At 44.5% G+C, this 48,229-nt stretch carries 53 protein-coding genes and 2 rRNA genes; 54 read left to right on the top strand and 1 reads right to left on the bottom strand.

Features of this window, described 5'->3' with window-relative positions:
* The first annotated feature begins 6 nt into the window (after positions 1 to 6).
* The 12 genes from rrf to rsmI all read left to right on the top strand — a co-directional run bounded on the left by rrf (position 7) and on the right by rsmI (position 7,887).
* A 5S ribosomal RNA gene (rrf, locus tag H532_RS0108965) occupies positions 7 to 122 on the top strand.
* A gap of 359 nt (positions 123 to 481) precedes the next feature.
* Complete coding sequence (locus H532_RS19905) at positions 482 to 709, top strand: sigma factor G inhibitor Gin (protein ID WP_081412404.1); 228 nt, start codon at positions 482 to 484, stop codon at positions 707 to 709.
* A 138-nt stretch (positions 710 to 847) separates the two neighbouring features.
* Positions 848 to 2,278, top strand: a complete 1,431-nt coding sequence (locus tag H532_RS0108975) for an aminotransferase class I/II-fold pyridoxal phosphate-dependent enzyme (RefSeq protein ID WP_027725206.1) — start codon at positions 848 to 850, stop codon at positions 2,276 to 2,278.
* A 19-nt stretch (positions 2,279 to 2,297) separates the two neighbouring features.
* Positions 2,298 to 2,963, top strand: coding sequence for a dTMP kinase (gene tmk / locus H532_RS0108980; RefSeq protein ID WP_027725207.1), 666 nt, complete (start codon positions 2,298 to 2,300; stop codon positions 2,961 to 2,963).
* A 2-nt stretch (positions 2,964 to 2,965) separates the two neighbouring features.
* Complete coding sequence (locus tag H532_RS0108985; protein WP_027725208.1) at positions 2,966 to 3,295, top strand: cyclic-di-AMP receptor; 330 nt, start codon at positions 2,966 to 2,968, stop codon at positions 3,293 to 3,295.
* 21 nt (positions 3,296 to 3,316) lie between these two features.
* Complete coding sequence (locus H532_RS0108990) at positions 3,317 to 3,757, top strand: YaaR family protein (RefSeq protein ID WP_051263239.1); 441 nt, start codon at positions 3,317 to 3,319, stop codon at positions 3,755 to 3,757.
* 12 nt (positions 3,758 to 3,769) lie between these two features.
* The gene (gene holB, locus H532_RS0108995) at positions 3,770 to 4,777 is read left to right on the top strand and encodes a DNA polymerase III subunit delta' (protein ID WP_027725210.1); all 1,008 of its coding nucleotides are present in this window, start codon (positions 3,770 to 3,772) and stop codon (positions 4,775 to 4,777) included.
* Positions 4,770 to 5,594 carry a PSP1 domain-containing protein gene (locus tag H532_RS0109000; protein WP_027725211.1) on the top strand — a complete coding sequence of 275 codons (825 nt, stop codon included), beginning with the start codon at positions 4,770 to 4,772 and terminating at the stop codon, positions 5,592 to 5,594. The genes holB and H532_RS0109000 overlap by 8 nt, the downstream gene beginning before the upstream one ends.
* 16 nt (positions 5,595 to 5,610) lie before the next feature.
* Positions 5,611 to 5,949 (top strand): DNA replication initiation control protein YabA, encoded by a 339-nt coding sequence (gene yabA, locus H532_RS0109005; protein ID WP_027725212.1) that lies wholly within the window; start codon positions 5,611 to 5,613, stop codon positions 5,947 to 5,949.
* An 82-nt stretch (positions 5,950 to 6,031) separates the two neighbouring features.
* Entirely contained in the window at positions 6,032 to 6,769 is a 738-nt protein-coding gene (locus H532_RS0109010) for a tRNA1(Val) (adenine(37)-N6)-methyltransferase (RefSeq protein WP_027725213.1), read from the top strand.
* Positions 6,762 to 7,040 carry a GIY-YIG nuclease family protein gene (locus H532_RS0109015; RefSeq protein WP_027725214.1) on the top strand — a complete coding sequence of 93 codons (279 nt, stop codon included), beginning with the start codon at positions 6,762 to 6,764 and terminating at the stop codon, positions 7,038 to 7,040. The genes H532_RS0109010 and H532_RS0109015 overlap by 8 nt, the downstream gene beginning before the upstream one ends.
* Positions 7,018 to 7,887: a 16S rRNA (cytidine(1402)-2'-O)-methyltransferase gene (gene rsmI, locus H532_RS0109020; protein ID WP_027725215.1), complete on the top strand. Its 870-nt coding sequence runs from the start codon at positions 7,018 to 7,020 to the stop codon at positions 7,885 to 7,887. The genes H532_RS0109015 and rsmI overlap by 23 nt, the downstream gene beginning before the upstream one ends.
* 80 nt (positions 7,888 to 7,967) lie before the next feature.
* Here the strand turns inward: rsmI and H532_RS0109025 are convergent, their stop codons facing one another.
* Positions 7,968 to 8,252 carry a transition state genes transcriptional regulator AbrB gene (locus tag H532_RS0109025; protein WP_027725216.1) on the bottom strand — a complete coding sequence of 95 codons (285 nt, stop codon included), beginning with the start codon at positions 8,250 to 8,252 and terminating at the stop codon, positions 7,968 to 7,970.
* A gap of 346 nt (positions 8,253 to 8,598) precedes the next feature.
* Here H532_RS0109025 and metG point away from each other — a divergent pair, with 346 nt between their 5' ends.
* The 42 genes from metG to H532_RS0109230 all read left to right on the top strand — a co-directional run.
* Positions 8,599 to 10,566 carry a methionine--tRNA ligase gene (gene metG, locus H532_RS0109030; protein WP_027725217.1) on the top strand — a complete coding sequence of 656 codons (1,968 nt, stop codon included), beginning with the start codon at positions 8,599 to 8,601 and terminating at the stop codon, positions 10,564 to 10,566.
* A 220-nt stretch (positions 10,567 to 10,786) separates the two neighbouring features.
* Entirely contained in the window at positions 10,787 to 11,557 is a 771-nt protein-coding gene (locus H532_RS0109035; protein ID WP_027725218.1) for a TatD family hydrolase, read from the top strand.
* Positions 11,558 to 11,635: 78 nt separating this feature from the next.
* Complete coding sequence (locus H532_RS0109040) at positions 11,636 to 12,826, top strand: G5 and 3D domain-containing protein (RefSeq protein ID WP_027725219.1); 1,191 nt, start codon at positions 11,636 to 11,638, stop codon at positions 12,824 to 12,826.
* A 119-nt stretch (positions 12,827 to 12,945) separates the two neighbouring features.
* Complete coding sequence (gene rnmV, locus H532_RS18380; protein ID WP_051263240.1) at positions 12,946 to 13,545, top strand: ribonuclease M5; 600 nt, start codon at positions 12,946 to 12,948, stop codon at positions 13,543 to 13,545.
* Entirely contained in the window at positions 13,499 to 14,371 is an 873-nt protein-coding gene (rsmA, locus tag H532_RS0109050) for a 16S rRNA (adenine(1518)-N(6)/adenine(1519)-N(6))-dimethyltransferase RsmA (RefSeq protein ID WP_027725220.1), read from the top strand. Before rnmV ends, rsmA begins: the two co-directional genes overlap by 47 nt.
* A 200-nt stretch (positions 14,372 to 14,571) precedes the next feature.
* On the top strand, positions 14,572 to 15,432 hold the full coding sequence (gene yabG, locus H532_RS0109055) for a sporulation peptidase YabG (protein ID WP_027725221.1): 861 nt from the start codon (positions 14,572 to 14,574) through the stop codon (positions 15,430 to 15,432).
* A gap of 161 nt (positions 15,433 to 15,593) precedes the next feature.
* Positions 15,594 to 15,848, top strand: a complete 255-nt coding sequence (veg, locus tag H532_RS0109060; protein WP_027725222.1) for a biofilm formation stimulator Veg — start codon at positions 15,594 to 15,596, stop codon at positions 15,846 to 15,848.
* 112 nt (positions 15,849 to 15,960) lie between these two features.
* Positions 15,961 to 16,134, top strand: coding sequence for a small, acid-soluble spore protein, alpha/beta type (locus H532_RS0109065; RefSeq protein WP_027725223.1), 174 nt, complete (start codon positions 15,961 to 15,963; stop codon positions 16,132 to 16,134).
* A gap of 160 nt (positions 16,135 to 16,294) precedes the next feature.
* Entirely contained in the window at positions 16,295 to 17,155 is an 861-nt protein-coding gene (gene ispE / locus H532_RS0109070) for a 4-(cytidine 5'-diphospho)-2-C-methyl-D-erythritol kinase (RefSeq protein ID WP_027725224.1), read from the top strand.
* Between the two features lie 56 nt (positions 17,156 to 17,211).
* On the top strand, positions 17,212 to 18,039 hold the full coding sequence (gene purR, locus H532_RS0109075) for a pur operon repressor (protein ID WP_027725225.1): 828 nt from the start codon (positions 17,212 to 17,214) through the stop codon (positions 18,037 to 18,039).
* Between the two features lie 2 nt (positions 18,040 to 18,041).
* Positions 18,042 to 18,419 carry a RidA family protein gene (locus H532_RS0109080; protein WP_038111983.1) on the top strand — a complete coding sequence of 126 codons (378 nt, stop codon included), beginning with the start codon at positions 18,042 to 18,044 and terminating at the stop codon, positions 18,417 to 18,419.
* A gap of 103 nt (positions 18,420 to 18,522) precedes the next feature.
* Positions 18,523 to 18,807 carry a septation regulator SpoVG gene (gene spoVG, locus H532_RS0109085; RefSeq protein ID WP_027725227.1) on the top strand — a complete coding sequence of 95 codons (285 nt, stop codon included), beginning with the start codon at positions 18,523 to 18,525 and terminating at the stop codon, positions 18,805 to 18,807.
* A 124-nt stretch (positions 18,808 to 18,931) separates the two neighbouring features.
* Entirely contained in the window at positions 18,932 to 20,308 is a 1,377-nt protein-coding gene (gene glmU, locus H532_RS0109090) for a bifunctional UDP-N-acetylglucosamine diphosphorylase/glucosamine-1-phosphate N-acetyltransferase GlmU (protein WP_027725228.1), read from the top strand.
* Positions 20,309 to 20,322: 14 nt separating this feature from the next.
* Positions 20,323 to 21,273 (top strand): ribose-phosphate diphosphokinase, encoded by a 951-nt coding sequence (locus H532_RS0109095; protein ID WP_027725229.1) that lies wholly within the window; start codon positions 20,323 to 20,325, stop codon positions 21,271 to 21,273.
* 65 nt (positions 21,274 to 21,338) lie between these two features.
* Positions 21,339 to 21,965, top strand: coding sequence for a 50S ribosomal protein L25/general stress protein Ctc (locus H532_RS0109100; protein ID WP_027725230.1), 627 nt, complete (start codon positions 21,339 to 21,341; stop codon positions 21,963 to 21,965).
* A 71-nt stretch (positions 21,966 to 22,036) separates the two neighbouring features.
* Positions 22,037 to 22,594, top strand: coding sequence for an aminoacyl-tRNA hydrolase (pth, locus tag H532_RS0109105; RefSeq protein ID WP_027725231.1), 558 nt, complete (start codon positions 22,037 to 22,039; stop codon positions 22,592 to 22,594).
* A 72-nt stretch (positions 22,595 to 22,666) separates the two neighbouring features.
* A complete protein-coding gene (gene fin, locus H532_RS0109110) occupies positions 22,667 to 22,897 on the top strand; it encodes an anti-sigma-F factor Fin (protein ID WP_027725232.1) in 231 nt (76 codons plus the stop codon).
* 175 nt (positions 22,898 to 23,072) lie between these two features.
* Positions 23,073 to 26,627 (top strand): transcription-repair coupling factor, encoded by a 3,555-nt coding sequence (gene mfd / locus H532_RS18385; protein ID WP_038111985.1) that lies wholly within the window; start codon positions 23,073 to 23,075, stop codon positions 26,625 to 26,627.
* 99 nt (positions 26,628 to 26,726) lie between these two features.
* Positions 26,727 to 27,263: a stage V sporulation protein T gene (gene spoVT, locus H532_RS0109120; RefSeq protein ID WP_027725233.1), complete on the top strand. Its 537-nt coding sequence runs from the start codon at positions 26,727 to 26,729 to the stop codon at positions 27,261 to 27,263.
* A gap of 103 nt (positions 27,264 to 27,366) precedes the next feature.
* Positions 27,367 to 28,911: a putative polysaccharide biosynthesis protein gene (locus tag H532_RS18390; RefSeq protein ID WP_051263241.1), complete on the top strand. Its 1,545-nt coding sequence runs from the start codon at positions 27,367 to 27,369 to the stop codon at positions 28,909 to 28,911.
* Positions 28,912 to 28,941: 30 nt separating this feature from the next.
* Positions 28,942 to 30,396: a bifunctional methyltransferase/pyrophosphohydrolase YabN gene (gene yabN, locus H532_RS0109130; RefSeq protein WP_027725234.1), complete on the top strand. Its 1,455-nt coding sequence runs from the start codon at positions 28,942 to 28,944 to the stop codon at positions 30,394 to 30,396.
* Positions 30,397 to 30,496: 100 nt separating this feature from the next.
* Positions 30,497 to 30,769 carry an HU family DNA-binding protein gene (locus H532_RS0109135; RefSeq protein ID WP_027725235.1) on the top strand — a complete coding sequence of 91 codons (273 nt, stop codon included), beginning with the start codon at positions 30,497 to 30,499 and terminating at the stop codon, positions 30,767 to 30,769.
* 2 nt (positions 30,770 to 30,771) lie between these two features.
* Positions 30,772 to 31,032: an RNA-binding S4 domain-containing protein gene (locus H532_RS0109140; protein WP_027725236.1), complete on the top strand. Its 261-nt coding sequence runs from the start codon at positions 30,772 to 30,774 to the stop codon at positions 31,030 to 31,032.
* 222 nt (positions 31,033 to 31,254) lie between these two features.
* A complete protein-coding gene (gene yabP, locus H532_RS0109145) occupies positions 31,255 to 31,563 on the top strand; it encodes a sporulation protein YabP (protein WP_027725237.1) in 309 nt (102 codons plus the stop codon).
* Positions 31,560 to 32,129, top strand: coding sequence for a spore cortex biosynthesis protein YabQ (yabQ, locus tag H532_RS0109150; RefSeq protein ID WP_027725238.1), 570 nt, complete (start codon positions 31,560 to 31,562; stop codon positions 32,127 to 32,129). Before yabP ends, yabQ begins: the two co-directional genes overlap by 4 nt.
* Positions 32,130 to 32,139: 10 nt before the next feature.
* Positions 32,140 to 32,517 (top strand): FtsB family cell division protein, encoded by a 378-nt coding sequence (locus H532_RS0109155; RefSeq protein WP_038111987.1) that lies wholly within the window; start codon positions 32,140 to 32,142, stop codon positions 32,515 to 32,517.
* A gap of 68 nt (positions 32,518 to 32,585) precedes the next feature.
* Positions 32,586 to 32,996 (top strand): S1 domain-containing RNA-binding protein, encoded by a 411-nt coding sequence (locus H532_RS0109160; protein ID WP_027725240.1) that lies wholly within the window; start codon positions 32,586 to 32,588, stop codon positions 32,994 to 32,996.
* Between the two features lie 552 nt (positions 32,997 to 33,548).
* Complete coding sequence (spoIIE, locus tag H532_RS0109165) at positions 33,549 to 36,026, top strand: stage II sporulation protein E (RefSeq protein WP_027725241.1); 2,478 nt, start codon at positions 33,549 to 33,551, stop codon at positions 36,024 to 36,026.
* Between the two features lie 33 nt (positions 36,027 to 36,059).
* A complete protein-coding gene (locus tag H532_RS0109170; protein ID WP_081412407.1) occupies positions 36,060 to 36,815 on the top strand; it encodes a vWA domain-containing protein in 756 nt (251 codons plus the stop codon).
* Positions 36,781 to 37,725 carry a protein kinase domain-containing protein gene (locus tag H532_RS0109175; RefSeq protein WP_027725243.1) on the top strand — a complete coding sequence of 315 codons (945 nt, stop codon included), beginning with the start codon at positions 36,781 to 36,783 and terminating at the stop codon, positions 37,723 to 37,725. Before H532_RS0109170 ends, H532_RS0109175 begins: the two co-directional genes overlap by 35 nt.
* 12 nt (positions 37,726 to 37,737) lie before the next feature.
* A complete protein-coding gene (locus tag H532_RS20960) occupies positions 37,738 to 37,860 on the top strand; it encodes a hypothetical protein (RefSeq protein WP_281169040.1) in 123 nt (40 codons plus the stop codon).
* Positions 37,818 to 39,263 carry a tRNA lysidine(34) synthetase TilS gene (gene tilS / locus H532_RS18395; RefSeq protein ID WP_051263242.1) on the top strand — a complete coding sequence of 482 codons (1,446 nt, stop codon included), beginning with the start codon at positions 37,818 to 37,820 and terminating at the stop codon, positions 39,261 to 39,263. Before H532_RS20960 ends, tilS begins: the two co-directional genes overlap by 43 nt.
* Entirely contained in the window at positions 39,229 to 39,768 is a 540-nt protein-coding gene (gene hpt, locus H532_RS0109185) for a hypoxanthine phosphoribosyltransferase (RefSeq protein WP_027725244.1), read from the top strand. The genes tilS and hpt overlap by 35 nt, the downstream gene beginning before the upstream one ends.
* A gap of 71 nt (positions 39,769 to 39,839) precedes the next feature.
* Positions 39,840 to 41,846, top strand: coding sequence for an ATP-dependent zinc metalloprotease FtsH (ftsH, locus tag H532_RS0109190; RefSeq protein WP_027725245.1), 2,007 nt, complete (start codon positions 39,840 to 39,842; stop codon positions 41,844 to 41,846).
* Between the two features lie 131 nt (positions 41,847 to 41,977).
* Entirely contained in the window at positions 41,978 to 42,745 is a 768-nt protein-coding gene (locus H532_RS0109195) for a type III pantothenate kinase (RefSeq protein ID WP_027725246.1), read from the top strand.
* Between the two features lie 14 nt (positions 42,746 to 42,759).
* Positions 42,760 to 43,638 carry an Hsp33 family molecular chaperone HslO gene (gene hslO / locus H532_RS0109200; protein ID WP_027725247.1) on the top strand — a complete coding sequence of 293 codons (879 nt, stop codon included), beginning with the start codon at positions 42,760 to 42,762 and terminating at the stop codon, positions 43,636 to 43,638.
* A 70-nt stretch (positions 43,639 to 43,708) separates the two neighbouring features.
* Positions 43,709 to 44,551, top strand: a complete 843-nt coding sequence (gene folP / locus H532_RS0109205; RefSeq protein WP_038111992.1) for a dihydropteroate synthase — start codon at positions 43,709 to 43,711, stop codon at positions 44,549 to 44,551.
* Positions 44,541 to 44,912 (top strand): dihydroneopterin aldolase, encoded by a 372-nt coding sequence (folB, locus tag H532_RS0109210; protein WP_027725249.1) that lies wholly within the window; start codon positions 44,541 to 44,543, stop codon positions 44,910 to 44,912. The genes folP and folB overlap by 11 nt, the downstream gene beginning before the upstream one ends.
* The gene (gene folK / locus H532_RS0109215; protein ID WP_027725250.1) at positions 44,905 to 45,429 is read left to right on the top strand and encodes a 2-amino-4-hydroxy-6-hydroxymethyldihydropteridine diphosphokinase; all 525 of its coding nucleotides are present in this window, start codon (positions 44,905 to 44,907) and stop codon (positions 45,427 to 45,429) included. The genes folB and folK overlap by 8 nt, the downstream gene beginning before the upstream one ends.
* On the top strand, positions 45,381 to 45,593 hold the full coding sequence (locus H532_RS0109220; RefSeq protein WP_027725251.1) for a helix-turn-helix domain-containing protein: 213 nt from the start codon (positions 45,381 to 45,383) through the stop codon (positions 45,591 to 45,593). Before folK ends, H532_RS0109220 begins: the two co-directional genes overlap by 49 nt.
* Before the next feature lie 147 nt (positions 45,594 to 45,740).
* Positions 45,741 to 47,228 carry a lysine--tRNA ligase gene (lysS, locus tag H532_RS0109225; protein ID WP_027725252.1) on the top strand — a complete coding sequence of 496 codons (1,488 nt, stop codon included), beginning with the start codon at positions 45,741 to 45,743 and terminating at the stop codon, positions 47,226 to 47,228.
* 796 nt (positions 47,229 to 48,024) lie between these two features.
* Positions 48,025 to 48,229: ribosomal RNA gene (locus H532_RS0109230) — 16S ribosomal RNA — on the top strand; the annotation flags it as partial.

A 48,229-nucleotide genomic window follows, 5' to 3' on the forward strand; every position in this document is an offset into this window, starting at 1 on the left:
GATCTGTCCGGTGACAATGGCGAAGAGGTCACACCCGTTCCCATCCCGAACACGGAAGTTAAGCTCTTCAGCGCCGATGGTAATTGGGGGCTTCCCCCTGTGAGAGTAGGTCGTTGCCGGGCAATGGAAGAGAACAGCGAAAGCTGTTCTCTTTTTTTGTTCAAAGAGTATAAAAAATAAGTTGGCCGTATAATCCGGAATTCCGCGGGTCGCTGATCAAGTAAAAAAAAAGCCATCCTAAGGTTGAAGTCCAATGGATTGTGTACAAGGACAAAACTTACTTTATCCGTTGGTGGTCCATAATGAGCGGTCGATAAAGGATAAGATCAGGTTTTTAGCCACCAAATCTTGCCCAATAGCATATGAATAAACAAAAGCCATCGTTCTATGGCTGATGTGGGAGAGATTCGATTGCGAATTTTCTTTTACATTGAATAATTTTTGTTAAGATGGGTAATGCTGTGTGGTGGAGGTGGATGCGATGGAAACGGCCCTAAACCAATTTGACTTCGATACTTGTATTATTTGCGAAGAGAGGAAGCCAAGCGGCATTCGGATTTGCAATCAATTGATCTGTGATTCCTGTCAGAGGGAAATGGTGAAAACTGGTGTAGATCAAGATAAATATCAATTTTTCATTAAAAAGCTCGGAAAGATAAGCATAAAAATCATCCAAGATGAAGAAGTCCATGAAGGCAAATGTTCTTAAAGCATTTGGCCTTTTTTCTTTGAAAAAATGAAAATGTAACACGCGCCTCTCCAAAGAGAAATGTCTAACGGATAGCTAAGAGACATTGATTTGCGAGATATGGTAAAATAAAAGAAAAGCTTTTAAGGAAACCGAGACATGAATCAAAAGGAAACACCACTATTCGATGCTTTAATAGAGTATGGAAAAAAACAAATTTACTCCTTTCACGTCCCCGGTCATAAAGATGGCTTTACATTTCCGGAACGCGGAGAAGCGCTTTTTCATGAGATTTTGAAGATCGACGCAACGGAAGTTCATGGCCTCGATGACCTTTATGACCCCACTGATGTCATTTTAAGCGCCCAAGAATTATTAATTGATTTATATAAAACGAAAAAAAGCTATTTTCTGGTGAACGGCACAACGGTCGGCAATCTGGTTATGGTTTTATCTGCATGCCGGCCACATGATAAAGTGTTGGTTCAAAGAAACAGCCATAAGTCCATCTTTAATGCTTTAAAGATGGCGAGGGTCAATCCTGTCTTTATCGCCCCAGAGTCAGGGCGTTCTGGCATTCCTGTAGGCATTAGTAGAGAAACGGTTCGGGATGCCTTGGAACAACATCCGGACGCGAAGGCTCTAATCTTAACGTACCCCAATTACTACGGCATGGCAAAAAAAGATTATGAAGAAATTATAAGGTATGCGAAAGAAAAAGGGCTCCTCGTGTTAGTGGATGAAGCGCACGGGGCTCATTTTATAATGGGGTCACCCGTTCCGAAAAGCACTTTGTCCATGGGTGCGGATATCGTCGTGCAGTCGGCGCATAAGACATTGCCGGCGATGACGATGGGATCCTATTTACATATCCTTTCACAGCGGATTGATATTGAAAAAGTGGAAGAATACTTGGAACGCTTGCAAACATCAAGCCCTTCCTATCCCATCATGGCTTCGCTTGATTTAGCGCGTGCGCATCTTGCAAGCATCGATCGAGAAAAACTGCAATCCATTTTAAAAGATATCGATGCATTTAAGCTTGGGATAATGGAAAAAGGTTTCGATTGTGTTGAAGAAGATTTGGCTGATCAAGACCCATTTAAAGTGATTTTAAGGGCGGATGGACAGGGATTTCACCTTCAGGAAGCGTTATTTTCGGCCGGCCTTTATCCGGAGATGGCTGATCGAGATCATGTTTTACTAACACTCCCCATTGGCGGACGTTTCCCGGTAAAAGAAATCCTGCCCGTCTTTGAAAAAGTGTTCAGCCACTTTAACCCGAACCGTTTGGCCGAAGGTGTCCCTTATGATCTGCAAAGCCAGCCGATGACGACACCAGTGATCAGTTATGAAGCGTCCGAGAGGTTGGAAAAGGAATTGATTCCGCTTCAGCAAGCAGAGGGGAGAATAGCTGCGAAAATGGTTATCCCCTATCCGCCAGGCGTTCCTTTGCTCTTGGATGGGGAAAGGATAACCGATGACCATCTTGATCATATGAAAGCCCTGCTCGATGCGGGTGCCCGGTTTCATGGTTTAAACGGGGATCACTCGCTTTGGGTTTATAAAATGAACAGAACAGTTATGTGATAAAGAGGAGTGCCTTTTTGTGAACGGAATGTTTATTACTTTTGAAGGTCCTGACGGTGCTGGAAAATCCACACAAATACAAAAATTGGCTCAATATATTAATGATAAAGGGTATCCCTATATTTTAACTAGGGAGCCTGGCGGAACAAAAATCGGTGATGCCATCCGTGAAATTTTGATAAATCCGGATCATACAGAAATGGTTGATGAAACCGAGGTGTTGCTCTATGCTGCATCGCGAGCTCAACATATTCGGGAAGTGATTTTGCCCGCTCTTCATGACGGGAAGATCGTTTTATGCGACCGGTTTGTCGATGCTTCCATCGCCTATCAAGGGTACGGCCTTGGCGTATCAATGGAGGCGGTAAAGGCGATCAACCGTTTTGCCGTTGGTGAATTAGAACCGAACCGCACATATCTCATTGACATTTCCCCGGAAATTGGCCGTGAGCGCATGACGAAAAGACAAACACACAGTCAAGGGTCGGAGGATTTGGATCGCATCGAGCAGAAAAATTTGGATTACCACCAACGTGTGCGTGAAGGATTTCAACGAATTTATATCGAAAATAAACAAAGAATCTGTCTAGTGAACGGAAATCAGCCGCCTGAGGATGTTTTTAAAGCCATTTTATCCGATTTTGAATCCATGCTTGAACAACAATTTCATTTAAGGGGTGATTGAGAATGAAGTTAATTATGGCCGTTGTCCAAGATAAGGATAGCAACCGGCTATCACAAGCGCTTATCAAGGAAAACTTCCAAGCGACGAAATTAGCCAGCACAGGAGGATTTTTAAGGTCGGGAAATACGACATTTTTGATCGGGGTAGATGATGCCCGCGTTCCCCAGCTTTTGGATGTCATTAAGGAAAATTGTAAGAGCCGTAATCAAATGGTCGCACCCATCTCGCCGATGGGAGGTAGTGCCGATTCCTACATTCCCCATCCCGTAGAAGTTGAAGTCGGGGGTGCAACGGTATTTGTATTAAAGGTGGATGACTTTAAACAATTTTAAACATAAATACCGGAGGATGTTATGGCGATAAAAATTGAGCAGGATAGAGGGACAGTGCTTGAACGACGGACACCGGTGAAGCCAGTTGAAAAATCTTCTGTCCCATTTAAAAACTTTATACAAAGCGAAAAGGAAAACTATCAAGCGGAAATATTTGAGGCTCTCGTTGCCGAAATTGATGAACAGGGAAGAAGGCTTGCCAAATCTCGCACCGTGCGTGATCTGCAAATTTATAAACGGCTGATCAAAGATTTTTTACAAAAGGCGGTATCATATGGCTTGGCTCTTTCGGAATCCCATTCCTTTTACGATCCTGGGCAACCGGTGCAAATCGTCGTCAAGCAAATTGATGAGCGGCTTTTGGCACTTACAGATGATGTGTTAAAAGCCGGAACGGAGTCGATCGACATCTTGGCTGCCTTGGATGAGATCAAAGGTCTATTGATTAATTTGTACCGTTAACGGAAAGTTGTGATGGCTATGACGTGGAGTGATCTTGCAAAAAAACAGCCCGCTGCCATGCGCATTTTAATGAACGGGATTCGCAATAACCGATTGGCCCATGCCTATCTTTTTTCTGGGGGCCGAGGTGTTGGAAAGCGGGAAGCAGCGTCTCATCTTGCCCGCGCTTTTTTTTGCCGCGCACGTGATGGGATTGAGCCATGCGGTGCATGTCCCGATTGTAAGCGAATCGACTCAGGTAATCATCCGGATGTTGTCGTGATTCAGCCAGACGGCAGGTCCATAAAGAAACCGCAAATCGCCTCACTCATTAAGGCTTTTTCATATAAGGGTGTGGAAACGAGCAAGAAACTTTTTATCATCGAGCAAGCAGACCTTTTGACCTCTCAAGCGGCCAATAGTTTATTAAAATTTATCGAAGAACCACAAGGAAATACGTTATGTATCTTGATCACGGAACACAGTCAAAAGATACTTGCGACGATCCTTTCAAGATGCCAAGTTCTTCATTTTAAACCGTTATCAAAAGAGCTGCTCGTGCACCACTTGCTGGAGAACGGTGTGAGCCGTGTAATGGCAAAAACGGTGTCTGCCGTGACGAGTGATGCGGAAGAAGCAACAACCCTATCAAAGGATGAATGGTTTGCCAACAGCCGTTCCATCGTGCTACACTTTATGGAAGACCTTCTTACTCGGCCAAATCATGCTATAATAACGATGTATGAAAAATGTGCACTACATTTTAATGACAGTGACAAGATGAAGATGATGTTGAGATTGATGCTCATCTGGTTCCGCGATGTAATGGCTTTACATATCGGTCAAAATGATAACGTCGTTTATGTTGACAGGATGGAATCATTGACCGAGGCGGCGGAAAAAATGACAGCGGAACAAGCGGCTTGCGCCCTTTCCCTCCTCATGGAGGCTCAAAGGCGGCTTCAATCCAATGGAAACCCATTATCGGTTTTGGAATACGTGTCACTGAAGTTGCAAGAGGGGGCCGGCGTTTATGCTTGATGTCGTAGGTGTTCGCTTTAAAAAAGCGGGTAAAATATATTATTTTGACCCCGGCGACTGGGAATTAGAGAATCACGATGCGGTCATTGTTGAAACGACCCGGGGGATCGAATACGGTAAAGTCGTCATCGCTCGAAAAACGGTAGGAGAAGAAGATGTTGTTCAACCGTTAAAAAAAGTGTTGCGAAAAGCATCTAAAGAAGATCACCTCCAAGTTGAAAAAAATAGAAACGATGCCAAAGCAGCCTTACAAATCTGTAATGAAAAGATTGCCGAACACGGGTTAGAGATGAAACTGGTCGATGTCGAATATACTTTTGACCGCAATAAAATTATCTTTTATTTCACGGCAGAAGGTCGCGTCGATTTTCGGGAACTCGTCAAGGATTTGGCGAGCGTTTTTCGCACCCGCATTGAACTCCGGCAAATCGGCGTTCGGGATGAGGCGAAAATGCTCGGCGGCATCGGACCTTGTGGGCGTATGCTCTGTTGTTCAACCTTTTTGGGTGATTTCGAACCAGTCTCAATTAAAATGGCTAAGGATCAAAATTTATCCTTAAACCCTGCCAAAATTTCCGGTGTTTGCGGGCGGTTGATGTGCTGCCTGAAATATGAAAACGAACTGTACGAAACCGCAAAGCGCGAGTTACCGGATATCGGCGAGCCGATTACCGTGCGCTATGGCACAGGGCGAGTGGTCGGGCTTAATATCCTTGAAAAACTCGTCCAAATTGAATTGGATGAAGATGGAAAAGTCATTGAGTATACGTTAGACGAGCTGATTAACGAAGGAGCCGTATCTTCACACAGCCACTAAATAAGAGGTGGAAGCCTTGAAGAACAGAGATTTATTGGTCTTTGTCACAAAGCTGGAGGAACAAATCGGGGCCCTTTACGAACAATTGGGGGTTTTGCGGAAAGAACTCACCCAAGTCCTAGAAGAGAATCAGCATTTGACCGTAGAAAATGAAAATTTACGCCAAAGGGCCGAACAGTTCCATCATCAAAACGAAGAAAAACAGATTGAAAAAAAAGAGCTAAAAATTGGGGAAGGTTACGATAACCTCGCCCGTTTATATCAAGAAGGCTTTCATATATGCAATATACATTATGGCAGCATCCGTAAAGACGGTGATTGCCTGTTCTGTTTATCATTTTTAAATAAAAAATAAGCGGAAATTAGGGGTATCTGGCTGTCTGCCTTTATGGGTGTGGGTCGGATGCCTTTCCATTTGCATGAATTGAGGGAAGCACGTGGTCGACATCGGTCCGGAAGAAAGAATCGATTTTATCTTGGATACGGATTTAAAAATTATTCAAAGCAAGGACGTTTTTTCGTTTTCGTTAGATGCGGTCCTGCTGGCAAAGTTTGTTTATGTGCCTATCCAAAAGGGCGGGATGATGGATTTATGCACTGGTAACGGAGTGATTCCGCTGATTCTTTCTAAGCGCACCAAAGGACCCATTTACGGTATTGAAATTCAACCCCGTTTATACGATATGGCTCGAAGAAGTGTTGCTTTGAATCATCTGGAAAAGCGCATCACGCTTCATTGCGGAGACATATTGGATGCTGTGAAAACGTTTGGAGCGGGCATGTTTAACGTTGTGACTTGCAATCCCCCTTATTTTACGCGTGAACAAGCCCATATCAAAAATCCAAACCCGCATTATGCGATAGCTCGTCATGAATTGCATATGACTTTGGAAGATGCCATCCGCGTTTCCTCACAACTCGTCAGACAAAAAGGGAAAGTGGCCTTTGTGCATCGTCCCGAACGCTTAGCGGAAATACTGACTTTAATGGAAACCTATCGAATCGCCCCGAAACGCTTGCAATTTGTCCATCCCCGATCAGGAGAGCCGGCAAATATGCTGCTTATAGAAGGGGTGAAAGATGGGCGTAAAGGCTTGAAAGTCCTGAACCCCATTTTTGTTTATAACGATCATGGGGATTATACTAAGGAGCTTAAGCAACTTACATATGGATAAACCTTATATTGTTTATATTTTGGAATGTAGAGACGGGTCACTTTATACGGGAATCACGAATGATCTGGTCAGGCGGCTAAAAGCGCACCAAAACGGTACAGCAGCGAAATATACAAGAAGCCGGCGGCCGGTCAAGCTCGTATATATGGAAAGCTGCAAAACAAAAGGAGACGCATTGCGAAGGGAATATGCGATCAAAGCGATGAGGCGGAAAGAAAAACAAATGCTCATTATGAAGGGTGGGGCCGATGCAGGAACAAACAAGTTATAGCCAAGAGCTGAAGACGGGGCGGTTATATGTTGTTCCAACGCCCATCGGGAATTTGGAAGATATCACCTTACGCGCGTTAAATGTATTAAAATCCGTAGATGTCATAGCAGCGGAAGATACGCGGCAGTCTCTGAAGCTATTGTGCCATTTTGAGATTGCCAAACCCGTGATCAGCTATCACGAACATAATAAAAAAACGAGCGGGCCGAAACTCATCCAGATGATGAAAGAGGGGCAAACCATCGCCATTGTTACGGATGCTGGGATGCCCGGGATATCGGATCCAGGGGTCGACCTCATCGCTGACTGTATTAATGAAGCCATTCCAGTGATTCCCCTCCCAGGACCAAATGCAGCCATCACGGCATTGGTGGCCTCTGGTCTCAGCACAGATCATTTCTTTTTTTGGGGATTTCTACCGCGACGTGACAAAGAAAAGGTGCAAATATTGGAAGAGCTGAAAGATTATCCGCACACCCTTATTTTTTATGAGGCTCCTCACCGCTTGAAGGATACCGTTATGACAATGAAAAAGGTATTGGGAAATAGAAAGATGACATTGGCGAGGGAATTGACGAAACGATATGAAACGTTTCTTAGAGGCGATCTCGAGTCTTTGGCGGCGCACCTTCAGAAAGAGGAAGTTAGAGGGGAATGCTGCCTCATCGTTGAAGGTAGAAGCCTTGAGAAAGAAGGCGATTTATGGTGGGAGGGACTTGACCCCAAAGCGCATGTGGAATTTTACATAAAAGAAAAACAACTATCCATGAAAGATGCCATCAAGCAAGCAGCGAAAGACCGCGGCGTCCCGAAGCGGGACATTTATAATCTAATACATCAATCATAAAAATAAAGAAGGTTGGCTCATAAAATCAGGGTTACTTCCCGTTCTTTGTAGGAAGAAACCCTGTATGAGTCAACCTTATATTACTTGCTTTCAGCGAGGTATTGTTGAATTTCACGAAGGACGATTTCGGCGCCTTCTTTGCTGAGCACTAACTTGCCACCGGCCAATGAAAGATTATCATCGGAAACTTCCCCGGTAATTTGGCAAGTCATGCTTGGCTTATATTTCTTTAAAATAATTTTCTCGTCATCAACATAGATTTCCAACGCATCTTTTTCGTTGATGCCGAGTGTGCGACGCAATTCAATCGGAATCACGACGCGGCCGAGTTCATCGACCTTTCTTACAATACCAGTCGATTTCATGAGAAATCTCCTCCCCAAATCATTTTTTTGCACCGTCATTTTTCGACATTATCTCTCTTTTCTTCCATCGTACCAGCGTTTCCCAATGCCGTCAATTATTTTTTTTTGAGTTTTGTCCAATTTGAAGGAAAATTCAAACGAATTATCTAAGTCCTTCAACATTGACGCCATCAGCAAACATTTGTCATTAAATCCCTTTCATTCTATAATAACAAAAAAAGAAAAAATATAAATGGTTTTTCCAAAAAGTAAATAAATTGTAATAATTGGTATGTCAACCGCATTCTTGACACGATGATTTATGATAATTATAGTTAAGTATTAAACATTACAAGGAGGACAAACGATGCCGGAGGAATCGAAGACCTTTTATTTAACAACACCCATTTATTATCCAAGCGATCGTTTACATATTGGCCATGCTTATACGACAGTGGCCGGTGATGCAATGGCGAGATATAAGCGGCTGCGCGGTTACGATGTGATGTATTTGACTGGCACCGATGAGCACGGTCAAAAAATTGAACGGAAGGCAGCCGAAGCAGGTGTTACGCCGAAAGAATATGTCGATGGCATCGTCAGCGGCATTAAAACCCTCTGGGACAAGCTCGATATCAGCTATGATGATTTTATTCGCACGACGGAAGAACGTCATACCAAGGCTGTTCAAAAAATATTTAAACGTTTAGTGGATCAAGGCGATATCTATCTCGGTGAATACGAAGGTTGGTATTGCACGCCCTGTGAATCGTTCTTTACCGAGCATCAATTAGTGGATGGCAAATGTCCGGACTGCGGGCGTCCTGTGGAAAAGGTTAAAGAGGAATCGTATTTCTTTAGAATGAGCAAATACGTGGACCGCTTGCTCGCTTATTATGAAGAAAATCCGGACTTCATCCAACCGGAATCACGTAAAAATGAAATGATCAACAATTTTATTAAACCGGGCCTAGAAGATTTAGCGGTATCCCGAACCGCCTTTGAATGGGGGATCAAAGTTCCGGATGATCCGAAACACGTGGTCTATGTTTGGATTGACGCCTTAACCAACTATATTACGGCACTCGGTTACGGCTCGGATGACGAATCAAAGTTTTATAAATATTGGCCGGCCGATATTCACTTAGTGGGAAAAGAAATTGTCCGTTTCCATACCATCTATTGGCCGATTATGTTAATGGCGCTCGACTTACCGCTTCCAAAAAAGGTGTTCGGTCACGGCTGGCTTTTAATGAAGGACGGAAAAATGTCCAAATCTAAAGGTAATGTTGTTGACCCTGAACCGATTATCGACCGCTACGGTCTGGACGCCTTGCGCTATTACCTTTTGCGCGAAGTGCCATTTGGTGCCGACGGGGTGTTTACGCCGGAAGGCTTTATCGATCGATTAAATTATGATTTAGCGAATGATCTCGGTAATCTATTGAATCGAACCGTAGCCATGGTCGAAAAGTATTTTGATGGCATCGTTCCCGCGTATAAAGGACAAGTGACGGCTTATGATCAAGATTTGGAAAGCGTCGCATTGGAAACGGTGCAAAAGGTTGAAGCCGAAATGGAAAATCTCCAGTTTTCCGTTGCGTTGACCGATATATGGCAGTTAATTCGGCGAACCAATAAATATATTGATGAGACCATGCCTTGGGTTTTGGCAAAGGATGAAACCAAAAAAGAAGAACTGGCCTCAGTCATGGTCCACCTTGTTGAAGCGCTTCGGATGACAGGTGTTTTACTCCGTCCGTTCCTGACGTCCACACCGGGAGAAATCTTTAGGCAATTAGGCATCAATGAAGAAAACGCGGTAACGTGGGAGGCGCTAGCCACTTTTGGCATAAGCTCTGGAGATTGGAAAGTGCAAAAGGGAAAACCAATTTTCCCGCGCTTGGATGCGAAAGAAGAAATGGACTATATTTTAAGCCAAATGAGAGGAACCACTCCGAAACAAGAAGAACAAAGTACCAAAGCAACTACCATCGAAAAACCGGACGTCGAGGAAATTACGATTGATGATTTTGCCAAGGTTGAGTTACGGGTGGCGGAAGTGCTTCAGGCAGAAAAAGTGAAAAAAGCGGATCGGCTTTTGAAACTTAAGCTAGACCTAGGTTTTGAGACGCGCCAAGTCGTTTCGGGTATTGCAAAGTATTATACTCCAGAAGAGTTAGTCGGTCAGAAAGTCATTGTTGTAGCCAATTTGAAGCCGGTCACCCTTCGCGGGGAACGCTCCGAAGGCATGATTTTAGCCGGTGAAGAAAATGGGGTATTAAAGGTTGCCACCATTGACCCGCAAATTCCTAACGGTACCAAAATTAAATAACCATCCAAAGAGGGATAGGCCTTTCGCCTATCTCTTTTTTTACACCTTAAAACCAAAAGGGGGTTTTCTATCTATAAATCGAAAATTATGGCGATTCGGTCAATCTGTTACATAATTTTAATCTTCCTGACATATCCCTGTTGTATGTTTAACATTTTTACGTGGTAAACTTTACAAAGTAATTTTTAAATTTCTAAGCCAAGGGATAGGACTGAGGGACATGCTTTTTGATACGCATACCCATATCAATAGCGAGGCGTTTAATGAGGATCGCGAAGAAGTGATTCAACGAGCAAGAGACGCCGGTGTGACGCGTATGTTGGTCGTCGGCTTTGACCGCCCAACGATCACGAAGGCATTAGAAATCATCGATCAGCATGATGATATTTATGCGAGTGTCGGTTGGCACCCTGTCGATGCAGTGGATATGACCGACGACGATTTGGCGTGGATTGAGTCATTGACACATCATCCCAAGGTGGTGGCCTTAGGTGAAATGGGTTTGGATTATCATTGGGATAAATCACCGAAGACAATCCAAAAAGACGTTTTCCGAAAGCAAATTGCTTTAGCGAAACGTTTAAGACTGCCAATTATTATACATAATCGGGAGGCAACCGATGATGTGGTACAGATTCTAAAAGAGGAACATGCCGAAGACGTTGGAGGCATTATGCATTGCTTCAGTGCCGATTGGGAAACGGCCAAACAATGCCTGGATATGAATTTTTATATTTCGTTTGGCGGACCCGTGACCTTTAAAAATGCGCAGCTTGCCAAAGAGGTGGCCCAAAAAGTTCCTCTTGAGCGTTTGTTAATTGAAACGGATTGCCCGTATTTAAGTCCACATCCGTTTAGAGGCAAGCGAAATGAACCGGCAAGGGTAAAGCTCGTTGCGGAAGCTTTGGCTGAGCTTAAACAAATGTCCTATGAAGCTTTGGCAGAAGTGACCATGACTAATGCAAAGACACTCTTTGGTATAGAAAAATAATAAGAGTCAGAAAATAGATTATAAGTTCATTAGATTATGGGAATAATGGGGGAAACCGAAGATTCAAGGAGGGGTTGGATGATACCCAAAATAAAACAGCTCCTGAAACACCCGAAAAACAAAGTTTATGTGGCCGTTGGCATTGCTGTGATGGTCGCCATCACTTCATTGTTCGGGTATACGGCCTATGCTTATGATAAGAAAACTATCAAACTTGTAAAAAACGGTATCGAAAGAACCGTAGTGACAACGAGTGATACAGTCGCTGAGTTATTGGATGAACAAGGCATTAAGGTGGACAAGCACCATGACGAAATTAAACCGGGTTTAAAAACGGAATTGGACAAAAACATGACAGTCGTTTGGGATAAGGCTTACCATGTGACCATTGAGGCAAACGATCATGCAGAACCGGTTTGGACGACGGAAGCCACAGTTGGTGATCTGTTGGACAAGCAAGGTATTAAGGTCGGTTCGCATGATGTTGTCGAACCCGGTTTAGATCAAAAAATTGACCGGAATATGACGATCAAAGTTGAACGCGGCATTCAAGTCACTTTATCTAATGGCGGAGAGGTAAAGACCGTCTGGACAACACCGATGACCGTTGCGGAATTTTTAAAGGCTGAACATCTTTCGGTCGATGCTGATGACAAGTTGGAGCCCAAGGACCTATCGACGCGTTTAACGTACGGCGATAAAGTCAATGTCATTCGCGTGGAGATAAAGAAGGAACAAAAACTCGAACCCTTGGATTTTAAAGTTGTCAAAAGGTATGACGATACTATGCCGAAGGGAACGAGCAAAGTCATCCAAGCTGGACGCCAAGGAAAGGTAGAAAAGACGTACGAAGTCACTTTTGAAAACGGAAAAGAAGTCAAACGGCGTGTGATCCAAACGGATGTCCAACAAGAGCCGACAGATAAAATTATCGCCGTTGGCACAAAAAACGTCCAACAATTGTCCTATCATAGGTCCGGAAAAGTCCTTTACATGAAGAGCACGGCTTATACGGCTAACTGCGGCGGTTGCCGTGGAATTACATCAACAGGTTTCAATCTCAAATCGCATCCTGATGCAAAGATTATAGCGGTTGACCCGAAAGTCATACCGCTTGGGACAAGAGTCTATGTGGAAGGGTACGGTAACGCCATTGCTGCCGATACAGGTGGCAGCATTCACGGAAACCGGATTGATATCTTTTTCCCGACGCAGTCCCAGGCGGTTAGATGGGGACTGCGTACGGTCAAAGTAACGATATTGGATTGAAGTGCAGAGGGGAGGTCAGCTGCACTTCTTTTTTTATTACACTTTTAAGACGATTTGTTTTACAATAATGTTTCATGGTGACGCAAATTATTTATAAATTTTTTTTTGGAGGGTCTTGGGTGAAGGTAAAAGAAGTGATCGTCGTTGAAGGAAAATGCGATACGGCAGCTATAAAGCGGGCGATTGATGCCGACACTATAGAAACAAATGGATCGGAAATCAGCCGAACAACGCTCGAGGCGATTCGCTTGGCACAAGAAACCAGAGGGGTCATTGTTTTTACAGATCCTGATGTGCCGGGTGAACGCATTCGCAAAATTGTCAATCAATACGTTCCGGGTTGTAAGCAGGCGTTTATTTCAAGAGTCGAGGGTTTTGGCGGCAAAAACCAAAGTTTAGGCATTGAACACGCCTCACCGGATGTCATTCGAAAGGCTTTGGAAAAGGTTTTTACAGTGTATGAACAGCCCGTTGAAACCATCCCGCAGGAAAAACTCATCAAGGCTGGACTCCTTTTTGGGAAACAGGCCAAAAAACGCCGGGAGCGTCTTGGTGAAAAATTGCGGATCGGCTATACGAACGGTAAACAATTATACAAACGACTAAATATGTTTCAAATTACACCGGAAGCATTTGATGACGCGTTGCGTGTCGTGTTGGAGGAGGAAAAGCATGGAGAGCATATCAACGCCCAAAAACACCAGGGAGATTCTCAATAAATATGGTTTTCAATTTAAAAAGAGCTTGGGACAAAATTTTCTTATTGACGATAATATCTTAAAAAAGATTGTGGCGGAAGCGGGGATTGACGAGCGGACGGGCGTGATCGAAGTGGGCCCGGGGGCAGGCGCCTTGACGCAATATTTAGCGCAAAAAGCTAAAAACGTTGTCGCTTTTGAAATCGACCGGCGCTTGGAACCCGTTTTAAATGAGACGCTCAAGCCCTATCACAATGTCGAAGTCATTTTTCAAGACGTCATGGAAGCGGACATTCAAACGGTCATTCAAACGCATTTTAAAGCGGCGGAGCGCGTAATGGTCGTCGCCAACCTTCCCTATTATGTGACGACCCCCATTCTGTTTAAATTCTTGGAAGCCGCACCACTATTGGAAGCCATGGTTGTTATGGTGCAAAAGGAAGTCGCAGAACGACTGGAAGCGAAACCAGGGAATAAAAATTACGGCTCGTTATCCGTCGCGATCCAGTATCAAGCGGATGTGGACATTCTCACTGTTGTGCCGCAGTCGGTCTTTATCCCCAGGCCGAACGTGGATTCATGCGTGGTTAAAATTCAATTTTTAAAAGAGAAAAGGGTTCACGTTGATAATGAGGCCTTTTTCTTTAAAGTTGTCCGTGCGGCTTTTGCCCAGAGAAGGAAAACATTACTGAATAATCTCCTTCATAATTTATTTGATCGGTCACTGAAGGACGAGGTCCTGTCCGCCCTCGCCGAAACAGGGATAGATCCCGGGCGCAGAGGGGAAACGTTAACCATCGAGGAATTTGCCGCCTTAAGTAAGGCGTTGTTAAAGCTGTCCCAATAAAAGCTGTCATCATGATGATGGTTCGTGCATAAACTGTCATAAAGGCTGCTGTTTACGGCCCTTTTTAGGAAGCCTTTAAATGATTCGGCCGTTGCCTCCAAGATGTTGAGCTTCCAAGGGGGCCTTTTCTATTTATGGCGCTTGCAAAAGCTTATTCATTTCAAGCAGCGGCTTTTTTCGGATGGCTGGGAGGGACTTTAGTGGCAATCAGTATTGGGGATTTGGTTGGGCGAAAGTCGTATGGATGTGACATTGTTTTTAGGGTTATAAAATTGAACATTAAAGATGGTGTGGCAGAACTCGCCGGTGAAGATATGCGCCTTTGTGCTGACGCGCCGATCGAGGATTTGGTGATCATCGCAGGTGAAGAAAGGGAAAATTACGAGAAGAAACAAAAGGAACTTGAAGCTTATTCTACCAAATTGTTTCGGCAAGATTATCAATTGCTAAAGGCAAAGCGAGAGTATACCGCAACGAATGGTTATCGCGGAAGGCAAGCTTATTTTGAAATGCCAGGAAGAGTGCTTCATATTGACGGCGACCCTTACTATTTAAAAAAATGTCTCCGGGTATACGAAAAGCTCAATGTGCCGGTTCTCGGTAAGTATGTCAAAGAAGAGGAGATGGCGAATGTCGTTCCCGAGCTAATTAAACATGTTCGCCCTGATATTTTGGTATTAACCGGCCACGATGCTTATATGAAAAATAAAGGCCCCGAAGATGATTTAAAGGCCTATCGCCACTCCGCGCATTTTATAAGAACTGTGAAGGAAGTCCGTTATCACATCCCCCACCTCGACCAGCTTGTTATTTTTGCTGGTGCCTGTCAGTCCCATTTTGAATTACTAATCCGTGCTGGAGCTAATTTTGCAAGTTCCCCGACGCGCGTCAATATCCATGCCCTGGATCCGGTTTATGTCGTTTCAAAAATCAGTTACCTTCCGTTTACAGAATATGTGAATGTTTGGGACGTGTTGCATAACACGCTATCTGGGACGGATGGATTGGGCGGTGTGGAGACAAGAGGGCTCTTGCGCACAGGCATGCCTTATAAATTGTAATCAACGCATTAGGATACATACATTGTAAAAAAATGTGCAGACTATGTGACAAACATCCATTGACAAAAATCCGAACTCCCTGATATAATTACCTTTTTGTTTTAGGGTTTGACAAAATTGCTCGAAAGATGTTATAATTTTGTTAGCGAGGTGGGTTAAACATGGGAAAAACCATTCAGGACATTAAATGCGCGTTGGACGAACGAATTGGTGAACGTCTGACCCTGAAGGCAAATGGGGGCAGGAGGAAAACCATCCAACGAGTCGGTGTCTTGGAGGAAACTTATCCTTCGGTTTTCATCGTGAAACTTGACCGAGACTCTAATGCTTACGAAAGAGTATCATACAGTTATACGGATGTGTTAACAGAAACCGTTGAAATCACTTTTCTTAAAGAAGCGGCTGGCGGGCAGTAAGGCAATTTTGTCTCACTGCTTTTTTTCTTTTTGTCAAAAACGACCCTTTTTCATATTCCGAAGGTCTTTAACGAATAATATAAAGGCTCAATAGTTTAAAGGAGGTTTTCCCATGGCGAGACGCCGCGGTTTCATGTCTGAGGCTTTGAAAGAAGAAATCGCCAAAGAGCTTGGCTTTTATGATACGGTCCAACGAGAAGGTTGGGGCGGGATCAAAGCCCGAGACGCTGGGAACATGGTAAAAAAAGCGATTGAAATGGCGCAAAGGCAAATGGCAGATCGTTAAAGAAACAGGAACTATTGAGCATCCGGAGGCTTGTCCTCCGGATTTTTTCGTTTTACACTAGCAGATGAGGTATCAATCGTTCTTTCGTTGCGGAAGAGCCATTTTATCGCTATTCTATGAGTAAGTCATTATGGTGCTGAAATAGAGGCGGGTGAACTGCTTGAAGGTGATGGAAAGAGCGTCGGCGAAAATTAATTTAGCTTTAGATGTACTTGGAAAAAGAGCGGATGGTTACCATGAGGTCTCAATGGTAATGACGACCGTTGATTTAGCCGACCATATTGAAATAGAAGAAACCAAGAGAGAAGATATCTACATTCGCGCCACAGCGCCGTTTGTTCCGGAAGATGAACGCAATTTGGCTTATAAGGCTGCGGCATTGATGAAAGAGCGGTTTCGCATCCAAAGAGGCCTATCGATCATCATCCATAAACAAATCCCCGTGGCAGCGGGACTCGCTGGAGGTTCCAGTGATGCAGCTGCGACGATCCGGGCTTTAAATCGTTTATGGAACCTTAATCTTTCAACCGAAGAGATGATGAGGCTGGGCACTGAAATCGGTTCGGATGTTGCCTTTTGTGTTCACGGAGGAACAGCGTTAGCCACAGGTCGGGGTGAAAAGATTAAGGGTTTACCTGCCCCACCGTCTTGCTGGGTTGTGTTAGCCAAACCACCCGTCGCGGTTTCAACGGGAAATGTTTACAGTGCTTTAAATTTACAGGCTATTTCTCACCCCAACGTCCAAGGCATGATTCAGGCATTGCGGGAAGGAAGCTTTGAGAACATCTGCCGCCATTTAGGAAATGTCTTAGAATCCGTTACAATACCGGCTGTCCCCGAGGTCGGACAAATTAAAACATTAATGAAAAAGCTTGGGGCAGATGGTGTTTTAATGAGCGGTAGCGGGCCAACGGTATTTGGATTGACGCAGTACGAATCGCGGGCCCAAAAACTTGTAAACAGCTTAAAAGGATTTTGCGGCGATGTTTATGCGGTTAGGCTCATTGGCCGTCCATCTTGATGGTGCTTGTTCGGTTGTGTAAGATGATTTTGTAATCTAGTCACGGAGGATCTCTCATGAAATTGAAAAGAAGCGGCCGTTTGGTAGATATGACAAGATATTTAATGGAGCATCCAAATACCATCGTTTCCTTGACGGAATTTAGCGAACGCTACGAGTCGGCGAAGTCATCCATTAGCGAAGATTTGGCCATCATTAAGGAAAGCTTTGAAGCCCAAGGGGTTGGAAAATTGGTGACCTTGCCCGGGGCAACCGGTGGGGTAAAATACATTCCGTATATCAAGAAAAAGGCGGCAGAAAGCTTTTTAACTTCTTTAGGCCAAATGTTGTCGAGTCAAGAACGTCTTCTTGCGGGCGGCTATCTTTTTATGACGGATATTTTGGGTGACCCTTTTATCATTAAAGAGATCGGACGGCTCATCGCTTCGGTTTATATACATAACGACATCGATGTCGTGATGACAATGGAAACCAAAGGCATTCCCATCGCGTATGCCGCTGCATCGCAATTAAATGTCCCGGTGGTCATAGCTCGCCGAAGCAGCAAGGTCACCGAGGGTTCAACAGTGAGCATCAACTATGTTTCGGGTTCTTCAAAACGGATTCAGTCCATGGTTTTGCCGAGGCGGAGTTTGTCGAAAGGCTCCCGCGTCTTAATCGTCGATGACTTTATGAAAGCAGGCGGAACGATCAAAGGCATGATGCATTTAGTCGCCGAATTTGAATGTCTCACCGTCGGCATCGCTGTGTTAGTTGAAACAGGAGGCGAAAGCCCAAAATTAGTGGATCGGTATTTATCGCTTCTAAAGTTAGGGCAAATAAAAGAAGGCACCGCTGTCCCCATAGAAATCGGCAATTATTTTAATTATTTTAGGGAGGAATAAAAATGAAAGCAACTTATACCAAAGATGCTCCGGAAGCAATCGGACCATACTCACAAGGTGTGATCGTTAATAATTTATTTTTCAGCTCCGGACAAATTCCGTTAAAACCGAATGGCGAACTTGTCACAGGCGATATCGAAGCACAAGTACACCAAGTCTTTGCGAACTTGAAAGCTGTTTTGGAAAGCGCCGGTGCTTCACTTAAAACAGTTGTCAAAACAACAGTTTTCATTCGTCGCATGGCTGATTTTCCTAAAGTCAACGAAGTGTACGCGAGCTATTTTTCTGACCACCGTCCCGCCCGTTCTTGTGTAGAAGTTTCCGGATTGCCCAAAGATGTGGATGTAGAAATCGAAGTCATTGCCCTTGTGAAGGAGTAAAAACTTTTTTTATATTTTTTATATTGTTTTGAAGGATTTTCGAATTTTTTGTAGAATGATTGTAATAGTTTCTTATCTATGGGAAAAGGTGGTGCCAAAAAGAATGGAAGTGACAGATGTAAGATTGCGCAGAGTGAACACGGATGGACGCATGCGTGCCATTGCCTCCATCACGATTGATCATGAATTTGTCATTCATGACATCCGCGTGATCGATGGTAATAATGGCATGTTTGTCGCCATGCCGAGCAAAAGAACGCCGGATGGCGAATTCCGTGATATTGCCCACCCGATCACTTCTAGCACACGAGAAAAAATCCAAACGGCGGTACTTGAAGAATTCCACCGGCTTGGTGATGTCGAACTTGAAGAAGCAGGAGCATCATAATCCTGTATCTAGGAACCCTGTAATAGGGTTCCTTTTGTTTTGCTCGCCGCCTCGTTTCCTTGAAAAACCACCTCATTTAAGATATAGTCATTTATGGATGACTAGAAAAATGGGAGGGTAACAAGTGTCCCAACGTTTTGCCGTTATTCTTGCGGCTGGTAAAGGCACAAGAATGAAATCGAATTTGTATAAGGTTCTTCATCCGGTTTGCGGAAAACCGATGATTAAACATATTCTTGATCAAATCGCCCCCATTGGCTTCGACCGCATTGTGACGATCGTCTCAGAAGGGGCCGAGGCCGTGAAAGCCGAACTCGGCGACCGCGTCGCCTATGCCATTCAAGCCGAGCAACTCGGCACCGCCCATGCGACGTTACAAGCCGCCGCGCATTTGGAAGGGCTCCAAGGGACGACCGTCGTTCTTTACGGAGATACCCCTCTAATTACAGGGGAGACGGTCTCAAGGCTCCTTCAGCACCATGAAGAAAGCAGTGCCGTCTGTACGGTGCTAACTGCAATCGCTTCCAATCCTAAAGGATACGGACGCATTATACGGAACAGCAATGGACAAGTCATTGACATTGTCGAAGAAAAAGATGCCACGGCAGAGCAGAAGGCGATCACGGAAATCAACACAGGGATTTACTGTTTTGACAACGTCAAACTCTTCGATGTGTTAAAACGTGTCGATAATGACAATGCTCAAAAGGAATACTATTTGCCGAGCGCTTTCACATTATTGCGGGAAATGGGTGAAAAGGTTTCTGCTTATCAAGCAGATGTTTTTGAAGATACGCTGGGCGTCAATGACCGCGTGGCTTTGGCACAGGCGGAAGCCATCATGCAGAAGCGAATTAACGAAGCTTTAATGATGTCCGGTGTAACGATTAAAGACCCGCAAACGACGTATATTGATGCAGATGTAAAAATCGGTAGAGATACGGTGGTCCTACCAGGGTCCATTCTTTCTGGACGGACGGAAATCGGCGAAGGTTGCACCATTGGACCGAACAGCGAGATTTCCAACACGAAGGTCGGCAACTATACGACTATTCGCCATTCTGTTGTTTCTGATAGTGAAATTGGTAGTGAAGTCCAAATCGGCCCGTTCAGCCACATCCGCCCGCAAACGGCAATTGGTGACCGAGCTAAGGTCGGCAACTTTGTTGAAGTCAAAAAATCGACGATTGGTGAAGGCAGTAAGGCATCCCATCTCAGCTATGTCGGTGATGCAGAAATTGGCAAGGATGTGAATTTGGGATGCGGAATGATTACGGTCAATTATGATGGGAAGTATAAATATTTAACAAAAGTAGAAGACGGCGCCTTCATCGGGTGTAACGTCAATCTCATCGCACCGGTCACAGTCGGCAAAGAAGCGATCGTCGCCGCTGGCTCAACCATCACGGAAGACGTGGAAGCCGACAGTCTCGCGATTGCCCGCGCGCGGCAAACAAATAAAGCACATTACGCCAATCGATATAATCATAAGAAAAAATAACGGAGGTCCCTGGCATGCCAAGCTATCTTGATCCCGATTTAAAAGTCTTTTCATTAAACTCCAATCCCGAACTATCAGAGGAAATTGCTAGGCACATCGGCATTCACCTCGGAAAATCATCGGTGTCCACCTTCAGCGATGGTGAAATTCAAATTAACATTGAAGAAAGCATCAGAGGGTGCGATGTTTATGTCATTCAATCAACCTGTGCACCTGTTAATAAACATTTGATGGAACTGTTGATCATGTTGGATGCATTAAAAAGAGCATCCGCCAAAACGATCAATGTTGTCATGCCGTACTACGGTTATGCCAGGCAAGACCGTAAGGCACGGGCTCGCGAACCGATTACAGCAAAGCTAGTCGCCAACTTATTAGAAACGGCTGGTGCGACCCGGGTCATTACCGTCGATTTACATGCACCACAGATCCAAGGGTTTTTTGACATCCCAGTGGACCAATTGCTAGGTGTTCCAATTTTATCTGATTATTTTAAGAAGAAGAACCTCGATGATATCGTTGTCGTTTCTCCAGACCACGGCGGTGTGACGCGCGCGCGGAAAATGGCCGACCGTCTGAAAGCGCCGATTGCCATCATTGACAAACGCCGTCCCCGTCCGAACGTTGCGGAAGTCATGAACATCATCGGTAATATTGAAGGGAAAACCGCGATTATTATTGACGATATCATTGATACGGCCGGAACGATCACATTGGCTGCGAATGCCTTAATAGAAAATGGGGCCAAAGAAGTGTATGCGTGCTGCACACACCCTGTTTTATCCGGACCAGCAGTTGAGAGAATTGAGCGATCAAATATTAAGGAATTGGTCGTGACAAACACGATTCCGCTTCCCAAAGAGAAACGCATCGAAAAGATTGTCCAGCTTTCCATGGCACCGCTTTTGGGTGAAGCCATTATCCGTGTTCATGAACAGCTGTCGGTCAGCAAGCTTTTTGATTAAACGTTGCCTTGTTTCAAAAAAGGGTAAACCGGAAATAGTGATAGATGGAAAGGAGTGTTTTTCTCATGGCTATGGCATTAACAGCAGAGAAAAGAGAGTCATCCAAGAAATCTGTCACACGAAACTTAAGGCGAAACGGAAAAATCCCGGCGGTTTTATACGGAAAGACGGTGACGAATCAACTCATCGCTGTCGATGAACGGGAAATGATTCGGGTCTTTCAAGAAAACGGCCGAAATGGTGTTGTGCAAATGCAATTGGACGGAACAACAATTTCCGTCATCGCGCATGAAATTCAATATGATCCGTTAAAAAGAAAATGGTTGCATTTAGACTTTCTGGAAGTGGATATGGATCACGAGATGGATGTGGATGTGCCGATTCTTTTTATGGGTGAAGATGTGGTCACCAAAGCGGGCGGTGTCATTCAACATCAATTGAACGAATTAAAAGTAAGAGCTTTGCCTAAGGACATACCCGGGGCCATTGAGGTCGATGTCTCTGACTTGAAGGTCGGGGACGTACTGAAAGTTAAGGACATAAAAGCAAAAAGTGGGTATACTTTACTTAATGAAGATGATGACGTGATTGTCTCCGTCATTCCACCGGCGCGCGACCGGGGTCAAGAAGACTTGGATGTAAAAGCGGAGATTGAAGAAAACAAAGAGGATCATGCTGAATCAGAAGAATAAATGTCTTCGGCGGCGTAACCCCTGTGGTTACGCCCTTTTAAGATAGGGCATATTTGGGGAGAGTCGATGGTATGAAGCTTTTTGTCGGACTTGGGAATCCGGGTTCTGAATATCAATCCACGCGGCATAATATAGGTTTTGAAGTGGTGGAGCAACTTGCCAAACAGCTTGAGATCCCGCTTACCCAAACAAAATTTAATGCGATTTATGGAAAAGGAAATGTTCAAGGGGAAGACGTCTTTTTGTTAAAGCCATTAACGTATATGAATGCCTCCGGTGAAGCCGTTGGTCCGTTTATGCGCTATTTCAAGCTGGAACTTGATGATCTTATTGTTATTTATGATGATTTGGATTTAGCGGTAGGAAAAATCCGACTTCGTCTGAAGGGGAGTGCTGGCGGCCACAATGGCATGAAATCCATTATCCGCCATGTCGGCTCCCAAGATTTTAAGAGAATTCGGGTCGGCATCGGCAGGCCAGAGGGACGTCAGCCGGTCGTTGATTTTGTTTTAAAACCATTTTCTAAAGAAGAGCGTCCGATTGTCGATGAGACGGTCAAAAAGGCAGCGTTAGCATGTACAAAGGCGATTACCGAACCCTTTACGAATGTCATGAATGCTTTTAATTGAATAAATAAATAGATAGCGGCAATACTACTCCTAGCAACATGCTTAACATCAACGCTTGGAGGCGTATTTCGCGTGGATATTTTTTATCATTGCCGGCATTGTGGGACACAAGTCGGCCATATCAAAAATGATGTTTTTCGAACGGATCAGCTCGGGTTTGATAAGTTAAGCCCCAAGGAAAGGGCTGAGTTGATACATTATGATGCAAACGGTCATGTCAACGTATCGACCATTTGCGAAGATTGTCAGGAAGCTCTGGAGCGCAATCCAGATTTGCACCAGTTTGATAATTTCATTCAATAGCAAGCTTTGGCTTTGGCCAAAGCGTTTTTCTCTACATCTTTTTATTTTTTGTACAGGTAAGAAAGGATCATTTTTATAGGCCGGTATAAGGGTAATTAAGGTTCTACCTTTGCGCCCAAAAGGCTTGTCTGTTTTAATAAGCGTTCGCTTTTCCGATTTTGGGAGGGGAAATTCATTGCTTGGTTTAAAGCAATATGTTAAGAGTCATCTCATGGACTTACAATTAATAGAGGATGGGTTTGCAGGCGGGATGCGTCAACAATTGGTATCGGGTTTGACGGGTGCCGCCAAAACGCTTTGGATGTCTTCCCTTTATGAAAGGCGAAGCGGCGCCGTCATGGTTGTGACCCACAATCTTTATCAGGCTCAAAAACTTTACGAAGATTTAAATGAGTTATTGCCTGAGGAAGAAGTGTTTTTGTATCCTGCCAACGAACTCATCGCCTCAGAGCTTGCCGTAGCGAGTCCCGAACTGCGCTCAGAACGCATTGCTGTATTAAATTATTTTGCTGAAAATAAGAAAGGGATCGTTATTGTCCCCGTTAGCGGCTTAAAACGATGGGTTGCCCCCAAACCGGTTTGGAAAAAAGCGTTACTATCTTTTAAGGTGGGCGACATCGTTGATGTGCCTCAGACCTTAGCCACATTGACGGCCATTGGCTATGAGCGGGAAGATATGGTTCAGGGGCCAGGAGAATTCAGCATGCGGGGCGGTATTTTGGATATATACCCGCTGACGGAAGAAAATCCTGTGAGAATCGAGTTTTTTGATGATGAAGTCGATTCGATTCGTTTTTTTGATAGTGATTCACAAAGGTCTTTAGATAAATTACAGCAGATTTCCATTGGTCCGGCAAAGGAACTCATCCTTTATCCGGAACACTTTGAACGGGCAGAAAAAGCCTTGAAAAAAGCGCTGTCGCAAACGCTTAATAAGGTGAAAGATGAAATCGTAAAAGAGCGTTTGACAGAAAACATTACAAACGAAGCGGATGCTTTGGCCGAACAACGCCTGTTTGATGACATCAGTAAATACATCACGTTCTTTTATGAGGAGTCGGCAACTCTATTAAGCTATATGCCGGAAGATACATTGATCATTGTGGATGAAGTTAATAGAGTCCAAGAAACCGCAGAACAATTGGACCGGGAAGAGGCCGATTGGCTAACGGATATGTTAGAGAGAGGGACCATTGTCCAAGGGGCGCATCTTACCAAGAAGTGGTCGGACATTCATCCCTTTGATCATGCCTCAACGCTTTATTTATCGCTTTTTTTGCGCCATCATCCAAACATTCAGCCAGAAAATATCATTAATGTCACTTGTCGCAGCATGCAAGATTTCCACGGGCAAATCCATGTTCTTAAAAATGAATGTCAGCGATGGGAAAAAGGGAAGTTTGCCGTCGTTTTTCTAGCGGAAAATACAGAACGTGCCAAGCGCATGGTACGCGTTTTTGAGGACTATGGGATTACCTCGGAATTGGTGGAAAGTGCAACACCGCCCGTGCCGGGGAAAAGGCATGTCATGATCGGTCAATTGGGCAACGGTTTTGAACTCGTTCAACAAAAATTAGCAGTCATTACTGAAAAGGAAGTCTTTGCCCATAAACCTCGTAAAAAAGCAGCGAAAAACGCTACAAGGATATCCAATGCGGAACGGTTAAAAAATTATAATGAGTTAAAAGTCGGCGATTATGTCGTTCATATTGACCACGGTATTGGGCGATATGTTGGCATTGAAACGTTAGAAGTTGCCGGGGTTCACAAAGACTATTTGCAAATTGTCTACAAAGGAAATGATAAGCTTTACGTTCCTGTGGAAAAGATTGACCAAGTCCAAAAATACGTGAGTGCTGAAGGGAAAGAACCGAAGCTTTACGCATTGGGCGGAAGTGACTGGAAACGCGTTAAATCGAAAGCTAGGTCGTCTGTCCAAGATATCGCTGATGATTTGATCAAACTGTATGCTGAACGCGAGGCGAGTGTCGGACACGCTTTCCAAAAGGACGGTCCGGAGCAAAGGGAATTTGAAGCGGCTTTTCCATATCAAGAAACGGAGGATCAACTCAGAGCCATTGAAGAAATTAAACGCGATATGGAGCGGCCGCGACCGATGGATCGCCTGCTGTGCGGCGATGTCGGGTACGGGAAAACAGAAGTAGCTTTGCGTGCCGCATTTAAAGCGATCATAGAAGGAAAACAAGTCGCCTTTCTTGTGCCGACGACGATTCTTGCCCAACAGCATTATGAGACCGCTAAGGAGCGTTTCAGCGAGTTTGCTGTGAATATCGGTGTTTTAAGCCGTTTTCGCACCCGAAAAGAACAGCAAGAGACGATCAAGGGATTAAAAAAAGGAACCATTGATATGGTCATCGGCACCCATCGCTTGTTGTCTAAGGATGTTCAGTTTAAAGATTTAGGGCTGTTGATCGTGGATGAAGAGCAGCGATTCGGTGTTACCCATAAAGAAAAGATAAAAAAGATGAAAGCAAACGTTGACGTGTTAACGCTAACGGCAACCCCCATTCCGCGGACGCTGCATATGTCCATGCTTGGCGTTAGGGATTTGTCCATTATTGAAACACCGCCGGAAAATCGGTTCCCGGTACAAACTTACGTGACCGAATACAGCGATGCCCTTGTCCGAGAAGCCATTGAAAGAGAATTGGCACGGGACGGACAAGTTTACTTTCTTTATAATCGCGTCGAGTCCATCCAGCGTATGGCTGAAGAGATTCGCCGCCTTGTTCCGGACGCCCGCGTGACCTTTGCCCACGGACAAATGCATGAAAATGAACTGGAAGCGGTGATGCTGGACTTTTTAGAAGGGGTTTATGATGTGTTGGTCAGCACTACAATTATTGAAACCGGTGTTGACATTCCCAATGTTAACACACTGATTGTCTATGACGCTGACCGCATGGGGTTATCACAACTGTATCAGCTGAGGGGGCGTGTCGGCAGGTCCAATCGGGTTGCGTATGCTTATTTTACGTATCAAAAGGATAAAGTCATGAATGAAGTCACTGAAAAACGATTGCAGGCGATTAAAGAATTCACAGAACTCGGCTCAGGATTTAAAATTGCCATGCGCGATTTATCGATCCGCGGCGCTGGTAATCTGTTGGGGGCCGAACAACATGGGTTTATCGATTCGGTCGGTTTTGACCTTTATACGCAAATGCTGAAAGAAGCGATTGATGAACGTAAAGGTCAACCGGTGGCAAGAGTCCATCGCCAACCGGTCATTGAAATCGAGGCAGATGCGTATATCCCCGAAAGCTATATTCCCGATTCGCTTCAGAAAATTGAAATGTATAAAAAACTCAAAGCCGCCGATGCGTTTAATGAGCTCGAGGATATAAAAGAAGAATTGATCGACCGTTTTGGCGATTATCCAAGGGAAGTTGAAGATCTTTTAGAGATCACAAAAATAAAAATATTAGCCGAAAAGCTTCTCATCGAAAAAATTTCCGAAGAAAAATCGTCCTACAAAGTGTTGTTTTCTGAAGAGGCGACCCGTATACTGGACAAATTCAGCCTGTTTGATACTGTAAGTGAATATGGAAACGACGCTGTTCTCGGTACGTCGGGCAACAAAATTAAATTTACCCGGTATACCAAAAATCAAAGTGACCATGTTAAACTCATGCTGCTCTCGGAAGTTTTGGAAAAAATATATAAAAACCAACATTTAACTGTAACAGCGGGGAATCCTGCCCAATAATGAATAGAAAGGCAAGCGGCGAAAGATAATAAGGTTGGAAACATCGAATGGTATCTTCTTGCATCAAAGTCAATATTACTGAAAGTGAGGGTATCTGTGATGAAGGCAACAGGCATTGTTCGTCGCATAGATGATTTGGGTCGGGTGGTCATACCGAAAGAAATTCGGCGGACACTCCGAATTCGCGAAGGGGACCCGTTGGAAATCTTTGTCGACCGTGACGGAGAAGTCATTTTAAAAAAATATTCGCCGATCAATGAACTCGGCGATTTTGCCCAAGAATATGCCGATTCGTTAGCCGAAAATTCCGGAAGGCTCGTTCTTATTGCCGACCGTGATGCCTTTATTGCTGTCTCCGGCGGTTCCAAAAAAAGCTATCTGGATAAGGCGATCGGAGCAACGGTCGAAAAAGCGATGGAGGGAAGAATAACGATAAAAGATAAAGGCGGTAAAGTCGATCTCTTGGAAGACGGAGCGACGGATATTGGGTCCTACGTGATCGCCCCGATCGTTGCCGGAGGAGACCCTATCGGTGCCGTCGTACTGATTTCCAAGGACCATGAAGAACTGGGTGAAGTGGAGACGAAACTCGCAGAAACAGCTGCCGGGTTTTTGGCAAGGCAAATGGAAAGCTAAGAGAGACAAGGCTTGTCTCTCTTTTTCATGTTTAACTTGCCATTCCCACTTTGTGGTATAATCCCTTTTAGACAGAGAGAATTTTGTCGTTTTGGGGGATTTCATGAACAAATTGGTCTTTCGCGGCACCGTCATTCTGACAGCCAGTGCCCTTATCATTAAAATTCTTAGCGCCGTCTATCGGCTTCCGTATCAAAATCTCGCTGGGGATGTAGGCTTTTATGTCTATCAACAAGCCTATCCCTTTTTTGCGCTCGCTGGCGTCATGGGTGGTTTTGGTTTTCCTGTTATTTTATCGAAATTGGCCGCTGAAAAAACGGATGTGAAAGGACAAGCTGTCATTTTCAAAACAGCTGCCATGATGCTCGGTGCCGTTGGGGGTCTATTGTTCTTGACTTTGTTCCTCGGTGCGCCTTCCCTTGCAGACTGGATGGGAGACCCACGTCTTGCTCCTCTCTTTCGTCTCACGGGGTTGATTTTTTTGGTGATGCCGATGTTAGCCCTTCTCAGGGGGTATTTCCAAGGCGTCCACTACTGGATGCTGCCGACCGGGGTTTCGCAAGTGGCGGAACAAACGGTTCGGGTCACTCTCATCCTTGGCCTGTCGTTTTATCTGTTTTCAATTGGCGCAGGCCCTTATGCTTTTGGATCGGCGGCCGTTTTCGGTTCAGCCGTTGCCCCTTATGTGGCTGCTGTCATTTTATTGTTTTTTTATATGAAAAGGCCAAGGGTGGTACGCGCAAAATGGCGCTCTGTTCGTTTGGACGGGAAAGTGGCTTGGCGTCTATTAGCGGAAGGTTTAGCTTATACCTTAACGGCACTTTCTGTTGTTTTTTTTCAGTTCTCAGATGTGATCAGCCTTGTCCCATTGTTAACCCATGCTGGTGTTTCGGAGGCAAAGGCACTGAAAGGCATTTATGACCGCGCCTATCCGTTAATTCAAATGGGGATGACCTTTTCAACAGCGCTCACCGCTGCGATGATTCCGGTTGTAGCGAAGATTACACATCAAAAGGATGAGGCTGAGTTGCGCCGCAATATTCAACAAGCTTTACGATGGGTGATCCTACTTGGTGGGGCGCAATCTGTCGGATTGTTTAGTATTATAAAGCCGTTAAATATTATGCTTTTTAAAAACGGTGATGGAACTTTGGCTTTGGGGATTATGGCGCTCAGCGTTGTCTTTGCATCACTGGTGACAATAGGTTCCGGTCTTTTGCAAAGCCTCGGCCTAACCTTCCACCCTGTTCTTTATGTTTTGGCTGCTTTCTTATTAAAGTTAGTCTTAAACATTTGGCTCGTCCCAAAGATGGAGATCATGGGTGCGGCGCTGGCTACGTTGGTCGGTCTTTCTTTCCTTACGATTTTAGTCGTTACAAAAATTCGCCGTCACTTGGCTACAACACTTTTTACAGTCAAAGAATGGATGGCCTTAGTTATAAGCCTCGCTGGCCTTTGGCTTGCGGTTTTCGTTTGGATACATGGGACTTCCATCATTTTTGATTTTGAAAGCGGTGAAAGAGGGCAGGCGGCAGTGGTTGCCTTATCGAGTGTCGCTTTAGGTGTGGTCGTCTATGGCTTTTCGGTTTTAAAACTTGGACTTGTTACCATTGAAGATGTCAAACGGCTCAGGGGTCATCATACATAATCCTTTTTACAAATTGAACGAGGTGGGAAAATGACCAAGCAAATCACGGTGGTCGGTTTGGGGTCGGGTGAAGCCGGCCATTTGACGATTGGGGTTTATGAGCGGCTAAAGAAAGCGCCGAAGGTTTTTTTGCGGACGAAGGCACATCCTGTGGCGGAATGGCTTAAGGAACAGGGGATTGCTTTCGAAACGTTTGATGCTGTCTATGAACAAATGGATAACTTTGAAGCGGTATACGATGTCATTGTTGCCCGTTTATTGGAGGAAGCCCGTCGCAGCGATCTGCTCTATGCCGTTCCCGGCCATCCGATGGTCGCCGAAAAAACGGTTCGCTTGCTGCGTGAAAAGGTAGAGGCGTGCGGCATTTCCCTTCGCATTGAAGGCGGCCAAAGTTTTCTTGATCCTTTGTTTACGGCATTAAACATTGACCCTATAGAAGGCTTTTCGTTTTTGGATGCTTCCGCATTGGATGCCGATGACGTTCCGCTCGATCAACATTTGATCATTTGCCAAGTGTATGATGCGTTTGTCGCCTCAGAGGTCAAATTAGCGCTCCTTGAACATTTGCCGCCCGATTATGAAGTCGTCATTGCCACTTCCGTCGGTAATGCCGATGAATCGATCACCAAGGTTCCGCTTTCAGACTTAGACCATGATTGGCAAGTTAGCAATTTGACCTGTGTCTACGTCCCACCTGTGCGCGATGAGAACTTATTGAACCATACTTTTCCGAGAATCCGAAAAATTATTCGGAAGCTGCGCAGTCCGGAAGGCTGTCCATGGGATCGAAAGCAAACCCACGAATCTTTAAGAAAATACTTGCTTGAGGAAGCGTTTGAAGTCATCGGAGCCATTGAAGAACAAGACGACGACCATCTTGTGGAAGAGCTTGGAGATGTGCTCTTGCAAGTCCTCTTACATGCACAAATTGGTGAAGATGAAGGATATTTTAATATCCAAGACGTGATTCGCTCGTTATCGGAAAAAATGATTCGGCGCCACCCTCACGTTTTTGGTGAATCCCAAGCGATGACGGCCGAAGAAGTGATCCAGAATTGGGAAGCGATAAAAAAACAAGAGAAAAAAGATGATGATGAAAGTTTGATGGATCAAGTCCCCGGAGGCCTTGCCCCCTTAGCCAAATCGTATGAAATCCAAAAACTGGCGGCAAAGGTTGGTTTTGATTGGCCAGATGCGTCACTTGTATGGGAGAAAATCAGAGAGGAGCTTCATGAACTGCGAAAGGCAGTGGAAGCAGGCCATGTTTCAGAAATGGAAGAAGAACTCGGTGATGTATTATTTTCAGTGGTCAATCTTGCCCGGAAGCTAGACATTCATCCGGTTCTTGCTTTAGGGCGCACGGTTGAGAAATTTTCGCGCCGTTTTAAGCAGATGGAAAATGAAGCACAAGCCAATGGTCGCTCTCTTTCTTCCCTAACAGCCGAAGAGTGGGACAAGTTATGGAATCATGCAAAGGAAAATTAATAAAAAAGAGGATTTTCACGTTTAATAGAGAATAAGTTTTGGTAAAATAGGATAATAACAACGCTTGGTTAAAGTTTATAACGATAAAGGAGGAAACATCGTGAACAAGAATCAAGTGATTGATAATATTGCAGGGAAAACTGGGTTAACGAAGAAGGATGTTGAAACAGTTATCAACAGCCTCATTGAGGAAATTACCGAAGCGCTGAAAAACAATGAGAAAGTTCAATTTGTCGGCTTCGGCACTTTCGAGACAAGAGAGCGTGCGAGCCGCACCGGGCGCAACCCGCAAACGGGTGAGACCATTAACATCCCTGCATCCACGGTTCCGGCCTTCCGCGCGGGCAACAAACTGAAAGAAGCCGTTAAGTAACAATGCGGTTGGACAAGTTTTTGAAAGTTTCCCGCTTGATCAAAAGGCGCACGGTGGCCAAAGAATTGGCGGACCAAGGCCGGGTGATCGTCAACGGCCGCCCGGCAAAAGCCGCCACCGAAGTGAATCCCGGAGATGTTCTTGATATTCGCTTTGGCCAGAAGACGATGACGGTTAAAGTCACCGATTTGAAAGAAACCGTGAAAAAGGATGAAGCCGCGGAGTTATATGAAATATTAAAAGAGGAACCCACGGTGCTCTAGAAAAGTTGGCTCATCGGGCAAACCCCGATTGGAGTCAACTTTTTTATATTGGTAAGGAACGAAATCATTTTTCAGACCAGTATGAGAGCAACTAAGTCTCTAGGTTCGCCTAAGAGACTTTACCAGACCAAGATTCTTTTTTTTAATTAAAAGGAAAGGTTCGTCAGATAGTTCTAAACCGCTCATTTCCCTCATACGATAGGACAAGAGAGGGGGAAGAGCATGGACAGTTTTTATCCTTCCAATACTTATAATAAAGAACGGCAAATGCCGGCCCATGATATTGTCATGAAAAGCCGCAAGAAAATTGAAATTACCGGTGTGAAACATGTTGATAGTTTCGACCATGAAGAGTTTTTGTTAGAAACGGTCATGGGGTTCTTGGCGATTAAAGGCAGTCAGTTAAAAATGCAAACCTTAAATGTTGAACAGGGCGTCGTCGTCATCGAAGGGCGAATCTATGATATCAGTTACCTTGATGATCATGACGGCACCCAATCTAAAGGCTTCTTTAGCAAATTGTTTAAATGACGCTCTCGGAACAATTTGCCACGATGCTGGCCATGACTGCCATGGGAATTTGGATCGGAGCAAGCTTAAGTGCCTATCATCGGTTGATTGATCCTGGGAAAAAACATCGGTGGTTGCGACTTGTCACCGACGTCCTGTTTTGGGTCACGCAAGGTCTTTTTATATTTTTCATCCTTTTATATCTTAACGAAGGTGAAATCCGTTTTTATCTATTTCTTGCCTTGGCATTGGGGTTTTCGGCATATAAGGCACTCTTTGAAAAGCCGTTTAATTATTTGCTTGAGGTATTCATCCGGGTCATTCATGCCACCATCCGCATCATCAACCGAATTTTCACGCTTTTTTTTGTACAACCTACTTTAGTCCTATTGAAGGTTTTATATCGTTTCGGTAAGATGTTATTGAAACTCTCATTTTCGGTCTTACTTTTTGTGTTTTCCGCCATCGTTCTGCCATTTAAATGGCTTATTCATTGGCTTATTCCGAAAGCCTGGATTAATCGTGCGCTGAACTTGACGGAAAAAGGAAGAACCTTTTTGGGAAAATGGTTCAAAAAGCGTGAGTAGGTGGTATGCATTGAAGACAGGATCCCGATCAGTCACACCCATCCGGTCCGAATATGTCGCTTCTAGAGAAATCTATGAAAAAGTTCAGCGTAAAAGAAGAAAAGGTCTTATCCGCCGGCTTGCGGCTTTCTTTATTCTGTTTGGCTTTGCTGTTTCCTTCATGATTCATGCGCTTTTATCCCAATCAGCGAAACTCCATGAGATGGAAGCCCAAAAAGCCCACTTGCAAAAACAATTATCGAACGTCAAGCAAGAACAACGGCAATTGCAAAGGGATATCAAGCTTTTAAATGATGAAGACTACCTTGGGAAACTGGCCCGTAAAAACTTTTTTATGTCAAAAAATGGCGAAATTATTTTTACGACCCCGCAGACTGAAGAACGTTGACATGCTCTTTTCTGCTTCTGTATAATAAAATAAATTATATACTAATTTTTAGGAGGAGCAGTTTTTTTATGCCAATCGAAGCGGGCAGCAAGTTGCAAGGAAAGGTAACGGGCATCACCAATTTTGGGGCTTTTGTTGAGCTGCCGGGAGGAAAAACAGGTCTTGTCCACATTAGTGAAGTGGCCGACCATTACGTGAAGGATATTCACGATGTTTTATCTGTTGGTGCCGAGGTTACCGTTAAAGTCCTCCAGGTTGAGGATGATGGGAAAATTGGGCTTTCAATACGGAAGGCCGTCGATCATCCAAAGCCATCCAGATCAGGACGCGGTGGCGCAGGCGGTGGGAAACGCCAGAAAAAAGATGCCACCTTTGAAGACAAAATACTTCGATTTTTGAAAGACAGTGAGGATCGGTTGACAGCCTTGAAACGGCACACGGAATCCAAAAGAGGAGGACGCGGTGCGAGAAGAGGTTAATCCATGCTGCCTTATAATATATATTGTAACGTCATTCAGGCATCCTTCGTTTAAGGATGCCTTTTCTAATGCTTGTATGAAAGTGTAAAATTTTCCTGACTAATAAAACGGAAGCTCTGGCTCTGATACCTTTTAATAGGCTTGGTCAGAGTTTACTATAGTAGAGCCGAGTTTTCATTAGATGAGTCGACATTCGCAAAAAAAGTATAACAAGTTTAGATCTTAAATCGAAACAGAGCAGATTGTGCCACTCATATTCCCCGTCGCCAAAAAATAGGTCGAAACACCTCACTTATCTTCGCATTCCCCGATAATTCTCTTTCATCTTGCAAAATTTTTCCGCTGACCCCCTCTCAGATAAAAGGTGGGTCCGCTTGTCAGATGGTCTTGATTTAAGGCATGCCCCCATTATTTTCCCTTTTGCAAGCTTTGTTGTTCTCTTAAGAATGACGTCGAAGAGTTTTTTAGTGAAACCCCGCCCGTTTGACAATTTCTTTAGGTCTCATGTGGTTAAATAATGCATAAACTAATACATTACGGGTGGTGCGTAACATGCAACAATTTACTCAGACGATTCAGCCCTCCATTATCAATGAACGGAAAAACAAGGTTAGAAGGAGGAAGAAGCATCTTGCGGCCAAAGCCAAAAAGGTGACGTGGGGATTTGAAACATGGAGCGTTGCGATCGGCATCTTGCTTGGACGAGCTGTGATTTTGGCGGGCCTTTCCCCGTTCGGGATTCCTTATTTCGCCACAGTAGCCTTGATAAGGCCAAAGTGGAAAGTCGTTGCCTTTGCCAGCCTTATAGCAGGTGGAGCGACCGTCTCTTTAAAACATGCTTTCTATATGTTTTTTGCCATCTCCGTCTATTCGCTTATTCGAGCCATCGCTGTTAAGCTCATCAAAAAGGATGAGGCGGTGGTTATGCCTTATGTGGTTTTGTGTTCGGGGATATTAAGCCGGATCGGCTATGACGCACTGATAGGGGAGGCAGTCGTATTAACGAAATTATTTTTAGCATTGATTGAGGGCGGTTTGGCATTTTTGTTAACGCTTATTTTCCTTCAAAGCCTTCCTTTATTAGCCTCCGGGGTCAGGAAAAGAACTTTAAAAAATGAGGAAATCGTTTGCATCATCATTTTACTCGCTTCCGTTTTGACAGGCACCATCGGTTGGTCGATGTATCACGTATCGGTGGAACATGTATTATCAAGATATTTTGTCATCGTTTTCGCTTATGTTGGAGGTGCGGCGATCGGCTCTACGGTCGGTGTCGTCATCGGCTTAATACTCGGACTAGCCCACATTGACAGCCTTTATCAAATGAGCCTCTTGGCGTTTTCCGGTTTACTTAGCGGTTTGTTAAAAGAAGGCAAGAAGTTCGGCGTCGCCTTAGGATTAATTGTTGGAACATTATTGATCGGTTTATATGGCCAAGGGTATGGGGCGGTGTTTAACACATTGGAGGAATCGCTGTTAGCCATAATGCTTTTTTTCCTGACACCGAAAAAGCCTTTTAATAAAATCGAGTCTTTTATACCCGGCACACAGGAATATCATCGCCAGGAGCAACAATATGTTAAAAAAATACGCGATGTGACAGCAAAACGCGTGGAACAGTTTTCAAGTCTTTTCCAAACGTTATCCTCCACTTTTGCCCGTCCGTTTGCCGGTGACGAGGAGGACCATGCCGAGAAGGAAATGGACTTATTTTTAAGCAAAGTGACGGAAAATACTTGCCAGCGCTGTTTCTTAAAGGAGAGTTGCTGGGTAAGAAATTTTGACAAAACCTATGCTCTAATGACGGAAATCATGCATGAGACGGGTGACAAACCGGTGATTCAATCCCCGTCATTGAATCGCGAATGGAAAAATCATTGCGTCAAAGCGGACAAGGTCGTAAAAGCCATTCATGAGTTGCGCCACAATTATTTTGAAGAACTAAGGCTGAGAAGAAAGATGCGTGAAAGTCATAAACTCGTTGCCGATCAACTTCTGGGTGTTTCGCGGGTTATGGGTGATTTTGCGAAAGAAATACAGCGGGAAAAGGAAAACCATCAACAGCAGGAAGAACAAATTTTATATAAATTACAAGAGATTGGTTTAGATGTTGAAAACGTTGATATTTACAATCTGACAGAGGGATCTGTTGATATCGATATGACGATCCCGGCGGATTATCACAGTGAATGTGAAAAAATCATCGCCCCTATTCTATCGGACATTTTAGGTGAGACGATTGTCGTCCAAAAGCATGTTGATCCGGTCGTTCCGAATGGATATGGACAAGTCACATTCGGGTCAGCGAAAGCGTATGTCGTGACAACCGGTGTTGCTTATACAGCTCAAGGCGGCGGATGGGTCTCCGGTGATAATTACGATATGTTCGAGTTAGGCAGCGGGAAATATGCCATTGCCATTAGTGACGGTATGGGAAACGGGGAAAGAGCGTATCACGAAAGCAAAGAAACACTGAAATTGTTGTCCAAGGTTTTAAAATCGGGCATCGATGAAACGATTGCGATCAAGTCGATTAATTCCATTCTTGCCCTAAGGTCGACCGAGGAAATTTTCTCAACCCTCGATTTGGCCATGATTGACTTACAAAATGCGAAGGCGCGCTTTTTAAAGATTGGTTCCAATCCGAGTTATATAAAGAGAGGGGATAAAATTATCCGAGTTGAGGCAAGTAATTTGCCGATGGGGATTATCCAAGACTTCGATGTGGACGTAGTCAGCGAGCAGTTAAAGGCGAATGATCTTTTAGTGATGATGAGCGATGGGATCTTTGATGCGCCGAAGAATGTCGGAAATCCGGATGCGTGGTTAAAGAGAAAAATCTTGGAGATGGAAACGGATGACCCACAGGAGTTTGCGGATCTTTTGCTTGAAGAAGTCATTCGCACGGCTGGAGGTGTCATCAGCGACGATATGACGGTAGTCGTTTCAAAAATCTGCCATCATACACCAAAATGGGCCTCTATTCCAACCTATACACGGAGGGAAAAGTTATTCAGAAAAGCCCAATAATTTTTAGTATAAATGCCTCTCTTGTTGTCGATGATGGTAAGAGAGGTGAGGAAGATGAGTAAAGGGACGATCCGACAAATTTTACTAATCACCGATGGCTGTTCGAATCAAGGGGAAGACCCTGTTGCAATGGCAGCTTTGGCCAAAGAGCAAGGCATCGTCGTGAATGTCATTGGCGTGGTCGGCAATGAAGAATCGGCTACTCGAGGCATTCAAGAAGTTGAAGACATTGCCATGGCCGGTGGGGGCATCAGTCAAGTCGTAAAGGCGAAGCAGCTTTCGCAAACCGTGCAAATGGTCACACGTAAAGCGATGACACAAACGATTAAAGGTGTGATCAATCAGGAGTTGCGGCAAATTTTAGGCGATAAGGAGACGATTGAGGATTTACCGCCTGAAAAACGTGGCGAAGTAATGGAAGTGGTCGACGAATTAGGTGAAACAGTGGATTTGGAAGTGTGCATTCTCGTGGATACAAGTGCGAGCATGGCGTCCAAATTGCCGACGGTTCAAGAAGCGTTATTGGACTTATCCGTCAGCCTAACTTCTCGCATAGGCGGAAATCAATTTTGCCTTTATACATTTCCCGGGAAAAGACGACCGATTGAAAAAGTGCTGACGTGGACTCCAAAAATCCAATCTATTCACAGCGCGTTTTCAAAACTGGGTTCGGGCGGTGTCACACCGACGGGGCCGGCGATCCGGGAAGCGATTGGCAGCTTTCTGAATTTGCCAAGGAGGCGGATGATTGAGCATGCCGACACATATATCGAAGAATCGGGATTTTAATATTTCACCAGGTGTGATCATTACAGGAAAATGGCACAAAAAACAGTATCAAATCATTAAACCGTTGGGCTTCGGCGCACAAGGCAGTGTGTTTTTGGCACATTCAGAATACGGACGGGTCGCGTTAAAGTTTTCATGGGACAATGCCAATATTACTTCAGAAGTGAACGTTTTAAAGAAATTTGCAAAGGTCCAGGGAAGCGCCCTTGGGCCTTCTTTATATGATGTGGATGATTGGGTCACGCATCGAGGAACGTATTCGTTTTATGCCATGGAGTTTATTGTTGGCACACCGTTTCTGGAATGCCTGCGCGTTCGCGGGTTTGAATGGGCGTCCGTTTTTATGTTGCAACTTTTAAAGGATTTGGAACGACTTCACCGTGAAGGATTTGTCTTCGGTGATTTGAAACCAGAAAATTTGATTGTCACAGGGCCGCCGCTAAAAATTCGTTGGCTCGATGTTGGCGGAATTACTGAGATGGGGCGTTCCGTTAAGGAATACACTGAGTTTTATGACCGCGGGTATTGGGGAATGGGGTCGAGAAAAGCTGATCCCGCATATGATTTGTTCGCAGCAGCGATGTTGATGCTGCATGCCGCCGATTTTCGCCGATTTGAAAAGGGAAACAATCCGGAAAAACAATTAATGACGAAGGTAAACGATCATCCGTTGCTCAAACCATTTGCCCCAGTCCTAACAAAAGCGTTAAAAGGCCAATATAAAGATGCGCGCACCATGCGTGATGAATGGTTAGCGATAACACGTGAAACCATAATAGATGTTGATCGTAATACTAATAGGAGTACCAGAACCCGTATGAGAAAGAAGAAGGAATGGAAAGGAACTTTCATTTTGGCATTAGCGATCTTTTTTGCTTACTTCATCTACGTCACGTTTTTTGTGATGTAGACGGGAGGTGTTATGTTTGACACCCGGGGGACGTTTTTCTATTCTACTACTAATGAGGTCGTTCGGAAATTGAAAGAAAAGGTGAAGCCGACATGGATGACCGGGTGGATCAATTTATTAAACGTCATCGGCTGATTCCGCAAGGGGCTGTGATCGTCGTCGGGGTTTCAGGTGGACCGGATTCTATGGCGCTTTTACATTATTTGTATAAGCGAAAGGCACTCTGGAAGCTGGAAATCATCGCTTGTACCATTGACCATCAACTTAGAGGTGATGACTCCAAGGAGGATGCGGCGTATGTTGCCCGCTATTGCCGGAAACGAGGCATTCCTTGTGAAATGCGGTCCGTCGATGTACCAGGTTTTCGTAAAAAAAATAAGTTGGGCATCGAAGAAGCGGCGCGAATTTTGCGGTACCGCGTATTTGAAGATGTGATGATAAAACACGAGGCGAATCTTTTGGCCCTTGCCCATCATGGTGATGATCAAATAGAAACAATGCTTATGCGGCAAGTTCGCGGAAGTTTTGGGCTTTCTAAAGCTGGCATACCCGTACGGCGTCCGTTTGCCGGAGGCGAGCTGATCCGTCCATTTCTTACTGTTTCCAAAGAAGAAATTGAAAATTATTGTCAGACCCACGGCATCGAGGTCCGACGGGATCCGACGAATGCGTCAGAGGCACATACAAGGAATCGCTTTCGCCATCATGTGCTCCCTTTCTTAAAAAAGGAAAACCCGAAAGTCCATCTCCGTTTTCAACAGGACAGTGAATTGATGACCGATGATTATACTTTTTTAGATGATTTGGCACGAGAGGCTTTGCCGAAAATTGTTGAAGAAAAAACGACAAATGCCTTCTGCCTATCCATTAACCGCTTGAAGGCGGCCCCTGTTCCTTTACAACGAAGAATGATTCATCTAATATTAAACTATCTTAATAATAATGATCACCAACCGGCACCCTTTGAATTTGTACATATTGAATCTATATTGCGATGGCTGGACGGAAAAAGTGCTTCGGGGAGATTGGATTTACCTCACCGCATTGTGGTTGAACGGTCTTATGATCAATGTTGGTTGAAAAAGGGAATGAGAGAAGCGACATCTGCTTATGAGGTGCCTCTAACCATTCCTGGACTTACGACATTTCCGTCAGGACAAATCCAAGCCGACGTCCGCCATACATATTCCGGGGTGGTTCGCGGACCACAATATTTTATTTGCGATTATGATAAAGCCATTTTTCCGTTAATGGTTCGAAGTCGAAAACCGGGCGACCGTTTTCATCCAGCAGGACTTGTTGGAACAAAAAAGTTAAAAAAGTTATTTATTGATCAGAAAATTCCCCGGGAATTAAGGGACGCATGGCCTGTTGTCATTGATGGGAACGGAGATATTCTTTGGGTACCTCTGTTAGCACACGGGGCATGCAGCATCCGACCGGAGACATCGCGTTTTTTATGCTTGGCCTTTGAGCCAACAGACAACTTCAGGAGGATTTGTAATGAAGGAAGATTTACAGGAGATACTGATTACTGAAGAGGAAATTCAAGCCAAGGTAAAGGAATTAGGGGAAAAACTTTCGGTGGAATACGAAGGGCGATTCCCATTAGTTGTCGGTGTTTTAAAAGGCGCCTTGCCCTTTTTGGCCGACTTAATTAAACGCATCACCGTCCATGTGGAAATTGATTTTATGGACGTCTCGAGTTATGGTAATTCCACCGTTTCCTCTGGTGAAGTGAAAATCATTAAGGATTTAAACACCTCTGTTGAAAACCGTGACATTTTAATTGTGGAAGACATTATTGATAGTGGATTAACGTTAAGTTATCTTGTCGATCTGTTCAGGTATCGCCGCGCTAAGTCCATCAAAATTGTAACATTACTGGATAAGCCAAGCGGCAGAAAAGTGGACCTTGTTCCCGACATGGCCGGGTTTACTGTTCCAGATGCCTTTCTGGTCGGTTACGGGTTAGACTATGCTGAAAAATACCGCAATCTCCCGTGCATCGGCATTTTGAAACCCGAAATTTACAAGAGGTAATTTCTTGTGACGGGGAAATGGGGTATGGTACTATTAACTATGGTTCCCTTGAATGCGGGAGGAGGTAAGGGATGAGTCGAATTTTTCGCAACACCATCATCTATTTACTCATTTTTCTTGTGATTATAGGTATTGTCAGCTTCTTTAATAATTCGAATAAAGAAGTCCGCCCACTGACATACAGTCAATTTCAAACCTATTTAAATGAAAACCAAATCAGGAATTTAACGTTACAGCCGGAAGGCGGCATGTATGTTGGCCGCGGCCAGCTGAAATCATATGACGCAAACACAACATTTAAAACATATATTCCAGATAATGAAAAGGCCATTGACCAAATAAATGCCAAAGTTGATGCGACCCAAATCACTTACAAGGCAGCCGAACAAACAAACGGATGGGTGAGCTTTTTTGTTCAAGTCATTCCGTTTGTGATTATTTTCATTTTGTTTTTTATTTTAATTAATCAAGCGCAAGGCGGCGGCAGCCGGGTCATGAACTTTGGTAAAAGTAAAGCTCGTCTTTATTCAGAGGATAAAAAGAAAGTCAAGTTTAAGGACGTAGCCGGTGCCGATGAAGAAAAACAAGAGCTTATTGAAATCGTTGAGTTTTTGAAAGACCCAAGGAAATTTGCAGCACTTGGAGCTCGCATCCCTAAAGGGGTTCTCCTCGTTGGCCCTCCGGGTACTGGTAAAACGTTACTGGCCCGAGCGGTTGCGGGGGAAGCAGATGTTGCCTTTTTTTCGATCAGCGGTTCCGATTTTGTCGAAATGTTTGTTGGGGTCGGTGCTTCTAGGGTACGTGACCTGTTTGAAAACGCAAAGAAAAATGCCCCGTGTATTATTTTTATTGATGAAATCGACGCCGTCGGCCGTCAGCGTGGTGCCGGGCTTGGCGGCGGCCATGATGAACGCGAACAAACTTTAAACCAGTTGCTCGTTGAAATGGACGGTTTCGGTGCCAATGAAAACATTATTATTATTGCGGCCACAAACCGCCCAGACATTTTGGACCCTGCGCTTTTGCGTCCAGGCCGTTTTGACCGGCAAATTCCGGTTAACCGTCCGGACGTCACCGGACGTGAAGCTGTACTGAAGGTTCATGCACGCAATAAACCGCTTGCTCAGGATGTTGATCTTGCTACCGTTGCCCGATTGACACCGGGATTTTCGGGAGCTGACTTAGAGAACTTGCTCAATGAAGCGGCATTGGTTGCGGCTCGTCAAAACAAAAAAGTCATTGATATGGAAGACATCGATGAAGCGATCGAGCGCGTCATCGCCGGTCCAGCGAAGAAAAGCCGTGTCATATCTGAAAAAGAACGCAAAATTGTCGCTTATCACGAATCCGGTCACACCATTATCGGTTTAACATTGACGAGTGCGGAAACAATCCATAAAGTCACCGTCGTACCTCGCGGGCAGGCAGGCGGCTATGCCGTTCAGCTCCCTAAAGAGGACCGCTATTTCTTAACCAAACCGGAATTGGAAGAAAAAATTATCGGTCTTCTTGGCGGGCGCGTTGCCGAAGAAATCGTGTTTGGTGAAGTCAGCACCGGCGCATCGAATGACTTTGAACGGGCGACCAACTTGGCAAGGCGAATGGTAACGGAATTCGGTATGAGTGAAAAACTTGGTCCGATGCAATTCGGTCAAAGTCACGGGCAAGTCTTCCTCGGCCGCGACATTCAAAATGAACCGAATTACAGCGATGCCATTGCTTATGAAATTGACACCGAAATTCAACGCATTATCAAAGAATGCTACGAACGGTGTAAACAAATTCTGACCGAAAAACGGGATCAATTGGAGCTTGTTGCCCAAACCTTATTAAAAGTTGAAACGCTTGAAGCAGATCAAATTAAAGCGTTAATTGAAACTGGTGAACTGATTGAACCGAAATCTGTCCGCAGAAAGAAAGAAAAAGAAGGTCAGGTTAAAATAAATATTAAATCCGAAAAATCTGCCGAAAATAAAACATCGGAGGCAAAGGATGACGATCATTCCGTAAAAACGGATAATGTAAATACGGATGTAAAAAATCGTCCGACTGATCCGCCTTCGCCCGCGGATCAGTAACAGTCAAGACCCCCTTTTTGGGGGTTTTGTTTTTATACTTGTAAGAAAGGATATCAGTCCTTGCTTTTTGGTCGAAGATTTATGTTAAGATAAAAGCACTTGAGTAAAATGCGTGAGGTCGGTGGATGTCGATGATTTTTGTATGCGATGTAGGGAATACCAATATTGTCTGGGGCGTTTTTGATGGAGAAGCCCTTAAATATCATTGGAGAGTGGCAACGAATCGAGAACGTACAGAAGATGAGATGGCGATGCTGGTAAAGAGCCTTCTTACCCAAGCAGACCTCGATTTTACGGATTTTGAAGGGATTATCATATCATCCGTCGTCCCATCAATTATGGTTACTTTAGAAAGAATGTGCGTGAAATATTTTCATTTAAAACCACTCATCGTCGGTCCGGGCGTCAAAACGGGATTGAATCTTAAGGTGGATAACGCTAAAGAAATCGGTGCCGACCGAATCGTCAACGCCGTTGCGGGCATCCACTTTTATCAAGCGCCATTAATTATTGTGGATTTCGGAACGGCAACCACCTTTTGTTATATAGATGAAAAAGGCAGCTATCTTGGTGGAGCGATTGCACCTGGACTTACCATTTCCACTGAAGCGTTGTTTGAACAAGCATCGAAACTCCCGCGCATTGAAATTTCACGCCCCGAACATGTTGTGGGGCGCAACACCGTCAGTGCGATGCAATCAGGGATTGTTTTCGGTTATGTTGGGCTTGTTGAGGGCATCGTAAAGAGGATGCATAAGGAGCGCGGCCCCGCGACGGTTATTGCCACCGGGGATTTAGCCTCTCTAATCGCAAAAGAAACGACGGCATTTGACCACGTCGATCCATTTTTAACGCTGAAAGGTCTTTATCTCATATACAAACGGAATATCACCGATTAAGGAGTGAAATGGCGTTGACCGATTATCTCATTAAAGCTTTGGCCATGGATGGCCATGTAAGAGCGATGGCTGTTCGAACAACGGAGATGGTCTCCGAAGTGCAAAAACGCCATGATGTTTGGCCCACTGCTTCTGCTGCTCTTGGAAGAACCATGACTGCAGCCACCATGCTTGCCTGTCAATTAAAAGGCGATGATAAGTTAACTGTAACCGTTGAAGGGGGCGGTCCCATCGGTGCGATCATCGTCGATGCTAATGCAAAAGGTGAAACGAGAGGTTATGTGACAAACCCTCATGTTCATTTTGAATTAAATGCTAAAGGTAAATTGGATGTTTCCCGAGCCGTTGGGACCACGGGGCAATTAAGTGTTGTGAAAGATCTTGGCCTTAAAGATAATTTTGTCGGGCGCGTGCCCATTGTCTCCGGCGAAATCGGTGATGATTTTACGTATTATCTCGCCCGTTCGGAACAAATTCCATCGGCGGTTGGCGTGGGTGTTTTAGTCAACCCGGATTATTCGATAAAGGCTTCCGGGGGATTTTTATTGCAACTTTTACCGGGAGCGCCAAGTGAACTCATTGACATGCTTGAGAAACGGCTAAAGGAAATCCCGATGGTTTCTCAGATGATTGATCGCGGCGATACGCCGGAAGATATGCTGGTAGAAATTTTCGGGGAAAATGTGAAAATCATTGATCGCATGCCCGTTCAATTTAAATGCGCATGTTCCCGTGAACGCATTGAAAACAGCTTGGTTGGTCTTGGGAAAGAGGAATTAAAGGCCATGATCGAAGAGGATCATGGAGCGGAAGTAACCTGTCATTTTTGCAATGAAATTTATCGTTTTACTGAAGAGGATTTAAAAGCGATTTATGACAACATGGATGACTAAAGGCCAAAACCTTTTTTCATCCAGATTTGTTATACTATAAATACAATGTTCAAACCGGGAGAGAGCTAAAATGTTGACCGCATTGAAAAGGCATCATGACGAAATCGCGTTTAACGGCAAGAAACTTAGTTTTAAAAACCATACAGTAGTGATGGGCATTTTAAATGTGACGCCGGATTCCTTTTCGGATGGCGGCCGATTTGACCGCGTTGATTTAGCCGTTCAACATGCCCTTGAAATGGAAAGGGACGGTGCCGAAATCATTGATATCGGAGGAGAGTCGACCCGGCCGGGGCATGTACCTGTTCCTCTTGAAGAAGAGTTAAGGCGCGTTCTTCCCGTGATCAAAGCGATACGGGAGGTTAGCGATATCCCCATCTCCATTGATACGTATAAGGCGGAGACGGCGCGCCAAGCATTGCTTGCTGGTGCCGATATTATCAATGATGTTTGGGGGGCGAAAGCCGATCCCGATATGGCTTCCGTTGCTGCTAAATTTCAAGCGCCAATCATTCTAATGCATAATCGCCATAATATGAATTACGGCGATATTCTTGAGGATATGAAGAGCGATTTACTTGAAAGCATTGAGCGGGTGAAGCAAGCCGGAGTGAAGGATGAGCACATCATCATTGATCCGGGAATTGGGTTTGCCAAAGATTATGAAGACAATTTAACCGTTATGAGACGTCTCGAGGAATTACATAGCTTGGGCTATCCGATTTTGCTTGCGACATCGCGTAAACGTTTTATCGGACAAGCACTCGATGCAACGGTGGAAGAGCGCATGGAGGGAACTGGGGCAACGGTTTGCCTGGGAATTGCCAAAGGATGTCAGATGGTGCGGGTGCATGACGTCAAACCGATTGTAAAAATGGTGCGAATGATGGATGCGATGGTTTATGGCGGATAAAATCTATATCAATAAGATGGCTTTTTATGGCTACCATGGGGTTTTTCCTGAGGAAAATCGTCTGGGCCAGCGCTTTTTCGTCGATGTCGTTTTAGAATGCGATTTACGCGAAGCCGGCCAAACGGATGATCTAAAAAAAACCATCAACTATGCCGAGATTTATGAGGCTGTTAAAGGTATTGTTGAGGGAAAACCGTATAAGTTAGTGGAAAGCGTAGCGGAAAAAATTGCCGAGACGCTATTAGTCACGTTTCCGTTGCTCGTAAGATGTCATGTGAAAGTGACTAAACCCGACCCGCCAATTAACGGTTATTATGATTCGGTGGCTGTTGAGATTACAAGAGGGCGTCAAGATGTTTAAAGCGTTCATCGGACTCGGTTCAAACATCGGGAATCGAGAACAATTTCTTGAACAAGCGATTCGGCTACTTCATAAACAGCCTCAAATAGCGGTCACCCGGTTGTCTTCGATTTATGAAACGGAGCCATATGGTCCCGTCAAACAAGAGCCGTTTTTAAATATGGTGGCTGAAATCCAGACGTCATTGCCACCGCATGACTTACTGCAGGTCACACAAGACATCGAACGTCGTTTGAAACGAGAGCGTTTAATTAGATGGGGACCGAGAACCATCGACCTTGACATTTTAACCTATGCGGATAAAATGATTGAGACGGATTCCCTTGTCATTCCGCATCCTGAAATCACAAAGAGGCTGTTTGTATTAGTGCCTCTCTGTGACTTGGAACCGGATTTGGTGCTCGCTTGCGACACCTTAACCGTCAAAGAAAGACTAAAAGGCTTCGGAAGGATTAAAGGAGTGCAGTTATGGAAAAAGAACAATGGGGTAGGAGAATTCGGGCTTTTCGAAAGTTAAAGGGCTATACCCAAGCAGAATTAGCTAAATCCATCGGTGTATCGCTTTCCGTTTTAGGTGAAATTGAGCGGGGAAATCGTATGCCAAGCGAAGAGATTATTAAAAGCGTTGCCGATACATTAAATGTTACGGTTGATGAATTAGAAGATCTGATTAAGGAATGAATGGCTCCTATTTGCATTGGACTATATATGTGACAAGCATTAATGATAGGAAAACGAATGGCCATTAAAACCGATGCCGACTAGCGGTTTTTTCATGAAATTGGTATAGTCTTTGTTAAGACCGATTGAACTGAAGGAGATGTAGGCATGAGTCAAGACCACGAAATGAACGACCTAATGTTATCCAGAAGGGAAAAATTAAAAAACCTTTTGGATAAAGGCATCAACCCATTTGGCGGGAAATTTAACAGAACCCATACATCCAAAGAAATAAAAGACCAATACGGCCAACTGACGAAAGAGGAGCTCGCCGAAAAAAATTACCCAGTGACGATTGCTGGCCGTGTGATGACAAAACGCGGCAAAGGGAAAGCGGGCTTTGCCCATATTCAAGATATAGATGGACAAATTCAAATTTATGTTCGCAAAGATACGGTTGGCGATGAGCAATATGAACTCTTTGACACGATTGATATCGGAGACATCGTCGGAGTTGAAGGGGTTGTTTTTAGAACGAACACGGGTGAACTGTCCGTAAAAGCCAATGACTTTAAAATTTTAACGAAATCCTTGCGGCCACTTCCAGACAAATTCCACGGGTTAAAAGATATCGAGCAACGCTATCGTCAGCGTTACGTCGATCTCATTATGAATCAGGAAGTTCAGGAAACATTTAAACTTCGCAGCAAAATTCTTCACTATATGCGGGAATATCTTGATCAATTAGGATTTCTGGAAGTGGAAACACCAACGATGCATAACATTCCGGGGGGAGCGGCTGCCCGCCCATTTATAACTCACCACAATGCCTTAGATATTGACTTATACATGAGGATTGCCATTGAACTTCATCTAAAAAGATTGATTGTCGGCGGATTAGAGAAAGTGTATGAAATAGGCCGCGTTTACAGAAATGAAGGAGTGTCCACACGACATAATCCGGAATTTACGATGTTGGAGCTTTATGAAGCCTATGCCGATTTCCACGATATCATGAACTTAACGGAAAATCTTATTGCCTATATTTGCGAAAAAGTTCATGGGACGACGACGATTCCATACGGGGAATATGAAATTGATCTAAAACCGAAATGGCGTCGCGCCCACATGGTTGATTTAATCAAAGAAGCCACCGGTGTAGATTTTTGGGCTGAGATGAGCGATGAGGAAGCAAGGCTGTTGGCTAAGGAACACGGGGTCTCAATTGAAGAGCATATGACATTCGGACATGTGGTCAATGAATTCTTCGAACAAAAAGTTGAAGAGTCTTTGATCCAACCGACGTTTGTCTATGGCCATCCTGTAGCCATTTCGCCGCTGGCTAAGAAAAATGAGGACGACCCCCGTTTTACGGACCGTTTTGAATTATTTATTGTCGGCCGTGAACACGCGAATGCTTTTAGTGAACTTAATGATCCAATTGATCAAAGACAGCGTTTTGAAGCTCAAGTCCGCGAGCGTGCACAAGGCAATGATGAAGCACACCGCATGGACGAGGATTTCCTTGAAGCGCTCGAATACGGCATGGCACCTACAGGTGGATTGGGAATCGGTGTAGACCGTTTAGTCATGTTGTTAACCAATTCTCCGTCCATCCGCGATGTCTTGCTCTTCCCACAAATGCGATCACGTTAACCGAAAAAGGAAAATATGGATGTAGAAAGAACCGCCTATGGATTTTGAGCGTTTGAAGGGGCGGTTTTTTCCATTCATTTCGAAACATGAAAACCAAACTTTTTCACGCACACACAAGGTAAATCTATTTAGGAACAAAGGATGCTGTCTAGCAAATTAAGATCCGCTCTTTATGGGGAAAAGGGGAATAAAATTTTATGTTGACAGATATATAAAGACGCGTTATTATAATAAGCGTCGCTTTAAATAAAGCGAACGGAACAAGCTAATTTGCAACTAATAAAAATATTGACTTGTGATAATGAACATGTTATTGTATAGAAGTTGCTCAACAATCTTCTAACCTTAAAATGCCAAGAACAAATTGTTGACAACGAAACAAAAACATGTTAAAATATTAAAGTCGCGAACGAGATAACCTTTTTATCGCGGCGCAAGTCATAGCGATCTCAAGATGATTCGTTCCTTGCTTAAAACATCTTTCGATGTTTTGTGCAAATCGAAGCAGATTCGAGATGTATTGCTCAATACACTTGGTATAATGTGTGTATCTCGCAATTCGACGTTAATTCAATGAAGTAACGCTCATCGCTCTTTGCTCAAAACATCTATAAAAAGGATGTTTCTCGCAAGTCGTAGCGATCTCAAGATGTATTGCTCCTTGAAAACTGAACAAAAGCCAAGTGCAAACTGTAAAAAGGGCAACCTTTTTACAAGACGCCAAGGATTTAAACAAACGTAAGATCTTTAAGCTGAATGTTCAGCTTCATGATATCCGGTGTCCCGAGACACCGCTTTTACGGAGAGTTTGATCCTGGCTCAGGACGAACGCTGGCGGCGTGCCTAATACATGCAAGTCGAGCGCGTGAAATTCGTGGATCTCTTCGGAGTGATGCGGATGGATCGAGCGGCGGACGGGTGAGTAACACGTGGGCAACCTGCCCGTAAGACTGGGATAACTTCGGGAAACCGAAGCTAATACCGGATAGGCTTTCGCACCG

It is taken from the genome of Tuberibacillus calidus DSM 17572 (genome assembly GCF_000430685.1).
Classification (GTDB): domain Bacteria; phylum Bacillota; class Bacilli; order Bacillales; family Sporolactobacillaceae; genus Tuberibacillus; species Tuberibacillus calidus.

What these genes read in the sequence shown, in the direction of transcription:
- H532_RS19905 (WP_081412404.1), top strand. Translation starts at nt 482, where the DNA reads ATGGAAACGGCCCTAAACCAATTTGACTTCGATACTTGTATTATTTGC.
- H532_RS0108975 (WP_027725206.1), top strand. Translation starts at nt 848, where the DNA reads ATGAATCAAAAGGAAACACCACTATTCGATGCTTTAATAGAGTATGGA.
- H532_RS0108985 (WP_027725208.1), top strand. Translation starts at nt 2,966, where the DNA reads ATGAAGTTAATTATGGCCGTTGTCCAAGATAAGGATAGCAACCGGCTA.
- H532_RS0108990 (WP_051263239.1), top strand. Translation starts at nt 3,317, where the DNA reads ATGGCGATAAAAATTGAGCAGGATAGAGGGACAGTGCTTGAACGACGG.
- holB (WP_027725210.1), top strand. Translation starts at nt 3,770, where the DNA reads ATGGCTATGACGTGGAGTGATCTTGCAAAAAAACAGCCCGCTGCCATG.
- H532_RS0109000 (WP_027725211.1), top strand. Translation starts at nt 4,770, where the DNA reads ATGCTTGATGTCGTAGGTGTTCGCTTTAAAAAAGCGGGTAAAATATAT.
- H532_RS0109015 (WP_027725214.1), top strand. Translation starts at nt 6,762, where the DNA reads ATGGATAAACCTTATATTGTTTATATTTTGGAATGTAGAGACGGGTCA.
- rsmI (WP_027725215.1), top strand. Translation starts at nt 7,018, where the DNA reads ATGCAGGAACAAACAAGTTATAGCCAAGAGCTGAAGACGGGGCGGTTA.
- H532_RS0109025 (WP_027725216.1), bottom strand. Translation starts at nt 8,252, where the DNA reads ATGAAATCGACTGGTATTGTAAGAAAGGTCGATGAACTCGGCCGCGTC.
- metG (WP_027725217.1), top strand. Translation starts at nt 8,599, where the DNA reads ATGCCGGAGGAATCGAAGACCTTTTATTTAACAACACCCATTTATTAT.
- H532_RS0109035 (WP_027725218.1), top strand. Translation starts at nt 10,787, where the DNA reads ATGCTTTTTGATACGCATACCCATATCAATAGCGAGGCGTTTAATGAG.
- H532_RS0109040 (WP_027725219.1), top strand. Translation starts at nt 11,636, where the DNA reads ATGATACCCAAAATAAAACAGCTCCTGAAACACCCGAAAAACAAAGTT.
- rsmA (WP_027725220.1), top strand. Translation starts at nt 13,499, where the DNA reads ATGGAGAGCATATCAACGCCCAAAAACACCAGGGAGATTCTCAATAAA.
- veg (WP_027725222.1), top strand. Translation starts at nt 15,594, where the DNA reads ATGGGAAAAACCATTCAGGACATTAAATGCGCGTTGGACGAACGAATT.
- H532_RS0109065 (WP_027725223.1), top strand. Translation starts at nt 15,961, where the DNA reads ATGGCGAGACGCCGCGGTTTCATGTCTGAGGCTTTGAAAGAAGAAATC.
- purR (WP_027725225.1), top strand. Translation starts at nt 17,212, where the DNA reads ATGAAATTGAAAAGAAGCGGCCGTTTGGTAGATATGACAAGATATTTA.
- H532_RS0109080 (WP_038111983.1), top strand. Translation starts at nt 18,042, where the DNA reads ATGAAAGCAACTTATACCAAAGATGCTCCGGAAGCAATCGGACCATAC.
- spoVG (WP_027725227.1), top strand. Translation starts at nt 18,523, where the DNA reads ATGGAAGTGACAGATGTAAGATTGCGCAGAGTGAACACGGATGGACGC.
- H532_RS0109095 (WP_027725229.1), top strand. Translation starts at nt 20,323, where the DNA reads ATGCCAAGCTATCTTGATCCCGATTTAAAAGTCTTTTCATTAAACTCC.
- H532_RS0109100 (WP_027725230.1), top strand. Translation starts at nt 21,339, where the DNA reads ATGGCTATGGCATTAACAGCAGAGAAAAGAGAGTCATCCAAGAAATCT.
- pth (WP_027725231.1), top strand. Translation starts at nt 22,037, where the DNA reads ATGAAGCTTTTTGTCGGACTTGGGAATCCGGGTTCTGAATATCAATCC.
- spoVT (WP_027725233.1), top strand. Translation starts at nt 26,727, where the DNA reads ATGAAGGCAACAGGCATTGTTCGTCGCATAGATGATTTGGGTCGGGTG.
- H532_RS18390 (WP_051263241.1), top strand. Translation starts at nt 27,367, where the DNA reads ATGAACAAATTGGTCTTTCGCGGCACCGTCATTCTGACAGCCAGTGCC.
- yabN (WP_027725234.1), top strand. Translation starts at nt 28,942, where the DNA reads ATGACCAAGCAAATCACGGTGGTCGGTTTGGGGTCGGGTGAAGCCGGC.
- H532_RS0109140 (WP_027725236.1), top strand. Translation starts at nt 30,772, where the DNA reads ATGCGGTTGGACAAGTTTTTGAAAGTTTCCCGCTTGATCAAAAGGCGC.
- yabP (WP_027725237.1), top strand. Translation starts at nt 31,255, where the DNA reads ATGGACAGTTTTTATCCTTCCAATACTTATAATAAAGAACGGCAAATG.
- yabQ (WP_027725238.1), top strand. Translation starts at nt 31,560, where the DNA reads ATGACGCTCTCGGAACAATTTGCCACGATGCTGGCCATGACTGCCATG.
- H532_RS0109160 (WP_027725240.1), top strand. Translation starts at nt 32,586, where the DNA reads ATGCCAATCGAAGCGGGCAGCAAGTTGCAAGGAAAGGTAACGGGCATC.
- spoIIE (WP_027725241.1), top strand. Translation starts at nt 33,549, where the DNA reads ATGCAACAATTTACTCAGACGATTCAGCCCTCCATTATCAATGAACGG.
- H532_RS0109170 (WP_081412407.1), top strand. Translation starts at nt 36,060, where the DNA reads ATGGTAAGAGAGGTGAGGAAGATGAGTAAAGGGACGATCCGACAAATT.
- H532_RS0109175 (WP_027725243.1), top strand. Translation starts at nt 36,781, where the DNA reads ATGCCGACACATATATCGAAGAATCGGGATTTTAATATTTCACCAGGT.
- H532_RS20960 (WP_281169040.1), top strand. Translation starts at nt 37,738, where the DNA reads ATGTTTGACACCCGGGGGACGTTTTTCTATTCTACTACTAATGAGGTC.
- tilS (WP_051263242.1), top strand. Translation starts at nt 37,818, where the DNA reads ATGGATGACCGGGTGGATCAATTTATTAAACGTCATCGGCTGATTCCG.
- hpt (WP_027725244.1), top strand. Translation starts at nt 39,229, where the DNA reads ATGAAGGAAGATTTACAGGAGATACTGATTACTGAAGAGGAAATTCAA.
- ftsH (WP_027725245.1), top strand. Translation starts at nt 39,840, where the DNA reads ATGAGTCGAATTTTTCGCAACACCATCATCTATTTACTCATTTTTCTT.
- H532_RS0109195 (WP_027725246.1), top strand. Translation starts at nt 41,978, where the DNA reads ATGATTTTTGTATGCGATGTAGGGAATACCAATATTGTCTGGGGCGTT.
- folP (WP_038111992.1), top strand. Translation starts at nt 43,709, where the DNA reads ATGTTGACCGCATTGAAAAGGCATCATGACGAAATCGCGTTTAACGGC.
- folB (WP_027725249.1), top strand. Translation starts at nt 44,541, where the DNA reads ATGGCGGATAAAATCTATATCAATAAGATGGCTTTTTATGGCTACCAT.
- folK (WP_027725250.1), top strand. Translation starts at nt 44,905, where the DNA reads ATGTTTAAAGCGTTCATCGGACTCGGTTCAAACATCGGGAATCGAGAA.
- H532_RS0109220 (WP_027725251.1), top strand. Translation starts at nt 45,381, where the DNA reads ATGGAAAAAGAACAATGGGGTAGGAGAATTCGGGCTTTTCGAAAGTTA.
- lysS (WP_027725252.1), top strand. Translation starts at nt 45,741, where the DNA reads ATGAGTCAAGACCACGAAATGAACGACCTAATGTTATCCAGAAGGGAA.